Raw genomic sequence first — 57,671 nt, forward strand, 5'->3', positions numbered from 1 at the left:
TTTTTTTTTTTTTTTTTTGAGTTTTTTGTTTTTAAAGTTGTCAGGTGATTTTCCTGAATAAATGTCTGTGGTAAGATTTTTGTTATTTCTATATCATTGCTAGAGCCTTGTTGTAGCATACTGTTTTATTATGTTTGCTACTTCTAAATTAGAGGTGTCAATACTATAACCTCTAGTGAGATATATTAATGGTATTAGAGGAGGGGTTTCTTAATGATATTGACGCGATTATCGATTATGCCTATTAGGCAAATGGGTTTGCTATAAAAGCCTAATTCTTATATTTTTATTGTCTTTATAAAACATAAAGTAAAGGGGGATGTTAGAGGTGGGTTTAAATGGAATTAAAAGTTGTGATTATGATGAAATTTTAGCTGTAAGAATTAGTAATTGAGTACTTTTGTGTAATTTAAAAATTAAAGAAAGAAGTTTTAAAAGTAAATGTTGTTATTAGATGCGTAGATGTGTTTATTTTTGTTGCGGGATGGTGGTATCTGTTATTATGAAATTTGAAAAACATTAATATTGAAATTTAGTAAACGACATTTAGCTAAAACAATTACTTGGCGTATTATAGGAACCTTGGATACCATGCTGTTGTCTTGGTTTATATCTGGTAATTTTTCTATAGGCATGAAAATGGGGCTTTATGAAATGGTCACTAAAATGGTATTGTATTATTTGCATGAACGCGTTTGGTTTAAGTCAACCATAAAGTCGTCTAATAAACGCCATATTTTGAAAACGTTCTCTTGGCGTGGAGTAGGTACTTTAGATACTATTATTTTAGGTTGGGTAATTTCAGGGAATCCTCTAACAGGTTTGAAAATTGGTGGAGCAGAAGTGGTAACAAAAATGTTGTTATATTTTGGTCATGAGAAATTATGGTATCAAATTAATTTTGGTTTGGATCAGAGGAATAAAAGAAAACAGGTGAAAAACGTTAATGAATTATGAGCTTAAATACGGTTAGACATAATTATAAAATTACAAAAAAAGATCGTGAAAATTTAAATGGGCATCGTTCTTTATTATTGTGGTTTACGGGATTGTCAGGTTCTGGTAAATCTACATTAGCTAATTTGGTAGAGATGGAGCTTCATAAAAAAGGGGTTTCAACGTTTAGTTTAGATGGGGATAATATTAGACAAGGTATTAATAAAGATTTAAGTTTTGCGCCCGAAGATCGTACTGAAAATATTAGACGAATAGCCGAAATTGGTCATTTAATGGTTGAGGCAGGTGTGGTAACTTTAGCCGCTTTTGTATCGCCTTATATTGAAGACCGAGAGAATATAAAAAACATTGTAGGAGTAGATAATTTTGTTGAAATTTACATTAATACGTCATTAAAGGAGTGTGAACGAAGAGATGTTAAGGGCTTGTATAAAAAAGCACGAGCAGGAGAAATTAAAAATATGACAGGTATTTCGGCTCCTTATGAGGCTCCAACTAACCCAGACATAGAAGTTGTAACAGATCATCAAGATGTAGAAACATCTGTTCAAACCATTTTAGACTTTATTATTCAAAAATTAAAATAAAAAACATGAGTAATTACGTGATTAATCATTTAAAAGAATTAGAATCAGAAGCTATTTTTGTGATTAGAGAAATTGCAGCGCAATTTGAAAATCCAGTATTATTATTTTCTGGTGGTAAAGATTCTATTTTACTAACGCATTTAGCTAAAAAAGCATTTTTTCCTGCAAAAATACCCTTCCCTTTAGTCCATATCGATACAGGGCATAATTTTCCTGAAACGATTGCTTTTAGAGATCAATTAGTCGAAAAATTAGGCGTAAAACTTATTGTTGGATCTGTACAGGAATCAATTGACAAAGGGAGAGCTAAAGAGGAAACAGGTGCTGACGCTTCACGTAATTCTCTGCAAATAGTGTCGCTTTTAGATGCTATTGAAGAATATAAGGTTGATGCTGCAATGGGAGGTGCAAGACGCGATGAAGAAAAAGCACGTGCTAAAGAACGTTTCTTCTCTCATAGAGATGAATTTGGACAATGGGATCCTAAAAATCAAAGACCAGAGTTATGGAATCTTTTTAATGGTCGAAAAAATTACGGAGAGCATTTTAGAGTGTTTCCTATTTCTAATTGGACCGAAATGGATGTATGGGAATATATTAAATTAGAAAATATTGATTTGCCATCGCTTTATTTTTCGCACCAACGCGATTGTGTAGTTAGGGATGGTGTAATATTGGCAAATTCAGAATTTATTAAGTTAAAGGAAAATGAAGAAGTGGTGAATATGACCATTCGTTACCGTACTTGTGGTGATATGCCAATTACTGGAGCTGTAGAATCTGAAGCAGATAATTTAGATAAGATTATTGAAGAAATTGCAACAACTAGAACGACAGAACGTGGTGGACGTGCAGATGATAAACGTGCAGAAACAGCCATGGAAGATCGTAAAAAACAAGGGTACTTTTAATAGAAAATAGGTTTTAGTTGTGAGTATTGTCCCCTTGAGGGGGCTTAAGGAGTGTATTAAAAAAGAAATAAAACCTACTATAAATATTCACAGCCAGCAGAAAATAATAAAGAGAACAAAAACATGGATTATCAAGATATAGAATTATTACGTTTTACAACAGCAGGAAGTGTAGATGATGGAAAAAGTACACTAATTGGACGTTTATTGTACGATAGTAAATCAATATTTCAAGACCAATTAGATGCTGTGGAGGAGTCTAGTAAATCTAAAGGGTTTGATTATGTAGATTTGTCATTACTTACGGATGGTTTAAAATCGGAACGCGAGCAGGGTATTACAATTGATGTGGCCTATCGTTATTTTGCAACACCAAAGCGTAAATTTATCATTGCAGATACACCTGGTCATATACAATATACTAGAAATATGGTGACTGGTGCGTCTACTGCAAACTTAGCCATTATACTAATAGATGCACGAAAAGGGATGTTGGAACAAACACATAGACATGCCTTTATTGCGTCATTGTTACGTATTCCTCATGCTATTGTATGTATTAACAAAATGGACTTGGTTGATTATAGTGAAGAAACGTACAATACGATTGTTTCAGATTTTAAATCCTTTTCTTCTAAATTAGGAATTAAGGATATTCAATTTATTCCTATTTCGGCTTTAAATGGAGACAATGTCGTTAACCGTTCTGAAAATATGGATTGGTATCAAGGAAGTACATTAATGTATCATTTAGAAACTGTCCATATTTCTAGTGACCATAATTTGGTTGATTGTCGTTTCCCTATTCAATCGGTAATTCGACCTCATACTTTAGAAAATCAAGATTATAGAGGTTTTGCTGGTCGTATTGATGGTGGGGTTTTTAAACCTGGTGACAAAGTCAAATCATTACCTTCTGGCTTTGTGTCAACCATAAAAACAATAGAGCTGAATGGAGAACAAATTTCGGAAGCATTTGCTCCGATGTCTGTAACTATGACTCTAGAAGACGAAATAGATAACAGTCGTGGGGATATGATTGTGCGTGAAAATAATGTACCAGAAATTAGTCAAGATTTAGAGGTGTTAGTGACTTGGATGAGTACAAAACCAATTCAGGCGCGTACCAAAGTGGTGATTAAACACACAACTAATGAATCTATTGGTATGGTTAAGGAATTAAAATACAAAATAGATATTAATACGTTGCATAGAATAGAAGGTATTGATAGGTTGGAGATGAATGATATAGCAAGGATGTCTATTAGAACCGCTAAGCCTGTATTTTATGATGCTTATAAGAAAAATCGTCAAACCGGAAGTATTATTATTATAGATGAACAAACCAATGAAACCATTGGTGCTGGGATGATTATTTAACAACTACGTTTTGTAGTGGAGTATTGTCCCCTTGAGGGGACTTTAGGGGTGTTTTTCAATCAAGAGAATCTTATACTTACGTTTTAATATATGAACAATAATTTAGAAATAGCAATCGGAGCAGCCCTAGAAGCAGGAAAAGCAATTCTCGACATCTATTATTCCAATGATTTTCAAGTAGAACTAAAAGGTGACGATTCGCCTTTAACCAAAGCAGATATCGCATCGCATAATGTAATTATGTCGCACTTAAGCACTACTGGTATTCCTGTTTTATCTGAAGAAGGGAAGTCAATACCTTATGAAGAACGAAAGGATTGGGAGCAGCTTTGGATTGTAGATCCAATAGATGGTACCAAAGAATTTATTAAGCGCAATGGGGAATTTACGGTAAATATTGCACTCATAGAAAATCAGAAAACCGTACTGGGTGTTATTTATGTACCCGTTTTAAACGATCTATATTTTTCAACTTCAGAAATGGGGGCTTTTAAAGTCAAAGTAAATTTGGAAGATTATAATGTAGATGCTTTAATGCAACAAGGCCATAAATTACCTTTAGAGCGAGAAGATAAAACCTTTACCATTGTTGCGAGTCGTTCACATAGGTCTCCAGAAACAGATGATTATATCAATCAAATGCGTGAAAAGCATGGTGCTGTAAACCTAATTTCTAAAGGAAGCTCATTAAAGCTATGTATGGTCGCCGAAGGACAGGCGGATTGTTATCCGAGATTCGCGCCAACCATGGAATGGGATACAGCTGCAGGTCAGGCAATTTGTGAGCATGCTGGTTTTGAGGTAATAGACTGGAGTACGAAAGAACGGATGTTGTACAATAGAAATGAATTATTGAATAGTTGGTTTTTGGTGGAATAGGAAAGCTTATATAATGATCTAAGGGTTTTAAAGTTACCTTTAAGTTATCTAATAAGAAGTTTTTAATTAATTCATTGTGTTAAAGCGAGATTGTTTTAGTTTTGCACTTGAATTATAATTGAGGAAATGAACAACATAAAAATCCAAAAATCCCAATTAAATGGGCAGGTTAAATTAAGTGGAGCAAAAAATAGTGCTTTACGATTATTAGCAGCTAGTTTGTTAACGGGAGACGATATAGAGCTAACTAATTTTCCTAATGGATTATTAGATGTGCAGGTACATTTAAAAATGTTGGAGGTCCTTGGTAAAAACTACACTACTGAATTAGACTCAGTAAGAGTTACTGAAGATAGAAATAAAACCACCAATCATTTGCTGTGGGAAGATAGATCTATAAGAAATACCTTATTGATTTTAGGCGCTCTGACTGCACGCACGGGAGAAGGGCGTGTGCCTTTACCAGGCGGATGTAAGTTAGGAGAAAGAAAGTATGATCTTCATGTAATGCTTCTTGAGAATTTAGGAGCTAAAGTGTGGGAAGAAGATGATTATTTATGTGCAAAAGTAGATGGGAAATTAAAAGGTACAGATATTGTTCTACCTATGCGCTCAACAGGTGCGACAGAAAATTCAATAATCTGTGCGTCTCTGGCAATAGGTAAAACCACGATATGGAACCCGCATATTAGGCCTGAGATCATCGATCTTATAGATATGCTTAATAAAATGGGAGCAAAGATTAAGGTGTTTGGTCAAAAATGTATCGAAATTGAAGGCGTACCTGAATTGAACGGTGTAAAACATAGTGTAATTCCTGATAATATGGAAGCCTTGACTTGGGCTATTGGAGCCGTTATCACTAACGGAGATGTAGAGATTCAAAACTTTCCATTTGAGCATTTAGAAGTGCCATTAGTCTTTTTAAGAGAAAGTGGAATGAAGTTTTACCGCGGAGAAAATAGTTTAATTGTCCGTGGAGGCGAGTCTTACCCAATAGAAATAAGTACAGGGCCTTATCCGGGTATCAATTCAGATATGCAGCCTTTATTTGCTGTATATGGTGCAATGAGCAAAGGGGAATCTAAAATAATAGATTTAAGGTTTCCTGGGAGATATGGCTACGCAGAGGAATTGGCTAAAATGGGAATGCAATATAAAGTGGATGGAGATATGTTGGTGATTGATGGCGGAGTACCTTTAAAAGGAGCAACAGTGACGGCTTTAGATTTAAGAGCTGGTATTGCCTTATTGTTGGCAGGTATGGTTGCTGATGGAGAAACGATTATTGAAAATGCTTGGCAAATTGGCCGAGGTTATGAAAACCTAGAAAGTAAATTGAAAGGCTTAGGGGTTGATATTTAATACAAAATAGTATTTTGAGTACTTTTCTAAAAGATATTTTAAGCGTTGGTGTTTCCAAAATACTAATCATTTTATTTGGTCTCATAACTTCAATCATAGTGGCTCGAGTTCTTGGTCCTGAGCGGAATGGTATTATTGCTGCATTATTAGTATACCCATCTCTTTTTATGTCTATTGGTTCTTTGGGCATCAGACAATCAACCACCTATTTTTTAGGTAAAAATATCTTTACAGAAGGTCAAATTAAAACGGCCATAACTCAAATTTGGTTATTTACCACAGTGTTTAGTGTTGCTATTTGTTTTTTGCTTATTAGATATTTAAGCAAATCGGGAGAGAATATGTGGTTGGTTGTTTTAGCACTTCTGCCAATACCTTTTGCATTATTTAATACTTATAATTCAGGTGTTTTTTTGGGAAAAAATCAGATTAGTACATTTAATAAGATAAATTGGATTCCGACTCTAATTATTTTTGGTGTTACTTCAGTTTTAGTAATGTGGTTTTCGTTTGGTATTTCAGGATATCTCATTGCATTAACTGCTGGTCCATTGTTTGTTAGCGGTATTTTATTATTTAAAAATAAATTTATTCGAGCTTTTAGTTTTAATTATAATTGGGTAATTATAAAAAAAATGTTGTCACTTGGTTTGGTTTATGCACTTGCCTTGTTGGTCATTAATTTGAATTATAGAATTGACATTATATTATTAGATAATTTAAGTTCAGCTTTTGAAACAGGAATTTATTCAAAAGGTGTGAGTGTTACAGAATATTTATGGCAAATACCGATGTTATTAAGTACTGTAGTGTTTGCAAGGAGTGCTGTATCCAAAGATGATAGAGCATTTTCTTTGAAAGTCGCTCAGTTGTTAAGATTATCATTTTTAGCAATTGGTTTAGTTGCTTTTGCTTTGTTTTTGCTGTCTAAATTTGTCATCATATTAATGTATGGAGAGTCTTTTGAAGGAAGTGTTATGGTGCTTAACATGCTTCTGCCAGGTGTATTATTACTTACTATTTTTAAAGTGATTAATATGGATTTGTCAGGAAAAGGAAAGCCTTGGGTATCTCTTAAAGCAATGATTCCTGCGCTAATGATAAATGTAGTTTTGAATATTGTTTTTATACCAAAGTATGGTGCGGTTGGAGCTGCGTTAGCATCAACTATTAGTTATAGTTTTGCAGCATTGTTATTTATCTATTTTTATAGTAAGGTAATAAAAATCCCAATATTAGAATTGATTAAGTATAAAAGATCAGATTTTCAACCCATTGTCCAACTTATAAAAAAACTAAAATCATAACGATGCGAGTTTATAACGATTTTGATTTAAAATTATATAATTCATATAGAGTAAACTCTAAATGCAGAACTGCTTATTTTCCAGAAAACGAAAATGATTTAGTTGAGTTATATACATCAAATAAAGAGTATATTCTTTTAGGAAGTGGACATAATATCATTTTGTCAAAAGACTATTACAATGAGAACTTTATAATTTTTAATGGAAATTATGATGCAGTTGAGGTTGATGTCCATAGCAATGTTATTAGTGCTGAAGCTGGTGCGACAATTTTAGAAGTTAGTGAGGCTGCCGAAAAGCATAGCTTAGCAGGCGTGGAGTTTTTTTATGATATCCCAAGTTCTGTTGGAGGTGCAGTAGTTATGAATGCAGGTACTAAGGAAGGGGAAACTAAAAATGTATTACAAAAAGTGCGTTACTTGGATTTAATAGATATGTGTATTAAAGAAAAAGTTAATGAAGAATTAGAGTTGGAGTATCGCAATAGTATCTTTCAAAAGCAAAAAGATAAAGTGATTTTGAAAGCTTGGTTTCAACTTAGTAGCGGAAATCAATCTAAAATCAGGAGAATAATGAATGAGTCTAAAGAGAGACGATGGTCTAAACAGCCTAGAGAATTTCCAAATAGTGGAAGTGTTTTTAAACGACCACCAGGATGTTTTGTTGGACCTATGATTGATGAATTAGGATTGAAAGGGTTTACTATAGGCGGTGCTCAAGTTTCAAAAAAGCATAGTGGATTTATTGTTAATGTTAATAATGCCAGTGGTTCAGATATAATTGAAATTATAAAACATACTCAAAGTAAAGTTAAGGAGAAATACAATATAGATTTAGAAATTGAACAACGTATTATATGACCATCGTTTATTTTATTACCACAGTTGGTCACGGAAAAGGTGGCCATTTTCATAGTTTAAATACCATTGCTAATGCAATAGGTGAAACTGAAAATGTACACGTGATTAATCTTGGTGTTAAACCTTCAGAAGTTTTAGATAAGACTAACTATGAGGTGTCATTTATCAATTTTAATGGTTATAATTTTATATCAGTTTTCTTTCGAATAAAAAAACTAATAAAAGAAATAAAGCCAAACGCCATACACGCTTTTGATGTAGAGTCGTTTGCGTTTAGTCGATTGTTTTCAAAACGAATTAATCAAGCTTCATTTTTAAATAAATGTGGAGGGCCAAACCCTAAGAAGTATTTTCCTGTATCTGATAATTTAGTACTTTTTAGTAAAGAAAATAAAGCTTATTTCGAAAGTAAGGAACGTTATAATCTTACAAAGCTTATACTAATCCCTAATCGAGTAAGACCTGTTAAGTTGGATAGCTCTAGGATTGAAGCATTTTATGCAAAACATGGTAAAGCTGACCTCTCTTTATTAAGAATTGCAAGGATAGGAAAGCATTATCATAAATCTATCAGTCAAGCTATTAATTTAGTTTCTTGGCTAAAAGCTAAAGGTTGTAATGTGCGGTTAATTGTAATTGGGACCATTCAAAGTGAGACCAATTACAATGCTATTGTAGAGGAAGTAAAGTCTAAAGGTTTAGAAAAAGATGTTATTATTGAAACTTCAGACGAGTTTACCTATAATGCAAGTGAGGTATTAGATGTGGGAGATGTTATTGTTGGAACGGGTCGTAATTTTATGGAAGCTTCAAGTTTGAATAAAATGTTATTAGTGCCCTATAAAGATACCGATTATCCATTGCTAGTTGCAGATAACAATTTTGAGGCTATTTTTGCGACTAATTTTTCACCAAGAACGCAGGTTACTGATTTTAATGAGCAAGCCAACTTAGATTCTATTTATAAGGCATTGAAAAGTAAAGAAGAAAGAACTTCAAAATTATGGTTTGAAGCTTATTTCAATGTTAAAAATGGAGTTGATTTGTATAAAAAGGTATATTTAAATCAAGACGTGCTTAAAAACTCAAATCTTATAGATACTTTCGCAAATATATTATACGCGATTAAAACATTTGTTTTAAAATAGTTGCAACAGAATGAAGTTTACATATTATAAATATAGAACCAAGATTAATATTATTAAGAAAGATTTAAAGGATAAATTCCCCATAGGTTTTTCTAAGAAAATAGGACTATGGAGAAAAGGGTTTTTAGCTGAAAAATATACGCTTTATCAACTCGATAAAAACAACTACAAAGATTATTTAAGCGATTACCATGCAGCGATGGCAAGGTGGATTAATGAACCATTCAATGAATTGTTAACTAATAAGTTAATCTTTTCTGAGTATGTTGGTAAATATATTCAAGTGCCAAAAACCTTTGGTATTATAGTAAGTGGACAGTTTTATTCTAACGATAGCAGATCAATTGAAGATCTTATTAATCAATTTGAAATTTTTGTTGTAAAAATCATCTCTGGTGGTGGAGGTAAAGGAGTTTATATTATTAAAAAAGAAAGTGATAATCAGTTTTTAGTTAACAATACTAAAACATACAGTTCGAAGGAATTACTCGCTTTTTTTAAAACCTTAAACAATTATATTTTTACTGATTATATAGAACCAAGTGAATTTTCAAAATCACTTAATGCGACTTCCGTAAATACCATGCGTATTATAACACTAATTGATCCAGAAACAAATAAAGCATTTATAGCAAGAGCCGTTCAACGTATAGGAGTAGCAGCATCTGCGCCACAAGATAATTTTACAAAAGGAGGTTTAAGTGCTTCAATTAATCTAGAAACAGGTCAATTAAGTGACTGTACAAGGCACCCTAAAGCTAAAGAGCATAAAAGATATACGCATCATCCAGATACTAACGTTAAAATTGAAGGGACTATTATACCGGATTGGTCTTCTATAAAAACAGAGATCCTAGATGCTGCTAATAGTTTACCGATGTTAAAATGTGTAGGGTGGGATTTTGTGCTAAGTACTAAAGGTTTAGTCGCTATTGAAGGTAATCATCATCCAGATCCAGATGTTTTGCAAGGACATGAGCCGTTATTAACAGACGAGCGAATAAAAGCATTTTACAAATTTCATAAAATCCTATAATTTATGTGTGGCTTTACAGGCTTTATCAATTTACATAATCAACCATTAAAAAGTCATGTGTTAAAACAGATGACAGATATACAGGCGCATAGAGGTCCTGATGATCAAGGTATGGTTGGTTTTTCGTTGTTCAAGGATCAAAAAATCAATGTGATTGATAATGAAACAGCAGAGTTTAGTCATCTAAATGCAGGTATTGGTTTTAATAGACTATCTATTTTAGACCTTTCTAAAAAAGGCCATCAACCAATGATTTCTGGTTGCGGCAATTATATTTTGGCATATAATGGTGAAACTTACAATGCATTATCCTTTAGAGATGAATTAATAGCCAAAGGACACCCTATTCAAAGCCATACAGACTCTGAAGTTATACTCTATTTGTACATAGAATATGGTATAGATAAGACCTTAGAGTTGCTCAATGGCATGTTTGCTTTCATTATAGTAGATTTAAAATTAAGAAAAAGCTTTATCGTTAGAGATCAATTGGGTATTAAGCCAATGTATATCTATAAGACGCCAAATGTTTTAATGTTTTCATCTGAAATAAAATCATTTACTAAACATCCAGATTTTAAAGCAGAACTGAATTCTAATCATCTCGATGAATATTTATTGTTCAGATATTGCGCTCACGACAGAACGTTATATAAAGACGTGAAGCAAGTACCTCCAGGACATTATTACGAAATTACTGAAGACAAAATTGAAGTTAAGGAATATTGGTCTTATAAAATGGTTGATAAAGAGGAGCTTTTAAATCCTAAGGATGCATTAGAAAAATTAAACCAAACATTTAAAGAAAGTATTAAATCACAGTTAATGAGCGATGTTCTTGTGGGTTGTCAGTTGTCTGGAGGCATTGATTCTTCTTTAGTGACCACGTATGCGCGTGAGTTTTTTAACGCTAATATGGATACGTTTTCCATTGTATTTTCAGACGAAAAATATTCCGAAGAAGAGTTTATTACTTACGTTACAAATCACACTAATTCAGATTCACATAGATATCAATATTCTAACGAATACGCTTTTGAGAATTTTTACAAGGCCACTTGGCACCTAGATCAACCTATTAGTATTCCTAATACCTTAGGTATAAAACGCCTTGCAGAACGAGCTAGAGAGAATGTAACGGTGCTTTTAAGTGGAGAAGGTGCAGACGAGTTATTTGGAGGCTACTCTAGATATCATGATTTGTCATGTAGATATAATATGAATCTTAAAGGCTATTCTAAAGTTCCTGTTATTGGTAATAGAATAAAAAGCAAGTATAACTTAGAACAAACACCTGAAGATTTCTTTGTAATGAGTAGTTCAGCTTTAAGTATGAGTGATTTTAATAAATTTAGTATCGCTAATGATATTGAAACGGTTGTGAGTCAGCGCAAAGAACTATTTCCTTCGCAAGGCGACTTAATAAAAAGAGCCTCAGTATACGATCTAAAAACCTATATGGTAGATTTGTTAAACAGACAAGATAAAATGACCATGGCGCATTCTGTAGAAAACAGAGTACCATTTTTGGATAAAAACATGGTGGAACTTGTAATGAAGTTACCGACAGAATTATTAGTTAAAAAATGTAATGACGTTAGACATTTAAACAAGCCAAACACCTACACTAAACACATACTGAAGGAACTTGCTGTAAAACGATTTAATAAAAATTTTGTTTACCGAGAAAAAAGCGGATTTCCGTTGCCAGTAAAAGACTTATTTTTGAAAACAGGGATGAATCAGCTTATTGAAGACCAATTACTGCCAGGTATAAAAAACAGAGGTGTTTTTGATCATAACGAAGTTTATAAAATATGGAATAAAAAGAACGGGGAGTTTTCTAAAAGTGACCTTAAGAATTTATGGATGTTTTTTGCTTTCGAAACTTGGGCACAAACATTTTTAGACGGTATATATAATGGTTAAACTTATTATTGGAGGAGACATCTGTGCAACTAAAAGAGACGAAAAGACTTTTTTAGAAGGAGATGCTCGGCAATTATTTACCGATGTGTTACCAGAAATTCAAGCTGCAGATTTTGCGATTGCTAATCTGGAAACTCCTTTAATAAATGCGCAAACACCAATTAAAAAAAGTGGTGCTGTTTTTGGGAATTCTCCTAAAATGTTAAATGCTATAAAACAAAGTGGTATTACTTATTTAAATTTAGCAAATAACCACATTTTAGATCATGGTGAAAAAGGACTAAAAAGCACATTAGAAGCTCTAAAGGAAAATCAATTTGATTTTTCTGGGGCAGGTGAAACATTAAAAGATGCTTCTGAACCATTTAGAGCAACTATAAAAGAAAAAAATATAACTGTGCTTAGTTATGCTGAAAACGAATTTTCTATAGCAGAAAATGGTCAGCCTGGTGCAAATCCAGTAGATGTTATAGATTTTGTAACAAGGATAAAAGCTCTTAAAGATTCAAGTGATTTTATAATTTTATTATATCATGGAGGTAAAGAAAATTATAATTTACCTTCACCAAAACAGCAGAAACTATGTCGCTTCTTTATAGATCAGGGTGTTAATATGGTGGTTTGCCAACATTCGCATACAGCTGGAGTTTACGAGACATATAATCAAGGAAATATCTATTACGGTCAAGGTAATTTTATCTTTGATGCCTATCCGCTAAAAAGAGATTGGCTATACAAAGGTTATTTGATAGAAGTAGTGTTACATGATGATAATACAACAGATATAAAACTTATCCCATACCTGCACAAAAGCTTTCTAAAAGATGAAATTGGCATAAGAAAAATGACAACCGAAGAAGCAAAACCTTTTATGAATCATATTGATGAAGCTTCTCAAAAGATGATTAAAAACCCTAATTATATTCAAGAAGAATGGCTTAAATTATCAAAGTCACTAGAGAATACCTATTTTAGTATTTTAAATGGTAATGGTAAGGTGATGCGTAAGTTAAATGAAAAATTCTCGTGGTTAAAATTGATATATAAAAACGATAGAAAATTGGTATTAAAGAATATTGTGACTTGCGAAACGCATCGAGAAATTGTTGAAACTATTTTAAAAGATAAATAGTATGAAGGACAAATTCATTTTAGCAATTAAAAAATTTGTGTACTATCATTTTAACGTCTTTGATTATAGAGGCAAAAAGGCTATTGAGTCTGTCTATGAAATCACAAAACAAGAAGAGCAAACCTTCGAGAATTCTAAATATACAGTTGGAATTCTTAAAGAAAATTGGCATCTTCATAGTAACTATATTAGAGCGTTCCAAGAATTAAATATATCGTATAGAGTTATAGATTTCTTTTCTAAAGATTGGTTAGATGATTTAAAATTAAAACCTATTGATTTTTTAATTGCAAGACCTTCTGTACAGTATACACCTTGGAAAGATATGTTTGATAACCGTTTAAAGTTGTTAAACGATAGTATCAATATTCCCGTATTTCCTAATTATAACGAATTGTGGATTTGGGAAAGCAAATTAAGAACTTTAGATTGGTTAAAAGTTAATAACCTTCCACATCCAACATCGCTTATTTTTTACGATTTCGAAGAACTTATTCAATATTCTAAAACGTGTAAATACCCAATTGTGTATAAGGCAAGTAGTGGTTCTGGTGCTTCAGGAGTAAAGATTTTAAACAATCCTTCACAGTTAAAAAGTGTTGCAAAAAAAGTCTTTAATTCTGGTATCAGAAGTTATAGAAAACACAAATTAGATAAAGAGCATGGCTCTGTTATTTTACAAGGGTATTTAGAGGATGTAAAAGAGTGGAGAATTATTAGAATAGGGGATTATTATTTTGGGTTCGAGAAGCTTAAAAACGGTCAGTTTCATAGTGGTTCTCAGAATTTTGGTTATGGAATGCCACCACAAGAATGTCTAAATCTTGTAAAGCTTGTAACAGATACATTTAATTTTAAGTATGTAGATATAGATATTTTTGTAACGCAACAAGGAGAGTTTCTTATTAATGAAATTCAGCCTTACTTTGGGCAAAAAGATGATAGAGAGTTATTGCAAATCGAAGGAGAGTCTGGACGATTATCATTTAATATAATAACTAAAACTTGGGATTTTGAAAAGGGTGAGTTTTGTAAAAACAATTTATGTAACCTAAGAGTTTTAGAAATGATTAAAACACTTACAAATTGAAGTTACTAATATTTCTAATTAAATGGGGATTTCCTCTACTTCTAATTACTGATTTGAGCTCTGACTTGTTTCAAAGTACTTTAATATTAAATGTTTCTAGGACTTTAAGATTGATAATCTTAATCCTGATCATAAAAGAGAATATTACAAACTTTAATATTATAAGAAAGTTTTACTTTTTCAAGTATTTCATGTGGTTTGCAGTTATTTTATTTTTATACTTATTTACTGATCAAGATGTTTTTGAAGCTTTTTGGATATATTCAAAAATGTTATATTGGATATTAGGAATAAATGTTTTGTATGTATATGCTTTTAAGAACCTTTTAACTCTTAATGATTTTATTGGTGTTGTTAAAAAAGTAGTTGTTGTAGCTTTTGTGTTTACAGTACTTTACTACTTGACGGGTGCAATAAAAGATGATTATAATATTGCTGCATATTTAGTTTTGTTTCTTTTTCCAGTAATTTTATTAAGCACAGAAGGTTATAGTAAAAATAAATTTTTCATAATGCTTTCAGCATTAGCGATTCTAATAACTTTGAAAAGAGGAGCTATGTTAGCTTTTGTATTAGGGAATTTAATTTATTATTTAGGTAATTTAAAAAATGATTTTAGTCTTAAAAAGTTAGCAACAGGAGTGCTTATTTTTATAACAATAAGTTTTGCTGGATTATACATTCTTGAAAGTCAGAAAGATTCAATTGCAGATCGTTTTAGTGAAGAGCAATTTGATCCTAATAATGAAAAAGCAGGTTCAGGTCGTGTAGGAACATATACTAAATTGTTTGAAACATGGTATAATTCAGATAATCTGATTTTTGGCTTTGGAAATCAAGAAGATTCCAGACGTAAAGTAGGTCGGAGAATACATGCTCATAGTGATGTGTTTGGATTTCTCTATAATCATGGTGTAATAGGCATTTTATTAATATTAATTTTATATATAAAAGTGATAAAATTTTATTTTTCATTTAGAAAGTATGACAAGGAAAATTCCTCTATAATTTTATCATTATTTATTATACTCGTACTAGTAAATTTCTATTCAGGAATGTTTAGAACGACCGATGCAATATACTTTTTCGCCTTATTACCTTATTTACAATTAAGAAGAGATGCCATTAAACAAAGTTTTTATATTAACCAATCCGCTTAATCACGAGGGTGGTGTTGTTAATTATTATAATTTATTCTTAAAGCATTTTGAGTCTAATACTGTATCATTAAAACATGGTTCTATAGGCTCTAGAGCGTTTTTGTTTTATTACCCAATTCTAAAACGATTACTTTATCCTTTCTTTTATCTATTTGATTTATTAGCCTATACTTTAACCTTAATTTTTGATCGTAACATTAAAATAGTTCAAGTCAGTCCATCTTTAATTCCTGTGCCATTAATCAGGGACGGACTTTTGGTTGTCGTAGCTAAGCTGCTAGGTAAAAAAGTGGTGGTGTTTTATAGAGGTTGGAAATTACCTACTTACCATAAAATTGCAGAAAGTAATAGATTGCGAAAATTATTCAATTTTGTATTTCAAAAAAACACCTTACAAGTGGTTTTAGCATCCTCTTTTAAAAATGATTTAGTAAAGCTAAACCCTAAAAAAGCAAGCAATATTTTAATAACGACAACAGCAATCGATAAATCTGAAATAGTTAGAGGTGAGACCTTAGAGGAATCCGATAGTATTAAAGTGTTGTTTTTAGGTAGAATTCAAGATTTAAAAGGTATAGAAGAACTGATTGACGCCATAATAACACTAAATAAAACAAATCAGTTAGAGCATTTTAAGTTCACCATTGTAGGACATGAAAACAAAACGGGCTATACAAATCAACTTAAAGAAAAATTAAAAGGCAATAATGTACCAGAAGGTATTGTAGATTTTCCTGGTAGAGTTACAGGTACCGATAAGTTTGCGTTATATGCAGCAAATGATATTTATATACTACCGTCATACACTGAAGGTTGTCCCAATAGTGTGCTAGAAGCTTTAGCATCTGGTTTGTTTTGCATAACAACAAGAGTTGGTGCACTTTCAGATTTGGTAGTTCCAGGGAAAAATGGATTGTTTGTAGATGTGAAGAATAGTGAATCTATTGTGAAATCTTTACAATTTTGTAACGATAATAAAACCTATAATGAAAACAGAATAGCAAATTCTGCGTATTATTGCAATGCATTCGATATTAGAGAAATTACAAATCTCTTTGAAACTAAATATTTAGAATTAATTGAAAAAAGATAAACTATATTTAATTGGCCCAACAGAATCTATACTTACCAAACGTGGTAATCGGTTCCCTAATATCGCAAAATTCTTTGTAGATGAAGGTGAGGATATTGTTTATTATACGTCTAATTTCTACCATGCAGAAAAACGTTATTTTTCGAAACAAGAAATAAATGACGCTAAGGAGGCGCTTGGGTATGAATTAAAAGTACTCAAAGTTTTAGGTTATAACTCTAATGTATCTCCTAAACGGGTTTTAAATAACTTGTTTTTTTCATTAGATGTTTTTTTTAGATTGTTGTTTTTAGCACATAAAAACGATAGAATTTTATTACCATCAAGACCTGTTGAGCTAATTTTCTTTATGTCTTTATTAAAAAGACTTAAAGGTGTGCGTATTTACTTAGATATACAAGATATTTGGCCAGACGCTTTAGAAATAGAAAACAAAAAAAAGAAACGAATCTTTGAGTTTTATTGCAATATGTATTTAAAACCGTCTTTAAAAAAATACGACAAAACCATATATACAGCGCCAACATTTAAAAAATGGTTGCATAGATATGCGGAAAACATACCATCAGTATTTATTCCATTAGGTTGGGAAAACACACGTTGGGAAGATTTCAATAAAAAAGTGGATGCAGATACTAGCATTTTAAATATGGTTTGTGTAGCACAACTTCAACATCAAATAGATGTAATGCCCATATTAGAAATTCTAAAAATTCGAAAGGACTGCCATTTCACAATTCTTGGGGCAGATCAAAATGGGGAACGATATCCAGAGGTGAAAGCCTTTATTGATGAAAATAATATTACTAACGTAAAAATAATAGGTAAAGTTAAAAGGGAAGATATGAAATTTTATCTAGAAACCATGGATGTTGGTATTTTACCTATGATAACACCATCTATTCCAAATAAGATTTTCGATTACCTAGCAGCGGAATTGCCAATAATTGTATTAGGCGATAATGATAGTTCAGATTTTGTGCTTCAAAATGAAATAGGCTGGTCTTGCGGGTTTAACAGTAACGAACTAATCCCGATATTAGATGGTTTAACAAAGGCTAGTTTAAAAGAAAAAATAGAGCAAACTAAGTTAATCAAAGATAAATACTCGAGGGATAGGTTACATGTAGAATTGAAACACGTTCTTTTTGATTAAAGTTTAATATAACGACATGAAAAAAAAAATAAAGCACCTTAAAGATGTTGACGTTGCTATTGGGATTGCCATAATGCTAGTCGTTTATGGTCATTTATTATTTAATGTTAAGGATTTAGATTGGTTTGTTAACTCAAGGAAACTTATTTATAAGTTTCATATGCCATTATTTATGTTTTTTTCAGGGTTTTTAATGAGTTATACTTATAAACCTGTCAACAACATACAGGAATACCTCATTTTTATAAAGAAAAAAATAAAAAAATTTTTACCACCATATGTGTTGTTTTCGCTTATTTTTTTAACTTTCGACTATCTTTTTTATGGTCTAAGTATTACAGAACTTAAAGACACCGTAATCTCAATTTTTGTATATCCATCTGAAGGTTCAGCAGGATTTCTTTGGTATGTATATGTGCTCTTAGAGTTTTATATTGTTTTTCCATTAATAATGATGGTTGCAAAAAAACAATTCTTACCATTATTAATATTTACTATTTTACTTCAGTTTATTGATATTCCAAAATTGTTAGGTCTATACTTTTTTGCATTTTATTTCCTTTTTATTGTTTTAGGTATCATGGCTACTAAACATTTAGAGCTTTACTATAAGTATTTGTCAAAATTTGGTCTTATTTTTGTCGCGTTATTTGTAGTAATATTGATTATGTCAGCCGTTGATTACGTGCAATTTCCTAAAACTGTAATGGGCTTAGCTTCTATACCAGCTATTCATTATATTTCTATTAAGTTGGCGAATTATAAATGGAGTAATAAGCTTGTTTATATAGGGCAACATTCATTTTATATTTATTTAATGAATACGTTAATAATGGGAGCATTATTTTTGTTCTTTACAAAGGTTTTAAAAATAAATAACTTAGAATTAATTTCACCTGTATTGATGGTTGCCGGAACCTATATTCCGATACTTATCTACAGAAAAATTATTCGTAAAATACCGATACTAAATCGTATTATTCTTTAAACAGAATAACAACTGATAAAAAAAATAGATTAAATGCAACAACTCACACAAAAGCTAGGTTCTGGCGATATGATTATTCAAGAGGTGCCTTATCCGCAATTAGGCAAAGGAATGGTAATCGTTAAAAATCATTATTCCATAATAAGCGCGGGTACTGAAGGTTCTACGGTGGTAGCGGCTCGTAAAAGCTTACTTGGTAAAGCCAAAGAGCGTCCACAACAAGTAAAGCAAGTTATTGATACCTTAAAGAAACAAGGTCCAATTCAGACCTACAGAGCTGTGATGAAAAAACTTGATGCCTACTCGCCATTAGGGTATAGCTGTGCAGGTGAAGTCATTGAAGTAGGAGAAGGCGTTACCGAATTTGAAGTCGGCGACAAAGTCGCTTGTGCAGGCGTAGGTTACGCCAACCATGCCGAAATTGTCTCCGTACCGATTAATCTTTGTGTAAAATTAAATCCTAGTACCAACTTAAAAGATGCGGCTTATAATACCTTAGGGGCCATCTCAATGCAAGGGGTGCGTCAAGCAGATATGCGCTTAGGTGAATCTTGTGTAGTTATTGGCTTGGGCTTATTAGGGCAATTAGCAGCATTAATATTAAAAGCATCTGGTGTTACAGTTATTGGAATCGATGTATCGGAAGCAGCTGTTCAAAAAGCAGTGGATAATAATGTGGTCGATTTAGGTTTAACCAGAAATGTTGCAGGTGTAGAAGAGCAAATTCAAAATGCAACCAATGGTTATGGCGCAGATGCTGTAATTATTGCTGCTGCCACTGATAGTTTAGATCCCATTAATTTTGCTGGTGCAGTTGCGCGTAAAAAAGGAAAAGTGGTGGTGCTAGGTATTGTACCAACAGGTTTTGAACGTGATCCCTATTGGTATCGTAAAGAGCTAGAGCTTAGCATGGCTTGCTCTTATGGACCAGGACGTTACGATTTAAATTACGAAGAAAAAGGCATCGATTATCCGTTGCCTTATGTACGTTGGACAGAAAAACGCAATATGGAAGCCTTTCAAAATTTAATCGCGACCAAGAAAATAGATATCGATTACTTAACAACGCACGAGTTTGAGTTTGATAATGCGAAGGATGCCTTCGATTTAGTAGTGTCTAAAGCTGAGCCATTTACAGGTATCGCTTTAAAATATAATATAGAAAAAACAGCCAATAAAACAAAGATTGCTACTTCTGAAACTGAGCAATTAGGAAAAATAAACATCTCATTTATAGGTGCTGGTAGTTATGCACAAGGTAATTTATTACCCAATATACCAGAAACTAATGATGTTGCTAGAGTAGGAGTATTGACGAATACAGGGACGACTTCTAAACGTGTTGCCGAGAAATTTAAGTTTCAGTTTTGTGCCACTAATGAAGAAGATGTGTTAGATGACAAAACCAATACGGTTTTTGTAGCGACGCGTCACGATTCTCATGGGCCTTACGTTTTAAAAAGTCTAAAGGCAAACAAAAATGTATTTGTTGAAAAACCAATATGTTTATTAGAATCTGAATTAGAAGCCATTATAGACGCACAATCTGAAGCTAAAAAAGCAGTTATGATTGGTTTTAATAGACGTTTTTCGCCATTAACAGATAAGCTTAAAAAGGCCGTAGGTAATAATCCTATGACCATGTTATATAGAATTAATGCTGGTGCCATTCCTGGTGATAATTGGATTCAAGATTTAGAAATTGGAGGCGGTCGCGTTTTAGGTGAAGTATGTCATTTTATAGATTACTTAACCTATCTTAATGGAAGTCTTCCTGTAAAAGTGTCGGCCTCTGCATTACCTGATGCCAATAAATTAAATGATACGTTGAATATTTTAATTCAATTTGAAAATGGATCATCTGGAGTCGTAGCGTATTATGCTAACGGTTCTAAATCCATGACTAAAGAATATATTGAGGTATTTTCAGCTGGGCTTTCAGCAACCTTAAATGACTTTAAAGAATTAAAGATTTACGGTAAAGGAAAACCTAAAAAAGATAAGATTTTTAATCAAAATAAAGGTCAGAAAGAAATGGTTGAAGCCTTTGTTAATGGTTTATTAACGGATGGTAAAGCTCCAATTCCTTTTGAAGAAATCGTAGCGGTGACCAAAGCGTCATTTAAAGTTTTAGAATCTGTAAAACGTGGAGGTGAGCAAGTTGAAATTTGATTTAACCTGAATGCGAAAACAAAAATCATCTCAAAATAATAATCGAACAAAGTAGAAATTTAATGAATACAAATAACAGCTCTAAGGTAAAAATCCTTTTAGAAGATGATAATGAAGTTTTGGGTTCAGGTCTTGGGCACACTATGAACAGGCAATATCTTCCCACTTTAAAATATATTGATATTCTAAAAAAATATAATGCTAAATCTACATTTTATATTGATATTGCTCACCTCTTATTTCTAAAAAGGAATAGGGATTATAAAGATTTTGGAGTTCAGATACAAACCATAGAGAACTTAATTGGTTATATAATAAAAAGTGAAATGGAGGTCCAGTTACACATACACTCTCAATGGGTTAATGCTGAGGTTAGAAATAATCAGGTTTATGTTTCTGAAAAATGGAATATTGGTCAACTTTCAAAAGAAGAGCAATTAAAACTAGTTGATGATTGTTTACTTGAATTAAAACAAATAAAAGATAGTTTTTCGGACACAATTCCTGTTAATTCTTTTAAAGCTGGTTCTTGGGGGCTTCAACCTTTTGATGTTTTATATGATAAATTTAAAGAAAAAGGTCTAAAAATTGTCATGGGACCGATTAAAGGACTTAAAGTTGATGCTCTCGACATAGATTATACAAATTTAGAAAGCGACTCTATTCCGTATTATTGTAATAAAGAAGATATAAATTACATAGGCAAAAACAAAGACATCACCGTTATTCCTATGACGCCAACTTATTTAAATTGGCCAGATTTTATACGTTACATTTTTCAAATAAAAATCAAATCTATTTTCCAAAGAAAAGTAGAGGAAATTGACATTTCTAATCCGCCTGCAGAAATTACATCTTTAAAACCTTTGGCAAATAAAGATAAATTAAATATAAGTTTGACACCATTTTGTACGCATTTAAAAATAAATGCTCAACCATTTTGGTATCTTAAAAACACATTTAAGCGGTCTTATAAAGCGGTTAAATGCATGGATAACCCATATAAAATTATGGTTATTGAAACACATACTAAGGATTTTAAAAATACGTTTAAAGACATCGATAAATTCTTTAATTATTTGAATACGAATTTTCATGATATAGAATTCGTTACTACTTCACAGGTAATTAATGATATTGAGAATGGAGTATTAAATCCCTTAATTAAAAATTAAGGATGACCAACCTAGCTAGTAAACCTTTATTCGAACAAGAGAAAACCAGAGCAGATCTGGTCTTAAGAAAGATTCATTTCAAAAGACTTAAAAAAGTTGATATATCCAATGAGGAAAATAAGTTTCTTTACGATCAGTACTTAAAATCAAATGACGTACGCTTTTTCAATGAAATTCTATGGATAGAAAATGAAAAATATACGCAGTTGGCCACAAACCATTTCTATAAAAATCTAGATTCATTAAATAAACATAAATTTTATTACGATACTGATTTGGAAGCTAGTTTAAAAATTGAGCCTGACATTTTTGAAGTGAATGAAAATGATTTTGAAAATAAAAAAGTATGTTTAATCGGTTTACCATTTCATTTTATTTTAGCTTTTAAAAAATTAAGAAAATTAAATGTAGATGTCGATGTTGTTAATGTATCTTATCATTCAAGTCCTAAAACACAATTTTTGTTAAACAACAAAGCTAGTAGAGCGTTTTATAAATTATATTTTGGAAAAAAGAGGTACAAAGAAATTCAAATCAAAAATAAATCAGAATTAAAAGAGATTGACTTAAAAAAAAACTATGAAATAGGTTTTCATAAATTAAGTTTTATTATATCCGATAAATTGATTAAGCAATTCAAATATGGTTTGATTAATGATCATTGGGGTGCATTACCATTGTTTAAAGGAAGATCTACTTTAGATTATTCTCGACTTTTCGGTGCTGAATTAATCATTACAAATCATCTGATTCATAAAGAAATTGATTCTGGTCCAATCTTGATGTATTCAAAGGTAGATCGAAAAAATATCAATGGATCTATTTATTATAATTTAGGAGATAGAATTTTAAAATCTATTGCATTATTGTGTAATGAGAAATTTAAGGACATTGATAATACAAAAGGTAAAATCTTTTATGAGATGCATTCATTTCTAAAAAATCACATTAAAATACATAAGCTTTAATGAGTTCTAAAATCGCATCAAGTTTTTTAAGGCTGAAACAATATTGCGAGGCCGAAAATTATAAAGGTTGGGATCCTTATGATGGGATGAATTCTAAGGTTTTTCAGGCCCTACCATTAAAACATTGGGACTTAGCACGATTAGCTTGGATTCAAGGATTTAAGCGAAGTCCTATTAATTTTAGAAAGCTACTTTTGGTGCCTAAAGAGCATAATACAAAAGGTTTGGCTTTATTTCTTTTAGGATATTGTCGCTTATATAAGTTAGCTGAAAACGGAAATGAAGACTTTGGAACTAAAGACCAGATTTTACAGCGTATTAATGAACTTTCAGAATTACTATTAGGCTTAAGGTCTAAAGGCTATTCGGGGTCAGCTTGGGGGTATAATTTCGATTGGCAAGCGAGACGTTTGTTTTTGTTTAAAAAATATACACCAACGGTTGTAGCGACTTGTTTTTGTGTGGAAGCTTTACTAGAAAGTTACGAAATCACTAAAAATGAAACCGTTTTAAAAGAAACGGTAACGGCTGCAAATTTTGTAGTTAACGATTTGTCAAGAACGAAACACGGCAATGGAATTATTTTTTCTTATAGTGTGCTAGATGGGAATAATACCGTGATTAACGCATCGTTATTAGGAGCTAAAATATTAAGCTATTCTTATAAATATACCAAAAACCAAGCGCATGCTGATTTAGCAAAACAAGCGGTTATGGCAGCTTGCGATTTGCAAAGTGAAGATGGTTCCTGGATTTATGGTTTATTGCCCGTACAATCTTGGATCGATAGTTTTCATACAGGCTTTAATTTAGATGCTATTGAAACCTATCAACAAAATACTGGAGATCTAAGTTTTCAAACGTATTTAGATAAAGGATTAAAGTACTATCTAGATAATTTCTTTGAAGATGATGGGATGCCAAAATATTACCACGATAAAACATTTCCAATAGATATTCATTGTCCAGCACAAGTCATTGTAACCTTATCTAAGATGGAAGCGTTTCAACCTAATAAAGCTTTACTTTCTAAAGTGTTACATTGGACTATAGATAATATGCAACATAAAAAAGGCTACTTTTATTATCAATATAGACAAGGCATGAGTTCTAAAATATCCTATATGCGGTGGTCTAATGCCTTTATGTTTAACGCTATGGCGCATTACTTACTAGAAACAAAATCTAAATAATATGGAGGCTAAGTCCTTAAACGGAGTCATGACTTTTGCTCCAACATCCAGAAAAGAATTAATGCAATATGCCTTTGATAATCATAAAATTATGGTGGCTGTTAATGCAGAGAAAATTCTTCATGCTACAGACGAAAGTAGAGCGCTAATCAATAGAAATATGGGCTATCCAGATGGTATTGGAGCTGTTTGGGCTTTACAGAAAAAAGGAATAGATAAAGTAGTTAAGATTCCTGGGTGTGAACTATGGTTAGATGTTGTTGCTAATTATTATAAGACAAAATCGTTCTATTTAGTGGGTGGAAAACAAGAGGTCATTGATACAACAGTAGAAAAACTGAAGGCCCAATTTAACGGCATTACTATTTGTAACTATAGAAACGGCTACATTAAAACGGAAGCTGAAGAATTAGCTTTAATAGAAGATATTAAAAAGCACAATCCAGATGTGGTTTTTGTAGCCATGGGGTCGCCAAAGCAAGAGTTGTTAATGGAACGTATTCAAAAAGAACATCAAGCCGTTTATCAGGGGTTAGGAGGTAGTTTTGATGTGTTTACAGGCAATGTAAAGCGTGCACCAGAATGGTGGGTAAAAAATAACATGGAGTGGACTTATAGATTGATAAGTCAGCCCTCTAGAATAAAAAGACAGATACATTTAGTCCGTTTTTTTGTTAATTTGCATTTAAATAGATATTAATTGGGGGCAATTTTATGTTTAAAACAGCTCTTAAAAAGCCTTTATTACTTAATAAATAGTTTTAATATTATCATAAAGTTAAGGAGGTTTTTAAGTGCTTATTATGCTGTAAATTGCCAAACTATATCACAGATGTTATAAGGAGCTCCTTCGGGTATGCGTCGGATATGCGTCGGGTGTGCCTCGGGTAAACGTCGGGTCAAGCAGATATAAAATCATTATTTAAAATTATCAGTAATAGAATAAATACCAAATTTGTAAAAAGTTAACCATGTACAAAATTACAATTATCGCAGGGGCTAGACCTAATTTCATGAAGATAGCACCAATAATCCATGCCATTCAAAAAGCAAAACAAGACCATGGAGATATGGATTATCGTTTAGTGCATACAGGTCAGCATTATGATAAAAATATGTCTGGTAGCTTTTTTGAGCAATTAGAAATTCCTGAGCCACATGTTAATCTAGAGTGTAGTGGTGGTACACAAGCAGAGCAAACGGCGGCAATTATGGTTAGTTTTGAAAAGGAGTTAATGGCAAATCCTGCTGATTTGGTTCTTGTGGTTGGAGATGTAACTTCTACAATGGCTTGTGCATTGGTCGCTCAGAAATTACACACCAAAGTAGCGCATGTCGAAGGAGGTATTCGTTCAGACGATTGGTCTATGCCTGAAGAAATTAATAGATTGGTAACCGATAGTATTACGAACTACTTTTTTACAACTTCTGAAACAGCGAATACAAATTTGAAGCAAGGTGGAGTAAAAGACGATCAGATATTTTTCGTAGGAAACACCATGATTGATACCTTGTTAAAGCAGCGTCCTAATTTTACACAACCTAAAATTTGGAACGCATTAGGATTGGAAGAAGGGAATTACATCGTAATGACACTGCATAGACCAGCTAATGTAGATGAAGAGTCACAGCTAAAAGATATGATTGATGAAATTATAGCGAATACGCAAGACTTACCACTAGTTTTTCCTGTACACCCAAGAACAGCAAAAATTTTAGAACGTCTTAATATTAGTCATTCAAGATTACATACCGTAGAGCCATTAAGTTATTTAGAATTTAATTTTTTAGTAGAAAAAGCAAAAGCGGTCATCACGGATTCTGGAGGAATCACAGAAGAAGCTTCAATCATGCGAGTGCCTTGTCTAACATTGCGAGATAATACCGAACGGCCAGAAACGATTACCTTAGGGACTAATGAGTTGGTTGGAACGCAACCTGAAAAATTAAAACCATATTTAGACACCTTATTTGCAGGTAATTGGAAAAAAGGAAATGATATCCCATTATGGGATGGTAAAACGGCACATCGAATTGTGGAATGTTTAAAAAAGTTGAAATAATTTAACAATAATTCATTTAGATATATTTAAGCTTATTTAGTCTGAAATTTATGGTCTAAACAATAAAATTGTATCTTGCGCCTAGCTATTAATGGATTATAATAAAAGTACATCATCCTCTTATGATAAAAACTCTACTAGATAATTTTAGTCCAAGTGATAATGCTGTTATTTGGTTAATAGCAGCGTTTATATTGGCTTTTATTATCGCTTATAGAACCTTTCCTACAATTTTATATGTTTCAAACGAAAAACACTTAATGGATGAACCAGATAGTAGAAGTTTACATTCCACTAAAACACCCACTTTAGGTGGTATTGGTATTTTTTTAGGGGTTATAGTTGTGATAACTATAGTAGGAGCTTTTCTAAATACCAAAGTTTTACTTTTAGTAATGGGAGGCTTAACAGTCTTATTTTTTCTAGGTTTAAAAGATGACCTTACCGTGTTATCACCAGGTAAAAAATTAGTGGGGCAACTTTTTGTAGCGAGCTTACTTATTGTTTTTACAGATACTCGTATTATTGGCTTTTCAAGTATTTTAGATGTGTATACGTTACCATATTGGGTTTCTGTTGGTTTTACGCTATTTGTATATATATTAATTATAAATGCCTATAACCTTATTGATGGGGTAGATGGTTTAGCAGGTACCATAGCCTTAACTGCAAGTGCTATCTTTGTGTTCCTTTTTGTTAACGCTGAAGACCTAAGTTTAGCGACTATTGCTATTGCGCTTTGTGGGTCATTGTTGGCATTTCTTAGATTTAATTTCTCTTTAAGTAAAAAAATATTTATGGGAGATACAGGGTCAATGATTGTGGGGTTTTTATTAGCGTTTTTTACTATAAGTTTTATTAATATGGCTCAAGTAGATGAGGCTTCAGACTATTATAGAGCATCGCCAGCATTGGCTTTTGCTTTATTATTTTACCCATTTATTGATACCTTACGTATTTTCTTTATTAGAATTGTGATTCATAAAACAAGTCCATTTAAGGCCGATAAAAATCATATTCACCATTGGTTTATTAAAATAGGTTACAGTCATTTAATGACCACCATATTAATTTGTAGTATTAACTTTGTCATTGTGTGTATTGCTTTTAATATGTTACACCTTAATTTAAATACACAGATCATTTGTCTTTTACTATATGGAATTGCCCTATATCTTATCCCATTTGGATTGCACAAAATTAAAAATAGCTCTAAGATTACTGAGAATGAGGCCAGTTAATTAGAGTTAAGGTTTTGCTAGTATCTTAATTGCAGTTATATTTGCCAACTATAAAAAAAATATTTAAATGAATTTTAAAACATTAGGCCTAATAAGTCTTTTTATTTTAGCGTCTTGTGCTCCTAAAAAAGACATACTTTATTTACAAGATATTGAGGCTAAGGGAGGAAGTAGTATACCTTATCAATCCGTAAATATTCAACCTAATGATATTTTAAAAATAACGATAGGAAGTCTAGAGCCTTTAGCAGCATTACCCTATAATAAAAATATTGAGCAAGGAGCTCAGCCTCAAAATTTAGAGCTTTTGCAACTAGATGGATATGTGGTGTCTTTAAACCAAACCATTGAATTACCTGTATTAGGAGAAATATCTACTCGAAATAAAACCACTCAACAACTAGAAACCTTTATTAGTGACAAGTTAGTTAGTGAAGGCCATCTGTCTGATGCAAGAGTTAATGTACGTTTAATTAATGCAAAAGTGACCATATTAGGTGAAGTCAATCAGCCCGGAACTTTTAATTATACGGATCAAAACATGACATTGATTCAAGCTTTAGGTTATGCAGGTGATTTAACTATAAATGGTAAACGTGATGATATCTTATTAACCAGAGAAGTTGATGGTGTGCGTAAAGTAACTCATATAGATCTCACGTCTGCAGAGTTCATGAACAGTGAGTTTTATTTTGTAAAACCAAATGATTTCATAGTAGTTAATCCAAACAACCCTAGAGTTAAGAATGCTGGTTTTGTGAAGGATATAAGTACCGTATTAACAATTGCCTCTTTAGCGCTTAGTATAACTATTTTATTATCTCGATAACGATATGGATAATTCATTTAATAATTTTTCTTTACAAGAAGAGGATAGCACTGATATTAAACAAGAACTCAAGCGTTATTTACGCTATTGGCCTTGGTTTGCTGTAACATTGGCTGTGACGTTAATAAGTGCCTACATGTATTTAAGGTATGCTCCACGTGTTTATCAAACATATTCTAAAATTAAAATTTTAGATGAATCTGAAGGCTTAGAGTTGCCTACTTCGGCTTTTATATTTAAGAGAAAAAATATAAATTTAGAGAACGAAATAGAGATTTTAACCTCTTATTTAATAATGAACCGTGTGGTAAAGGAGTTAAATCTCAATACTAACTTTTATGAAGAAGGAACGATTCAAACGTCTCAAATAGAAGCTTTGCCTTTTGGATTTAAGCAAATTATTCATCCAGATAGTATTACAGAGCGGTTATCTTATAAATTAAAAATTAAAAATAATGGTATAGATGTCACTAATTTAAACACAGAGAAAGTGTTTTCTTTTCCGGGATCTACCACTCGTGATAGTGATTATAATTTACCATTTGAAATTGACCTTAACGTCAATGGATCTAAGTCTAATTTTATAGGTAATACATATATTTTAAACTTTAAGACTATTAAAAGTACGGCATTAAGTTTAAAATCTAATATTAAAGTAGAGTCAATTGGTGAGTTAAGTGATTTGCTGAAATTAACAATAAAAGGTGAGAGTAGAGAAGTTTCAGAGAAAATATTAAACACCTTAATGGATGTGTTTGATAAAGATGGTATTTATGACAGGCAGTTAATTTCTAAACGGACTTTAGATTTTATAGATGATCGTTTTGTGTTTTTAGCCCAAGAATTGGACTCGATTGAAGTAGGTCGTCAAGACTTTAAACAGCGTAATAATATTGTTGATATTACTGCAGATGCAGGATTAGGTTTAGAACAACGTGCACAGTCTGATGAGGAACTCTTTCAAATTGAACATCAATTAGCTTTATCTAAATTATTAGATAATTCGTTGAAAAATAATCCTGAATCTGATTTATTACCGTCTAATATCGGTATAGAGAATTCTAGTATTAATGTGCTTATTGCAGACTATAATAGCGCTGTCATCAATAGAGATAAATACTTAAGTAGTGGTGGTATTAATAATCCAATGGTTAAACAAGCTGTAGAACAAGTCCAAAGTTTAAAGGCGAATATAGATAAATCTATAAAAACGTATTCTAATCAACTTGAAGCGTCACGTCAACAATTAACTTTAAGAAATCGTAGATTTAGTGGTACAGTAGCTCAAATTCCCGAAAAAGAAAAACTATTAAGAGCAATTGATCGTCAACAAAAAATTAAAGAGAGTCTATATCTTTTATTATTACAAAAAAGAGAAGAAGCAGCTATTAATCTGGCTATTACGGAGCCTTCTATTAAGGTTGTTGAATATGCTTTGTCGGGTTCTAATCCCGTGTCACCTAAATCTAATATTGTATATGCAGCTGCAATCTTAGGTGGTTTGTTAATTCCATTTGGAATATTGTATCTTATTTTTATGTTAGATACTAAATTACATAGTAAGGAGGATGTCACTAAGATAAATTCTAATATACCAGTCATTGGCGAAATACCAGATGTAAAAAAGAAAGAGCATATCATTTTCGATGACCCAAATGCACGTACAGCCTTAGCAGAGTCTTTTAGGATTTTAAGTTCTAATGTGGATTATATTTTGCCAATTAAAGCCGATGGAAAAGGAAAGGTGATTTATTGTACTTCAACAATTAAAGGAGAAGGAAAAACCTATGTAAGTGTTAATTTGTCTTTAGCTTTATCTAGTATTAATAAAAAAGTATTATTAATAGGAGCCGATTTAAGAAATCCACAGATTCATACGCATATTCATGAAGAAAAGCATAAACCAGGATTATCTAATTATCTTCATGATACTAATTATGATTGGAGAGATGCTTTAATTAATGGTTTTGATAAACATCCTAATCATCAAATTATTTTATCAGGTGTTATACCTCCAAATCCAGCACATTTATTAACTAATGGTCGTTTTAAGAAGCTTATTGAAGAAGCTAAAGAAGAGTACGATTATATTATTGTAGATACAGCACCAACAATACTAGTAACAGATACCATGTTAATTTCTCAATTAGCTGATGCTACAATTTATTTGGCACGAGCAAATTTTACAGAAAAGAATTTATTAAAGTTCTCTAAAGATTTAACAGAAACAGGTAAGTTAAAAAATGTAGCTTATGTTATTAATAGTGTAGGAGCAAGTAGATCTTATGGGTATAGCTACAATTATGGTTACAATTATGGCTATGGTACTAAAGACTAACTTTTGAATATGGTTAGTCACTTTTTTGCAATGTGATATTTGTCATACTTTATAAAGGCTTTATAAACTACTTTTAATAGTGAATTATAAAACCAAAAGACATGAAAAATAATGCATTAATTTCTACAATAATGTCAACCGATATTATTGCACTCAATAGAGAGGATGATCTTGAAAGAGCAGAGCTTTTATTTAAACGCCATAAAATTAGACACATTCCTGTTGTTAATGAAGGAGTAATTATAGGGATGTTAAGCTATACCGATTTGTTAAGAATTAGTTTTGCAGATGCCGTTGATGAAACTGAAACTGAAATAGAAACCTTGGTTTACAACATGTTTACTATAGACCAGGTGATGGCTAAGAATGTAGTTACTATACCTTCTGATGCGACTATAAAAGAAGTGGCCAAGATTTTAGCTGAAAAAGAATTTCACGCACTACCAGTAGTTGATAAAGGACGTTTAGTCGGAATTGTTACTACAACAGATTTAATCAATTATTTATTGAAACAATTATAAAAAAAATGCGCTAAATGCGCATTTTTTATGAATTGGCTAAACGCTTTAATGTTTTAATAGTTGCCGTTGGGTTATCACTTTTAAAAACATGACTACCAGCGACAAAGGTGTCTGCGCCAGCTTCAACTAACTTTTGTATGTTTTTATCAGTAACACCGCCATCAACTTCAATACGCGTGTCTAAACCTTGCTCGTTTATCATTTGACGAAGGTTTCTTATGCGTTTATAAGTGATGTCTTCAAATTTTTGACCACCAAAACCAGGATTTATAGACATTAATAAAATCATATAACATTCTGGTAAAATATCTTCTAAAACGTTAAGCGGAGTTGTGATATTAAGTACAATACCTGCTTTACAGCCTGCATCTTTAATTTGTCTTAACGTTCTGTGTAAATGAACTGTAGATTCGTAATGAACTGTAATAATATCAGCACCAACTTTTGCAAATTCTTCAATATAACGCTCCGGTTTTTCAATCATTAAATGCACATCTAATGGTTTTGTAGCGTGTTTTTTGATGGCTGAAATCACAGGCATACCATAAGATATATTTGGTACAAAATGACCATCCATAACATCAATATGAAACCAATCAGCATCACTTTTATTTACCATTTCTGTGTCACGTTGAAGATTGCCAAAATCGGCAGCTAGCATTGATGGGGCAATTAATTTTGAAACCATTTTATGAGGTTGTTTTAGGTTTTAGCAAAGGTAATTAAAAAAGGAAGATTATGCTGAAGATAATACTGTGGTTTCATTAATATAGATAATAGGCGCTTTAGCTCTCTATTGAGTACAGACTGTGTAATTTAATTATAGCCAAATAAAAGAGTAATACAAAGCGAAAGAGGATGGTTACGAACTATTTTAAAAAAGTGAACCCACGGTAATCAGCCGTGGGTTCTTTCATCAATCAAAAAACGAACAGTTATGTTTTGTAACTGTTGTTGCTTTCATTAGGTTGGTCGTTAAATATACAAAAAACTAACCTAAATATGTTTTTAATATTTTACTTCTAGATGTATGTTTTAATCGTCTGATTGCTTTTTCTTTAATTTGCCTTACACGTTCACGTGTTAAATCAAACGTTTCTCCAATTTCTTCTAGGGTCATTGGGTGTTGACTAGCTAGGCCAAAATATAAGCGAATTACATCGGCTTCACGAGGTGTTAAGGTCTCTAAAGCGCGTTCAATTTCAGTACGCAACGATTCGTGTAATAGATCTCTATCTGGATTTGGTGATTCACCACTTCTAAGTACATCATATAAGTTAGAGTCTTCTCCTTCTACTAAAGGAGCATCCATACTTACATGACGACCAGAATTTTTCATAGACTCCTTAACATCGTTAATGGTCATGTCTAGCTCTTTAGCAATCTCTTCAGCAGAAGGTGGTCGCTCATGACTTTGCTCTAAAAAAGCAAAGGTTTTGTTTATTTTATTAATAGAACCAATTTTGTTTAATGGTAAACGTACAATACGAGATTGTTCAGCTAAAGCTTGAAGTATTGATTGACGAATCCACCAAACAGCATAAGATATAAATTTAAACCCACGTGTTTCATCAAAACGCTGTGCAGCTTTAATTAAACCTAAATTACCTTCGTTAATTAAATCAGGTAATGTTAACCCTTGGTTTTGATATTGTTTTGCAACAGATACAACAAAACGTAGGTTTGCTTTTGTTAATTTTTCTAAAGCAAGCTGATCACCAGCTTTAATACGTTGAGCTAATTCAACCTCTTCATCTGCTGTAATAAGGTCTACTTTGCCAATTTCTTGTAAGTATTTATCTAATGATGCAGTTTCCCTATTGGTTACCTGCTTGGTAATTTTAAGCTGTCTCATTTAATTTTAAGATTTGTGCAATTTTATTGCAACAACATGCTGCTTTTATTATACGTAACAAACTATCAAAATGTTACAAATAATATAAAATATTTTATTTGATTATTTGAAATGCAGAATTTAATTATTGGTGTAAACCCAATATCTTTAATCTAAAAAAATGTAAATATAACACCTCTTCGCTTTTTTGAAAATAAAAAAACCAGAACAAATGAATGTTCTGATTTAATTTTTGTGAGTTGTTAAACTATTTTATCAAGACGCCTATTCAAAAGTCAAATAGCGTTCAAATTGTTCTTCTGATAAAACCTTTTTAATCTTGTCGTTTAACTGTTTTTCTATTTTTGCTTTTTCATCTTCGCTTACAGGATTGTTACTAATACGAACTTTACTTTGTTCGTATGCCTTTAAAGCTGAATAAATTTCATTACGTTGTTCTTTGTCAAACTTTATGTGTTTTCTTAAAGCTTCTGTTTTTGTAGCGGCCTTAGCATTTATTTCTTTATTAATTTCTATTTTACTGTTTTGTGCTACAGTAGTTTGAGTTCCAAGAAATAGTGCAAATACAAATAAGCACAAGGTTATTACTTTTTTCATTATGGATTATTTAATTATAATTGGTTACTAAAGTAATAATTTTATTCAACAAAATAAAAAAGTATCGACTATCCGATACTTTTTTAGTGAAATAATCTATTTTTTGCTTTTATTTTTATTACGCATGCCTCTTTTTTTGTGCTTTTTAGGCTCCATTTTTTCATATTTAGCGTATTGTTCAGCAGTTAAAATAGATTTCATTTCACGTTTCATTGCTATTTGATCATCTAATCTTTGATTTTGCATCTTTACGAGTTCTTCTTTAGAAGGCTTTTCTCTCTTTTCTCCCGCTTTAGGTTTATGCGCTTCTCTTGCCTTATTTCTTGATTCAGCTTGCTTTAAAATTAGCTTGTGTACTTTTTGTTGTTGTGCATCTGTTAGGTCTAATTTTAAAGTCAGTTGTTTAGATTTTAAATCTGCAATATCATTTGGAGTCATGTCTTTTCTTAATTCAGAAGTATGAGATCTGTCTCTTTTGTCATGTTCTTTTTTTTGTGCAAAACCATTTAAGGTTACAAATGCTAGGGCAATAATTACTAATTTTTTCATGTTGTTTATATGTTTGTGTTATATTAGTTTAGACGTTATTAAATTTAAAACGTTTAAAGCCGTCGTTTTTTTTAACACAGAATTTAACATTATAAGTTTAGTAACTGTAGTGTGGTTAGGTATATCGTATTGTTTTCAACTTTGCTTTTTAACCAGGCATAAAAGCTAATGACGAATATATCTTCTTCTTTAATTGTAATCCATTCAAAAGTTGTTTCTAATTGATCTTTAAAATTTTCTGTTGTAACTGTTTTTGGTTTTATATAGTATAGTTCTGCGAATTTTAAAAATTGAAGGATTCTGGTTTGCCCTATTTCTTTTAAATACGTTGAATAACGACGTCTAAAACTTTTTAATCGTGAAAAGAACAAATCGTCTTCTTGTAATTCTATATACAATAAAAGTTCTGCTATGTTTTTTTTGATTATCCAATCTATCCCTGCTTTTTCTTTATACCATTGATCTGAATGATAAAATTTAGATGAAATAGATTTGGCTTTTGTAAAGTCTTCTCTTTGGAAATGAAACATAAAGCAAGTCAGCTGTATGTCTAATAAAGTTTCTGTATCCTTATGTTTTTTAGTTATGTGTTTTTCAACTAAGGCAATGGCTTCATTTTGTTTATTACTGAAGTTAAGGTTTAAGGCTTCAACTAAAGTTTTCTTTAAGATGAAGGTTTTATAGTAAGCCCCTTTTTTAAGTTGCATTAACTGTTCCATCTCTTTGATGTAGTGCAGGGACGTTTCAAATTTTTTGTTTCTAAAAAGCGTGTTGGCAATGATATAAACGATTGCAATTTGATAAAAAAGTTGCTTGTCGGTTTCCTTTTTTTGTTTGAGAATATCGTAACTTTTCATCACAAAGCTTTCAATAGAGTAATATTTTTTTGTGACAAAAGCCGAAATGTTAGCAATCGCTAAAATCTGATATAAAGACTTAAAAGAAAGTGATGTGTTAATTTCAATATGATGTGCTTTTAACAAGTGCTCAAGCTCAGATTCAAAGTCGATGACGTTTCCTTGGTAGGCTACTTCATTTAGTATAGATTTCAGTTTTGCATATACAATATTGAGTTGATCTTCTAATTGGTGTTTTTTCTGATTTGCTTTTTGCTTATTTATTAAGTCATCTAGATTTATTTTAGGATAATTTGGAGCATATTGGATTTTAGTATGGTAAATTTCGTTGCGTATGGCAAACAATGAATGTTCATCTGCTAGGCGTTCTGCTTTGTCTAAAATTTTATAAGCAATGTTGAAATTATTTTGAAGTAAAAATGTACGTGATGCTAAAATGTATTTAACGATCTGCATGTCAATAGAGTTCTCGTCTTCAAGGTTTTTATTGGCAGTATAATCTATTAAGGATTGTAATAGTCGCTTTCTAAGCGCATGGTAAGCATTACTTTTATCTACTTTATAGAGTTGTTTGCAAATAGCTTTTGAATCATAGGTAGAGTAGGCTAGTAATTTAAATAATTGAATGTTTTTGGTGTCTTTGCGTTTGTTCTTTTGCTGAAGATAATTTACAAATTTCTGATGATCTTCAGTGCTTAATGTATTGATGATTGATTTTATTTCTATCATTTAATCGTCATTAAATTATTTAATTAATCAGTGAATATAATGATTTATTATGTTTGCATATTAAATATATCGTCAGTTTTGTTGTAATTGTTGTTTTATAAATATTGCCTTTTATCTGAGATTTGCTCCATAATCATTAAAACCAAACAAGATGAATTATCAAACAACAGTATCGTTAAAAGACGAAGAAAATCTAAACTCAAAAAAGAAAGAAAAGAAAGTGTATAACCATAAGCCAACACCAGCGTTTATTGGTGCCTCATGGTCGGCTTTACTTATTGGTATGGTTGCTTATTGTGTTGGGCTTTGGAATGCAGAGATGATACTTAATGAAAAAGGCTATTATTTTACCATTCTCCTTTTTGGATTGTTTTCTGTAATTTCAGTTCAAAAAGCAGTTAGGGACAAGCTAGAAGGTATACAAGTTACAGAGATGTATTTTGGTATTAGTTGGTTTACATCCATTGCATCTATTGTTTTATTAACTATTGGACTTTGGAATGCCGATTTAGAATTAAGTGAAAAAGGATTCTATGCTATGTCCTTTACTCTAAGTTTGTTTTCGGCCATTGCAGTGCAGAAAAATACCAGAGATGTGGCTTATATAAATAATGAACTAGCGGCAAAAGAAGACGAACATTAGTTTTGATGATAGGTTAGATAATAACCCAAAACCTTGCAGCATTATATAGTGCTGCGAGGTTTTAAAATACTTTTTATAGTTTATTACTTTTAGACTTTCCATTTTAAAGGGGTATTGAAATATTTTTGATAATTAAATATTAAGAAACAAATGGCATTTACCATTAAAGAAAAATTAAAAAAAAGTCTTAAAGTGTTTATACTTGTACTTTTAAGCATATTTGTTATGATAGGATCTGTACTTTATTTTTTTCAAGAAAAATTATTGTTTATGCCTAGTAGGTTGTCGCAAAATTACCAGTATCAGTTTTATCATGATTTTGAAGAATTATTCCTTAAAACAGATGAAAGTACAAGCATAAATGCACTTCATTTTAAAGCTAAAAACCCAAAAGGTGTTATCCTTTATTTTCATGGTAATGCTGGCGATTTAAGTCGTTGGGGAGCTATTGCAGAATATTTTGTACTTCAGCAATACGACGTATTTATAATGGATTATAGAACGTATGGGAAAAGTACAGGGAAATTAAGTGAAGAAGCTTTATATAAAGATGCACAATATTGCTATAATTTCCTCTTAGAACAGTATTCTGAAAATCAAATTACCTTATATGGCAGATCATTAGGAACGGGAATTGCATCCTATTTAGTTTCAAAAAATAATCCTAAACAACTTATTTTAGAAACACCTTATTACAGTATTTTAGATGTTGCAAAAGACAGGTTTCCTATGTTACCGGTAAAACAAGTTTTAAAATATCATTTTCCAACCTATCAGTTTTTACCAAAGTCAGAATGCCCAATAACAATTATTCATGGTACTGATGATGCGGTTGTACCTTATGCTTCAGGAAAAAAGCTTTCAGAATTAAATATTGAAAACTTAAGCTTTGTGACTGTAGAAGGTGCTGCTCATAATAATTTGATTGAGTTTGAAGATTACCATAAAACCATTCAAACTATTTTAAACTAAAAAAAAGGCTTCAAAATTAATTGAAGCCTTTTTGTTAAGTTGTATTGTCATCTAGATTATTTAGGATCTAAAATTAAATTAATACGTTCTATAGCATCTGCTATATGAATTCTACTCATGGTATCTCCACCACGTGCAGAACGTAATTGACTACGTAAAGTTTTTAATTCAGCTCTTACAACCGCTCTAATATCTGATTGGCTAGTATTAACTGGTGTTACTTTAACGTAAGGACTAGATCTTCTGCTTGCTGTTTGGTTTTTAGCTGTCATCAAGTATTCTAATCTATCAATATGTGCACGTTGTAAATTACGTCTGTATGTGTCTATTTTTTTTCCAGTACGTAATTCACTCCAAATACCTGAACGTAAATCACTCATCATGTCAGGTAAAGAGTAGGCTTTGTTATCAAAGGTATAAGCTTCAGTTAAACGTTGCATTTTTCCTAAGCTCAAAATGTTATTAACTGTTCTAGATTGTAAAGCACGAACACGTTCTACAGAACCTGTAAACTCAATACGATCAAAGATATCTTTGTTAATTAACCATTCTGGAGTCTCAAATAAGTTATCATGAAGAAACTGCATAGCTTCTTTTTGATGTGCTTTTGGTACAGCGGTGTAAACAGGACCTTCTTGGTCGGCAGCTTTATAATGCTCGTAAACACCTCCAATGTTATTAGATACATGTCCCATATAGCGGTTAAATTGAGAAATTACATGACCGTACATTTCTTCTAAATCATCATAATCTTCTCCAGCTTCTGTAGTCCACTCAATTAAATTAGGTACAATACGCTTTAAATTCTTAATACCGTATTCACTCGCTAACATGGCATTATCACCTAAATCCTCAGTTTGAGAACTTGGGTCAACAACATCTCCAGCTTGTTGATGTCCAAAACGGTACATTGGGTCACCAGCATGTTTCATAATCCATTCATTAAGAATTGGCTTTTCTTCTTCAGCAGTTTTGTCTAAAATAGGTTTGTAACCCCAAGAAATAGCATATTTATCATAAGTTCCAATGTCTGGCATTAAAGCTACACCTTCATCTCCAGGTTGAGCTATATAGTTAAAACGTGCATAATCCATAATAGAAGGTGCAGTTCCGTACTTTTTAGTGAACTCTGCATCACGTAATTTTTCAACAGGATATGCCACACTACTTCCCATATTGTGAGGTAAACCTAAAGTGTGTCCTACTTCGTGAGCTGAAACAAAACGAATTAAACGGCCCATGACTTCGTCCTTAAATTGTGGACTCTGTGCATCTGGATTAATAGCAGCTGTTTGTACAAAGAACCAACCACGTAATAATGACATTACGTTATGATACCAATTAATATCACTTTCTAAAATTTCACCTGTTCTTGGGTCACTTACGTGAGGGCCATTAGCATTAGGAATTGGTGATGCTAAATAACGTACAACTGAGTAACGCGCATCTTCTGGGCTCCATTCTGGATCTTCTTCTACAGTAGGAGGATCTTTAGCGATAATAGCATCTTTAAATCCGGCAGCTTCAAAAGCTACTTGCCAATCTTCAATACCTTGTTTAAGATATTTTCTCCATTTTTCTGGAGTTGCTCTATCAATATAGTAGACAATCTGTTTCTTAGGAACTACTAATTCTCCACGTTTAAATTTTTCGATGTCTTCGTCTTTAACTTCCAATCTCCAACGATCTAAAAATTCTAAAGTTTTACTTTTTTGATCTTCCAAACCATAATCGGTTTGGTTACTTGTAAACCAACCTACACGCTCATCAAAATATCGACGCTTCATTGGTACTGCAGGTAATAATATCATAGAGTTATTAATTTCTATAGAAATCGCACCTGTATTAGAGTTTGATGGTGGTTGACCCGAAGCATAAGTTTTTACCGTACGGGACTCAATGTTTGTAGGGTAAGATTTAATGCTTTCGATGTATGAAAGCTGACCATCTAAACGTGAAATTTTATATTGTCGTCTAGCACGTTGAGGAAAGCCTAACGGCTTAACATCTTTTGAAAATAAATCTGTAACATCAATAACAGTGTTTAAAGAATCTTTACTGAATGCTTTAATTGGAAAAGTAGCAATTACGGGTTCAAAGTTAGAGTTAACTACCGCTTCATGTACTGGTAAAGAATCTGCAGCAACTACTTGGTGAGATACCATACGTAGCAATACTTTTTTATTTTTCTTTTCCCATCGTAATACTTGTTCGCTTAATTTTCCTCCACCAAAACCAAGTCCTGATGCTGTTTTAGCGATACGTGTAACCATAAGCATTTCTCTATCGAAAAGAGAATCTGGTATTTCATAAAAGAATTTGTCATCTACATTATGAACAGTAAATAATCCTTTGTCGCTTTTGGCGTCTTTGGTTATAATTTTGCTGTAAGGTTGAGGGTCATTTTTTCCAGGTTTTTTAGCTGGAGGTTTAGCCATCGCACTGGCGTCTTTACCTGATTTTCCAGCCTTTTTTATAGTAGAGCAAGAAAATGCTAGGAACGCGGAAACTACAAAGAGTAGCTTAATGGATACGTGTTTCAAAATAGTTGGTTTTTATTAAATTTTGATGAAAATACGGATTCTATTAAGAATCTGTTAATTTAAAAACCGATTTTAGTATTTTTTTAACGTGAGTCTTAAAGTGTGTTCATATATTCCTGAATTAAATTCAAACCTTCTGTATGGCGCATTGTTGTTCCAATAAAGGGCATGCTTATTCCTTCAGAATAAAATGATACTCTATAATCAATGACAACACTTTGTTCTACAATATTGCTTTCTTCTAAAGGTGTTTCAAATGCAAGATTTAAAGTAGATTCGTCTGCACAAGTACCTCCAGGAATATGGCAATGTGCACAGTTAATGTCCATGTAAGCCCTTGCTCTAGTTTCTAATGGAAGTGATGTGTCTTCCCAATTAGGAAGCGCTCTAACAGAAGAACTGCTTGATAAGCCTGTTAATTGTTGATTACTTATAAATTGCTCTAATTGATTCACCCCATTGATTTCAAAATTCATAGATCTTAATTTTGGACCTATTGGTATAATATCATTATTATTGTTATGGCAAGTAAAACAATCTGTATTTGAAGGGATTTTATAAGTTGTAGCGTTTGAGCTGCCTGATGCGTCAATCCAAGTGATAGGTAATGTGCTTCCTGCTAAATCTAAAACGGCATCCGTTTGTTCCTCGTTCCATTTGTAATCTCCAGTTTCCCAAGATCCATTTAATTTAATTAAAATACGCGTTTCAATAATAGTTCTTCCCAAAGATAGGTCGCGTTCATCTGTATTGTAATAAAAGGTTTTTGCTATTACTGTATGGTCTGGAAAAATAGGCAAGCCATCTCCATCAAACTCCATACTTGTTCCTTCTGGTAATGCTATGATACGTTGTTTGTGAGCATAATCAGAAAATAAGGTGGTATTCAGATTATATTCAAAAGCTAAAGGGGTTATTTGTAAATTTTCTAGATTTCCGACAAACAAATTCATTTCAGATAAAACAGGTTTGAATTCTGTAGCTACATTTGGTAATGCTGTTGTAAAGCTATATACGTCAGTATGAAGGCTGATGTTACCAGAGTTACAAACGGTTTGAATGTAGACATCGTAAGTTGTGTTGGCTTGTAAATTGATGAGTTGAGTATCTGTGTTAGATTCGGAAATGGTTGTTCCGCTTCCTAAAGCAAATCCTGAAATCCCATATTCTATTGTGTATTCTATGGAAGTATCAACGGTATTCCATGTGATTACTGCAGAATTACTGGTAATTGTATTTGAAGAAATATTTGTTACACTATCACAAACAGCGATAAGATCATCTGCATCATCTGAGCAAGAAAAAACGGCTAATATAGTTAAACAGAGAATAAGTAACTTTTTCATAATAAGGGACATTTTCTTTATAGAGATCAAATGTGAAAATACGAAAAATGTATCAATTATTATGTTTTTACTATTTTTTTGGATTTTGATTTGCATAAAAAAAGGAACTATCTCTCGATAATTCCTTTCTTTAATTTTTAAGTTACGTCGTTGTTACAGTGCTTTAAGTTTATAACTTAAAACACTATAATTTTTTGTGTATGAAATCTTTTGTTTACAGCGTTTTCAACTGTAATAAAATAGATACCTGATTTAAATTGGTTCACTTGAATTTCATTTTTATTAGTATTTTGTATCAATACTGATTTTCCAGAAATATCATAAAGACTAACTTTGTTTATGCCTTCAAAATTAATAAGATTATCAAGCGAAATCTTTTTTTCAATTTTGTTGTAATAAACTAAACCTGTTTCAGTTAAAAAAGTATCTTCAAGACTTAATTCTGTGTCAGCCTCGAATGCTCCTAAATCTACTGTTGTGTCAATTACTCTTGCATTTCCATTATAATCTAAATTAAATGAGGAAAGTAAGTTTGAATTATTTCCGGCATTGATAGATGTTGATGATGAATTTGTATTGTAATCATAGCCATCATTTAAAGAAAATGGTGCAAATAGGGAAGATCCAGGGCTAACGAATAAAGGATCTTGATTAATGTTGTTAGATCCTGTTGCAAAGCCACCTTCTACATTACAATAATCTACTGTAGGGTCTGATACACCAGCACCTACACGATATATCTCGGCAACTGAATTATTATCCCAAAAGATAGAGTTATAGATGTTAGAGTTTGTGCTAAATCTTATTGTAGTTGATGCAGCAGAAGAGTTTTCAACTTTATTTCCAGAAAATGTACAATTAACAATATTGTGATTTCCAGTGTTAAAAGTGGTGTGCATATATACAGTATTAGAAGCTGAAATATTTCCAAGAATTACTGAATTGTATAGGTTGAAATCAGTATCGTCACCAATTGTTGCTGCACCTCCAAAGTCTTGTGCTGTATTTCCCGATATTTCGCATCTATCCATTATTAATGAAGTAACACCATTTCCCGTTGAAATTCCACCTCCAGAACCTAAAGTACAAGTGTTATTGTATATTTTGGTTCTAAGAATTATTGCAGTACCAGATTGACTTAAATATATTCCTCCTCCAATATCTACTGATGTGTTATTATTTATAGAACAATCTTCAATTTTAATATTGCCAGATTCAGAGACTATTGCGCCACCAAAATCTTTAGAGTAATTTGAAATAAATGTACAATTGGCAATTGTTGGGCTTCCATTCAAATTATATAGTCCACCGCCTTTAGAGCCATTAGATACATTATTTGCATAACCATTGATTATTCTAAATCCATCTAATCTAGTCTGTGTATTTACATTAGACATATAAACGACATGATTGGTATTGTCAGTATCTATGCCAACTGTTCCTATGTCACCATTTAGAGTAGTTAAGTTTGCAGCGATGTCTCTTTCGTTTACATTTGATTCTGTACCATCGAAACTACCATAAAGTTTTACTCCACTCGGAATATTGAATCCATTAGATGTAGAAGGTTTATAAATACCAGATTTTACCCAGATTTGGTCACCAATAATAGAATTAATCAAAGCTGTTTCAATGTCAGTGTAGGCATTGGTCCAACTTGATCCATTATTTGATCCAGAAGCAGAATTATCAACATAAATTTGAGCACTACATATCGATGTTACGCAGATAAATGCAAATACAGTTAAAAGGAGTAATTTTATTTTCATATTTTAATTTTTTATTTAAATAATATTAGTGTTTTTAAACTAATTCTACATACAAACCGTCATCGGTTTTTTCAACCTTTGTTAATCCATGTTTACTTAAACCTTTAATGCCTTTGTCCCAACCTTTGTTACTTAATCCCGATTGAGATTTAAGTACATTTAAGTCCATACGTTTTTCTGCCTTTAAAACTTCTAAAATCGCTTTTTCGTTATCGCTTAAATCTACTTTTTTCTTTTCTGGTCGCATTTGAGGGAAGAACAACACTTCCTGGATACTTTGGTTGTTGGTTAAGAACATAATTAAACGATCCATGCCAATTCCCATACCTGATGTTGGAGGCATTCCGTATTCTAATGCACGTAAAAAGTCGTGATCAATAAATTCTGTTGCTTCGTCATCCCCTTTTTGAGCTAATTTTAATTGGTGTTCAAAACGCTCGCGTTGGTCAATTGGGTCATTTAATTCTGAATAGGCATTTGCAATTTCTTTACCACAAACCATTAGCTCAAATCGCTCTGTTAATTCTGGGTTTTCTCTATGCTCTTTACATAATGGACTCATCTCTTTAGGATAGTCAGTAATGAATGTTGGTTGGATATAATTCCCTTCACATTTTTCACCAAAAATCTCATCAATCAGCTTGCCTTTACCCATAGTTTCATCCACTTCAATATGCATGCCTTTTGCAGCCGCTCTTATTTCGTCTTCAGACTTATTATAAATATCAAAACCTGTAAACTCTAAAATAGAATCGCGCATAGTAATACGCTTATAAGGTGCTTTAAAATTGATTTTATGTTCACCAAAAGTAGCTTCAGACGTTCCGTTTACTGCAATTGCACAATGCTCTAATAGTTGCTCGCAGAAATCCATCATCCAGTTGTAATCTTTGTAGGATACATAGATTTCCATAGCTGTAAACTCTGGGTTATGTGTTCTGTCCATACCTTCATTTCTGAAGTTTTTAGAAAACTCATAAACACCATCAAAACCTCCAACGATTAAACGTTTTAAATATAATTCGTTAGCAATTCGCATATATAATGGAATATCCAAACTGTTGTGATGTGTTATAAACGGACGTGCAGCAGCACCACCTGGAATTGGTTGTAAAACAGGTGTTTCTACTTCAAAATAACCAGCATCATTAAAAAATTGACGCATAGCATTAAACAATTTAGTACGCTTAATAAACACTTCTTTTACATGTGGATTTACCACTAAATCTGCATAACGTTGTCTGTAACGTTGTTCAGGATCTGTAAACGCATCATACGTTTTTCCATCTTTTTGTTTTGGAATAGGTAATGGTTTTAAAGCTTTGCTTAGCAATTTAAAATTCTTAACCATAACGGTTTTTTCACCAACTTGCGTTGTAAAAAGTGTGCCTTCAATACCAACAAAATCTCCTAAGTCTAATAATTTTTTAAAGACATCATTGTATAGCGATTTGTCCTCGCCTTCGCATATTTCGTCTCTGTTAAAATATACTTGAATACGACCTTCGCTATCTTGCAATTGTGCAAAAGACGCTTTTCCTTGAATGTTAATTGCCATTAGACGACCAGCTATAATTACCTGTTTACCGTCTTCAAAATCAGATTTTATTTGTTTTGAAGTATGGTTTATCGGAAATAAATCCGCTGGATAAGGGTTAATCCCTAAAGCTCTAAGCTTTTCTAACTTTTGGCGTCTTACCAATTCTTGTTCTGAAAGTTGCATTCTTATTAATTTTTATAAACTTACCAAGTGTTGGTAAGTGGCTGCAAAATTACACTTTTTACAAAAATTAACGAGTACCTTTTTAGTTAGATTTAATAACCTTTAAATTTTCTTTGAGATCTTTATTGTTAGGAAATAATTTTACAGCATTATCAAGTATTTTTATCGCTTCAGATTTTTTGTCAGAAACCCCTAGAGTATTAGCTAAACTCATATAAGTTCTTGGCTCGTTTGGAAATAACTTTGTATTTAAAGTAAAAACTTCAATAGCTTCATCTTTTCGGTCTGTTCTGTACAATATTGATCCATATGTATTAAGCTCATACATACTTGATACTTTATCTTTATGAGTTTTTAGCAATTTTTTACCTTTCTTTTTTAAGCCTTTGACGCCTTTTTTCTTTAGAATATTATCAATTGCAGTAACAATTTGATAGTTGGATTTGTAATTGTTTACCGTGATGATATTCTGAATATCTTCTTCTAAAGTTGTAATGGGATGTTCAACTATTCGATTAATTTCTTTTCCATTTTTGTTGAAAATAATGGTAGGTACACGATGGATATTTAAACCAGCTTCTTCGTGTTGTGGACTTTGTTTATACATATTAGGTTCTCTACTTACAGCAATAACGGTAAGTTGATCCATAGGAAAATTACAAGCTTCTAAAACTTTATATAATTTGGGAACTTCTTGTTTACTATCTCCACACCAAGTGCCCATAAAAAGGGTGATGTCATAATTTTTTAACTCTGAAGAAATAGAGGAAGTTATGGAGGCGTTAACTTCATATTCGGCATAATTTTTAGAGAACCAAGAGCTGTAATTGTTACCTTCTAAACCAGTTTTGTCAATTTTTCCAAGTAAATAAGGGGTTTTTCCGTCCTTTATTATTTCTTGATTGCGTTGTTGTGCATTGCTGTGAAATACGGTTACTAATGTGATTATGATGGTTAAAATGGTCGTTTTCATTTTTGATAATTTTATGATTGATACTGTTTGTCTTCTTGAGCTCAGTTAAAAGGTATTGTATGAAATAGCTATTGACCAAGCTCAATTAGAACGTTGAGATATTTAATATTATTTAGAGGCCACTATATTTCCTTTGATTTTTAAGATTTTGTTGCCGCCTTTTGCATTAGAAATAACAGTGACCGTTTTTGTAAAAGCCCCTAATCTTTTGGTGTTGTACTTAATTTCTAGTTCACCTTGATCGCCTGGTTGTATAGGTGCTTTTGAATAACTTGGTACTGTACAGCCACAGCTTGTTTTAACTTTTGTGATAAGCAAAGGAGCATCTCCAGTATTGGTAAATGTGAAAATCCGCTTACCTTCTGCATTTTGAGTTATGGTTCCGTAGTTAATAACTTCAGTTTTAAATTTTAAAATAGCAACTTTTACATCGTATTTGTCAAATTCGGTTGGTGCAGCGTTAAAAAAACTTAGTGCAAAGATTAAAAGAATGCTAATGTTTAATGTTCGTTTCATAATAAATATTTTAAATGATTAATATGAAAACAAACATCTCATATAAAGATGTGAATGTTGAAAAAACAAGGTTGGAAATTGGTACTAGTACCTAGGTTGAATTTTTCAACTATTTGGTAAATAGAGACTTTGCGTCGTTTCTAGATTGCACGTTTAACTTTTTGTAAATGTTATTCGTATGCGTTTTTACCGTGCTTACACTTAAAAAAAGTGCTTCAGCGATGTCTTTGTTGGTTTTGTCCATGAGCAAATGCTCTAAAACCACTTGTTCTTGTTTAGATAATTTAGCTTTTAAATCATCAATTTTAGATTGGTTTCGTTTCCAAAAGTGATATAATAAAAATAGATTTAGAATAATTGATAATCCTAAAAAGGAGTAGAGTATAACATTCCAATTTGATGCTGTTTCTCCATTTGATGCAGCTAACATATAACGATCAGCTTCTAATTCATTAGTATACTGTTTTGTGTATGGTGCATTAGGATAAGTAGTTTCTAATCGTGCTTTTAAATTGTCGTAATATTGGTTTTGTTTCAGGTCTTCAACATAATAGCTATGCAAATCACTACTTCGGTCCGATAAATACGTATAAATATAAAGTTCTGCTAAAGGTTCATCTAAAGCTTCACCAAAGTATTGAAGGGTTTTAAACCATTTTTTGTTGTTTAGTTTACGGTTGGCCTCACTTCTAAACTCGCCATAGGCAAAACGCATGTCGTTTTTTAGAGAGTCTATTTTTACAAATGCATTTGCTTTAGGATTGTTAGATTCTACTCTGCAAAATACTTGATTTCCAAATGAAAAAGGCAGTTTTAATGTGTCTGTGTTTTTTGCGATAAATAAAAGTGCTTCGCTATCGCTACAATGCCCATTAAAGTGATTAACACCTTGTTGAATATCGGAGCATTTATCTACGTGAATACGATAAATACGATTTTCAGTATCTAGCATATTGCCTTTAAACTCAAAAAAGCCTGAGGAATCAGCAGTGGTTTTAGCGATAATTTGTTCAGAATACACACCAGACATTTTTCGGTAATCTTCAACAATAGAAAGGTATACCGCTCTATCCCATTCTTCAGGATTTGTATAGCCCGAAAATGAATATTGCGCTTTACAAATAGAAGAGATACTTAAAAAAACGAAGAGAAGTTTTATTCGCATAAAACGAAACTACATAATTTTATTTTGATTTCAATATCGAGAATTGATAAAAAAATGTAACATTTTAAATTAAAGTACGTCTTATAATTACATCAAATCATCAAAACGAATTATGAGTATCTGGCGTGTTATTCTTTCTATTATTTGTCCGCCTTTAGCTGTTTTAGACAAAGGTTGTGGCTCAATTCTTATCACTTTTTTATTGTGGCTCTGCGGTTGGGTACCCGGCGTTATTGCAGCTTTGGTTATTTTGAATAATCCAGAGCGATAAAATCATTACCTTTGCACTTTAAAAAAAAAGCAATAAAGTATTGATGAAAAAACTTATTATACTATTGGCTATTGCAGGCTTTCTAACGAGCTGTAGTGTGACCGAATCAATTGTGTTTAATACTGATATGAGCGGAGAATATATTTCGTCTTTTGATATTACTCCAATAATGAATTATGCCAACGAAAATAGGTCTAGGACAAATGAAGCACTGATAAAGGAAGAAAAAGTTGATACCACTGTGGTGTTTAATGATTTGTTTGAAAGCTATAAAGATAGTATTGCTACCCTTTCTGAAGCACAGCGTGCTAAATTAGAAAATCTTAGAGGGATGAAGATGAGAGTTCGTATGGATGTAGAAAATGATGTGTTTGATTTTAATATAAAAAAATCATTTAAGGCTGTTTCGGAATTAGAAAATATTAATGAAAAAGTAGACGATGCTATGGGAATAGCTAAGGCTATGGGGAATAAGGAAGCAAATGCTTCTGAAGGACAATTAGATAAACTTACTAAAGTGGATAAGGTGGTTTATACTTTTGAAGACAACACTTTTACCCGTTTTATGCCTAATGCGGTAGCAGAGCAGGAGAAATCTAATGAAGGCCAGACAACAGAAGCTGATGAAAATGATTTTTCAAAACAATTTGAAATGCAATTTGAAGAAATGTTCTCTACATCGTATTATAAACTGGTATATACGTTTCCAAGAAAAGTAAAGTCTGTTTCTAATAAAAATGCATTGATTTCTGAAGATGGTAAAACAGTAACTTACAAAGTAGGTTGGAGCACGCTTAAAGAGGATGCAACTTCAATGAATTTAAACGTTATTTTAGAAGATTAAGGTTTGAATAAAACGATACAACTTCAAGATTTAGGCACTAAAGATTTTAAAGCTACTTGGGATTACCAAGAAGAGCTATTTAAAGCTATTTTAGACACTAAGGTGAAAAATAGAAGGGAAGATGCAGGTCTAGAAACCAATAACCACTTTCTTTTTGTAGAGCATCCTCATGTTTATACATTGGGTAAGAGTGGCGATTTATCTAATTTGTTGCTTTCTGAAGCACAATTAGCCGAAAAAGGTGCTACATTTTACAAAATAAACAGAGGAGGAGATATTACTTACCATGGTCCAGGTCAAATTGTAGGTTACCCTATTTTAGATTTAGATAATTTCTTTACAGACATTCATAAATACTTACGTCTTTTAGAAGAGGTGATTATACGCACGTTAGCAGAGTATGGTTTGTTAACTGAGCGTAGCCCTGGTGAAACAGGTGTGTGGTTAGATGTAGGCACTCCTTTTGCTAGAAAGATTTGTGCTATGGGAGTGAGAGCAAGCCGCTGGGTTACTATGCACGGATTTGCCTTAAATGTGAACGCCGATTTAGGTTATTTTGATAATATAATTCCTTGTGGTATTAGAGGAAAAGCAGTAACAACTTTAAATAACGAATTAGGTGTTGAAAAGGTAGACGAAGCTGAGGTTAAACGAAAGCTTTTAAAACATTTTAGGTTGCTTTTTGAGGCCGATTTTGTTTAGGTGTCTCATTGCTTGGTTCTAAGTACTATTTATAATATACTGTTATTATGCTTTCTCTGATTGTATTTTCTTTTAGTTCGGATTACACCATACCTGAAATCATCATAGAATAGACTTATTAATAAAATTATTGCGCCAAAGATTAGTGTGTTTAATTTTAAATCTATCCTTGAATAAAGAAATCCGCCAATTATTCCACCCAAAAAGAAGAAACAGATAATATAGATTCGTAGTTTGATCGTTGATTTTATCTTATCTCTATGTGGACGATATACGGAGAATAAAAGTTGAGACAGCTCAATTCCTAAGTCTGTAAACAGCCCTGTTAAATGGGTGGTTCGTACAATAGCGTTTGATATTTTTGTAACAAAAGAGTTTTGAAGTCCCATTGCAAAAAGAAGCGCACATATAATTAAATCTGGGTATTTTATTTCCGTGATATTGCTTACAATAGCAATTGAAAATAATATAAGACATTCAATAAGTGTTGGTATAACAAAAACATTTAGTTTTTTATTTTCTTTGAATATCTCAATGAGAAAACTTGATGAAAAAGAGCCAAATAGAAAGGAAAATATATAAAGAAAATAGATTGTTCCTTTCCAGAATTCAAAATTAGCGACATCACTAATAAAAAGTGCAAAATGGCCAGTGACATTTGTTGTTAATTGATTGAAAGCTAAAAACCCAGTTACATTTACAATCCCAGCTACAAATGACAAAATGGTAGCAATTCGCAGATTATGTTTTAATGTTCTGCTTTTGCCTTGGTGTCTAAACATTTTGTTTTCAAATTATTTTGAATAGAATATTATGATAAGTAAAACTAAGACTACTTAAAAGTTTAACCAAGTAAAATTCAATTTTTAAAATTTGTTTTTCTCCTAAAACTTTTAACTAACCTAACTATTTCGTTCATCGTTTTAGGGTAAAATGGCCTTGTAAAACCCTGTGTTTACCACTAAAGTTTTCTGTGAATTCTAAAGTGTACCAGTAGTCAGAAGTAGGCAATACATTTCCATTGTACAAGCCATTCCATCCCAATCCAAAAGGATCTAATTGTATTAATAATTTACCATAACGATTATAAATGTGTAAAGTAGCATTATTCTGAAAATGTCTAGACATGCCGCTAGGAATCCAATAGTCATTATCAGTGTCGTTATTTGGTGTAAAGAATTTTGGAATACTTATCACTGAAATAGTTTCACTCACAATACCACATTCATTTTTGTCTCTTACATAAACAGTGTGTAATCCACCTTGTACATTGGTAAAAATATTACTGTCTTGGTAAATGCCATATTCGTCGTCTAGGGCGTATTCATAATCACCTTCTCCATTAATATAAACTGTTATAGTGTTAATCTCGCTAGCATCAACAATATCAATACGTTCAATGGTTGCGCTATTAGATGGAACAACCGTAATACTTTTGCTTTTTGAACAACCATCTGTGTCTGTTACAGTAACAGCATAAACACCTATTTCATTTACTTGAATAGTAGATGTGTTTTCTCCTGTACTCCAATCGTAATAGTAATTACTTGGCGAATCACCTATAATACCACCATAAAGCGTAATTGTACTAGGATAAGAATTTAGGCAATAAATAACGGTTTCATCGCTTTTAAGATCAGGCAATGAGTGAACAATAAGTGTAACGTCTTCAATTGAGAAACATCCAAAGTCATTTTCAACTCTCGAAAAAATAGTTTGAAAATAGGGGTCTGTATTTGTGTACGTCAAATTCAGTGGGTTTTGTTGCAATTCAGCATCGTTATAAGTTTCATAGTAAATAACTTCAGTATCTGAAGGTAATCCAGAAATTATTGTTGCATCTGCTAATGATAAATCGAAAGTATTCAGGCCATCTTCAGAATCTAATTCGTCACAAAGCTCAAGCATTACTGTATTAGAATGAATAAAACTAGTTTCTAATGTCAGTTGCGCCACATTATAGCATTGTGTGGTATTATCTTCAATTTTTACGAATAGGGTTTGTGGATTTGAACTATTTATAAATGTTGGATTTTGAATATTTACATTGGTTTCTAAATCCGTTTCAGATAGGAAGAAATAAGTGGCGACATTAGTGTTGCTTCCTGTTAATTGATCGTCGTAATCATGAAGATTGAAGTACATAAAGCCATCATCAGTTCCATAGTCATCACATAATAAAACATCTAAATCATAGGCTTCAGGAAGTGGTAATTCAGTAACGTCAATACTAAAAGTATCTGTACAACCATTGCTGTCTATTAGGGTTATATTATAAATTCCTGCTGTGCTCACCTCAATACTTTGTGTGTTTTCAGAAGTACTCCAATTATAAGATACATAATCTGAACCAACATCTAAAATGACAGAAGTTCCGGCACAAAATGTAGCTTCGGTAAGTGCAGGAGGTGTAATGTGAATGGTTTCTATGTCAAACGATGTAATATTATCGCACTTACCAAGAACAGAAACTCTAACAAAAATGGTTTGCGAATTCGGTGATATATTTTGATGTGTTGTAGGGTTTAATATTTCGTTTTGCTCAAACATCGCATCCAATTGTGAATTGTAATACCTGTAAATAGCCCCATTTTCTGTAGAAACGATGTTTTCAAAAGTTGTTAAATCAAAACTGGTGAATGTATCCAAATCGTCATCACAGGCTTTTAAAATAGCGCCAATATTGTTAACAATGGCATCTGCTCTATGACTAACCAAAACAGAAGTAATGTAAGAACAACCTAAATTATTTTCAACTCTAACAAAAACATCGTGATTGTTGTGTGGAATGGTATAATCTCCTGTTATTGGTGCGTTTTGAGTTTCAGCATTTGTTTGAGACGTATAATATTCAAAAGTTAAACCTGTAACATCAGCTACCACTAAATTGTTTAATTCTGAGAGGTTGAAGGTGTAATTACCATCAAAATCTGTGTCGCAGATATCATATGTGTTTGGAGAAACAGCAATAAAACTACTATTTAGAGTTAGTTCTGTTGTATTAAAACACTGGGTTGTATTATCTATAACTTTTACAAAAAGTGTTTGTGGATTAGTGGTATTGGTAAACGTTGGATTTTGTTCGTTGATATTAGCATTTAAATCATTTTGAGATAAGTAGAAGTGCGTTGTTACGTTTGTATTATTGTTTGTTAATTGATTGTCGTAGTCATGAAGGTTAAATGCCATAAAACCATCTGAAATTCCTGTATAATCACATTCTGTAATTGTTGTAGTAATAACTTCTGGAAGTGGAAGTTCTGTAACCACAACATTAAAAGTATCTGTACAACCATTGTTGTCTATTAGAGTAACGCTATACGTTCCTGAGGTGTCAACTTCTATGCTTTGGGTGTTTTCTGAGGTGCTCCAATTATAAGAAACATAATCTGGACCAACATCTAAAATAACAGAAGTTCCTGCGCAAAATGTGGCTTCAGTGAGTGTAGGAGGTGTAATATGAATGGTTTCAATGTCAAACGAAGTAATGTTGTCACATTTGTCAGGAGCAGATACTCTAACAAAAATGGTCTGTGAATTTGGGTTTATATTTTCATGAGTAGTTGGATTTAATATTTCATTCTGTTCTAAGTTGGCATCATTTTCAGTGTTGTAATATCTAAAAGTAGCGCCGGGTTCTGTTGTTAATTGGCTTTCAAAAGTGGTTAAATCAAAAAACGCATAGGTGTTTAAATCATTATCACAAGCTTCTAAAACGTCAGTAACAACGTCAACAGTTGCAGAGGTTTTTATAGAGATGTTAACTGTGGCAATAGACATACAGCCAAACGGATTAACAACACGAGTATAAATAGTATGATTATCATTAGGAATGGCGTAATTAGAGCTGTTAACTATCGCATTGTTTTCGGCTTCTGCATCAGCTAGGTTGGTGTAATATGTAAACACTAAACCGGTTTGGTTTTGAATTATTAGAGGATTTAAGTCATTTAAATCTAAGGTGTAAAACCCATCAAAGTCGGTGTCACAAATAGCGTAATGACTATCAACTAATTTTGGTGTTGCTAAAGCTTTTAATACAACTTTGCCAATAGAGAAACAGCCTGTTGCGGCATTGTCAAATCGCACAAAAACATTATCTGTTTCCGAAGCTGTATTATGATTTTCTGGTGTTAAAATTAGAAACGATGGGTTGGCTGTTTGTGCTGCAATTTCATCAGAATAGTAGGTAATGTCAAGTCCAGTTGTGTCGGCTAACATATTTGGTATTGCCATTGTTAAATCAAATTCTTCAGTAAGGTTAAAATCATCATCACATTCTGATAATTCTGTGTCTTGAACAGTAATTGGAAATGTAAAATCTAAATCTATTTCTGCAATAGAAAAGCAATCTGTTGCCAGGTTCCTAACTCTTACATAAATAGTTTGCGGTACCGTTGTTATTAAATAATTTGAAGAAATAGGATTGCTATCATCAATGGCATTAATTTCAGAGGTAAAATATCTAAAACTATGATTTAACGGGGCAGAAATTATATCTGGATTGCTTAACGTTAAATTGTAGTATTCTTGACCATCTGTGAAATTATCACAGACCGTAACGCTAATGTTATTTACTATTGGTGCGGTTTGTAAATTGAAATTTATTTCTCCAGTAGTAATACAATTATCTGCAGCTTCAAGATTTACAAATAACGTTGTTGTGTTTGTAATAGTTGCTGTTGTAATTGGATTTGTAAAGCTATTTGCATTAGCTAAGGAATTGTAATAGGTTAAATTTACTCCTGTTTGACTTCCTAATATTTCAGAATTAAATTGGGATAAATCTACATTGTTTTCTAGAGTATCATTTTCAAAATCACAAACAATTATTGTATTTGAAATTATTTCAGGAACAGGAATAATTGATAAGTTTAGTCTTGCAGTAGCATAGCATGTTGTTGCAGCATCGTAGAGCCTAACATAAACTGCTGTATTTGAAGTTACAGAATACGCTGATGGATTGGCAATTGCTGTAGTAGGATCACCAACTTGTGCTTCTAGTAATGTATGATAATAAGTGTTTGTATAGTTGGTGTGATTGGCGTTGATGTTTGGTAAAGCATCATTTAAATTAAATAATTCTTCGTTGTTATTATCGGCGTCACAGGTTTCAATTGTTGCTGTTGCTGTGGTAATCGTTGGATGAAATGTAATAGTAATTGTTGTTTCTGTTGTACAACCATCTAGTGTTGTAACTAAAACATGGATTACTTGGGTTGGTCCAATGATGTTAAATGTTGTGGGATTATTTATAGCTGTACCATTTGTGTATTCATAAGAAAATATAGCGCCTGTTGCTGATGTAATTTGGGTTTCATATTGTGTTATATCATGAATTTCTTGGTTGTTGTAATATTCATCACAAATAATAGCCGTTACAGGTGTTAATAATATGGTGGGTTGAAAATCTAAAGTAACTTCTTCAACTGTAAAATCTATTTCAATACCTTCAAAAATTAGAGCAATTCTTGCGTAGATAGTTGTTAGAGTGGTAATATTAATTTCTGTAATTGGATTTGTATTGGTATCAGCTTCGGTTTGTAAGAGGTGATATGTTACTTCCATGTATTGGGCATTGTCATAACCTACAATTAAATCGTTGTTATAATTACCTAAAATGACCAGTTCCTCGATATCGTTGGCGCTATCACAAACTTGAAAAGAACCATTAGCAGTTCCATTAAAACTAACAGTTTCTAATTGTATATCTCCAATGGTAATACATCCTGATGAGGTATTTGTAAAAACAACAAAAACTTCTGTGTCAGGATTTGTAACTGCAAAATTTTCAGGATCAGAAATTAGACTTAGAGGATTTTGAGTTTGAGCACCAATTAAAGTGTCGTAAAATTGATAGGTTATTCCGGTTAAATCGGCGACCATATCTGTAACAGAATTTGTTAAATCGAAAATGGTACCAGAACTTACCTGTGTATCATTTTGTACCGTTACTCCTTCGATATAAATAAAATCAATATTAAAAACTTCAACACAACCAGAACTGGTATATGAACGTACCCAAATACGAGTAATCCCATTTAAAACATAATATTCTGGATCTATTGGGTTTGTTGCGTGTAAAGGGTCAAAAGGATTGGTATTGTTTAGCGCCCAACTTTGGTATAAGTGATAGGAGAAGTTTAAGGTTTCGGTATTATTTGCTTGTACATCTGGTTCGTGTTGTGTTAAATCATAAATGGCGATATTAGAACATAAGGTAACCTCAATAGGGGCAACGATTGGTACAGGTAACAGGTTAATGTTAATTTCTTCAACATTAGGACAATTAGATTCTGGTTGTAGTGTTAATCTAACAAAAAATGAATCTCCATTTGCAGCTGTAAAATTAGTGATAGGGTTTATGTTATTATCGGCATCATTTTGTGTGAGATGATAAGATATATTTACCCCAGTTTGTGTACTAATAATTTGACTTGTGTAATTTGAAAGTGTAATAGTTTCAGAATTATCATTTGCGGTATCACATAGCGTTATTTCTGAAAGCTGAGAAGTTGCTATTTCTTCTAAATTGATAAGAAGTGTTCCAACATCAAAACAACCAATACCGCGTTGTAATCTTACAAAAATGGTCTCCGTTGGATTAGTTAATACATATGCATTTGGGTTGGGTATAGGTGCTGTTTCTGTTTGTGCATCTGCTAAAGAGTTGTGGTAAGATAGTATCAGTCCTGTTTGCGAGCCAATCATAATAGGCTCGTAAGTTGTTAGGTCTATAATTTCGGTTCCTATGCTATTTATGTCACAAACCACAATTTCATTATCTATAGCCACAGGGTATAGTAAATCTATTTCTATATCTATATTGTCTTGAAGTATAATATCTGGTCCAACACACATATCATAAATAACAGTTGCGGTGTAGTTTGTGGATTGTTCTGGGCAAATAGTGATTTGGTCACCTGTAGAAATTAGGGTGTTGTTTTCATCTCTCCATTGTACCGAAGTTACGGGAACTCCGTTTGGGGAAAATCGCCAAGCTTCATTGGTGGCTGCCCAAATACTTGTGTTTCTATTGGGTGGAGTTGTCGCAATGGTACCATCAATATTTTGAATGCCAATTAGTGCATTTTTTCTATATGATGCTGAAGGGCTTGTTTCACAGTTTATAGGTTTTTCTTTTACATAAACTTCAATGACATTTGAGCCTTCGTAAAGTACAATTTGTGATGTAGATCTACTTGTTTCGCAATTAAAATGATTTAAGTTTTCATAACTAATAACAAAAGCTCTTGTGGGTGCAGTGCCTGTGGTATAGGTTTTTATTTCGCCACATTCGTTTTGAGGAGTGTTTGGGTCGTCTGTACAGCCAAAAACATTATTATCGTTTGTTAAATCATGGTAAGCGCCAAAAATAGCATTTGTTGGCATTGAGGTATTAGGTATGGTGCCCGCAAAAAACGGACTATCAGCTAAAGCGGCATTTGAGTTGAAACTTATAATGCCGTTGTCTCCAATTAGTAATTCGTTGTAACCTTCAGTATAAAAACAAAAATCAAAAGGAATTGGTAAAACAGCACTCCATTTATCATCACCATGAATGTTTACTGTTGTTTCATTAGTTAAGCCGGTTAGAGTATTAAATGGTATAGAGCTTACTTCGTAAGATGTTGTCTCACTTATGATGGTGTAGTTGGCTTCTAAACTAAAGCATCTATTAGCATCTACGGGATAATCACAATCTACTAAAATATCATCTATGCCTTGACTATCTGTTATCTCAATAAAAGGTGAGCTATTTTGGGCAATTAATGCATAGGGAAATAAAAACAAGAAGAATAAAAACAGCCTTGAATGCATCTAATTGGTTGATATTTAGTTAGGAAGAAACAAGGTTACAAAAAAAAGTGCTTTTATTAGCACTTTTAATCTTCGAGTTATTAAATACAATTAACAATCTTAGTTACTTTTTGTAGATAGAATACTCAATGTTTTTTCAGGACTACTTTAAACCTTTTAATACATTTAGCTGTCTTTTTATGGATATGATACAAACAAAATAAAGAGGGTTAAATTTAGTACTCATATCAATTTTTATGTTTCGTCGTTAAAAAACACTTTGTAAAAATGCATTTTCTTTTCTTCATCATAACCACGTTCTAAATACTCTGCAGAAGC

At 32.1% G+C, this 57,671-nt stretch carries 47 protein-coding genes (1 of these 47 cut by a window edge); 32 read left to right on the forward strand and 15 right to left on the reverse strand.

The window, feature by feature from the left end:
• Positions 1-525: 525 nt before the first annotated feature.
• The 27 genes from KO504_RS12425 to KO504_RS12555 all read left to right on the forward strand — a co-directional run bounded on the left by KO504_RS12425 (position 526) and on the right by KO504_RS12555 (position 31,478).
• Positions 526-957: a DUF2061 domain-containing protein gene (locus tag KO504_RS12425; RefSeq protein ID WP_215927295.1), complete on the forward strand. Its 432-nt coding sequence runs from the start codon at positions 526-528 to the stop codon at positions 955-957.
• Positions 954-1,544 (forward strand): adenylyl-sulfate kinase, encoded by a 591-nt coding sequence (gene cysC, locus KO504_RS12430; RefSeq protein ID WP_215927297.1) that lies wholly within the window; start codon positions 954-956, stop codon positions 1,542-1,544. The genes KO504_RS12425 and cysC overlap by 4 nt, the downstream gene beginning before the upstream one ends.
• 5 nt (positions 1,545-1,549) lie before the next feature.
• Positions 1,550-2,455, forward strand: a complete 906-nt coding sequence (cysD, locus tag KO504_RS12435; RefSeq protein ID WP_215927299.1) for a sulfate adenylyltransferase subunit CysD — start codon at positions 1,550-1,552, stop codon at positions 2,453-2,455.
• A gap of 123 nt (positions 2,456-2,578) precedes the next feature.
• Positions 2,579-3,835, forward strand: coding sequence for a sulfate adenylyltransferase subunit 1 (locus KO504_RS12440; RefSeq protein WP_215927301.1), 1,257 nt, complete (start codon positions 2,579-2,581; stop codon positions 3,833-3,835).
• 90 nt (positions 3,836-3,925) lie between these two features.
• Positions 3,926-4,714 (forward strand): 3'(2'),5'-bisphosphate nucleotidase CysQ, encoded by a 789-nt coding sequence (gene cysQ, locus KO504_RS12445; protein WP_215927303.1) that lies wholly within the window; start codon positions 3,926-3,928, stop codon positions 4,712-4,714.
• Between the two features lie 126 nt (positions 4,715-4,840).
• Entirely contained in the window at positions 4,841-6,079 is a 1,239-nt protein-coding gene (gene murA / locus KO504_RS12450; RefSeq protein ID WP_215927305.1) for a UDP-N-acetylglucosamine 1-carboxyvinyltransferase, read from the forward strand.
• Positions 6,080-6,093: 14 nt separating this feature from the next.
• Positions 6,094-7,386 carry a flippase gene (locus KO504_RS12455; RefSeq protein ID WP_215927307.1) on the forward strand — a complete coding sequence of 431 codons (1,293 nt, stop codon included), beginning with the start codon at positions 6,094-6,096 and terminating at the stop codon, positions 7,384-7,386.
• Between the two features lie 2 nt (positions 7,387-7,388).
• Entirely contained in the window at positions 7,389-8,246 is an 858-nt protein-coding gene (gene murB / locus KO504_RS12460; protein ID WP_215927309.1) for a UDP-N-acetylmuramate dehydrogenase, read from the forward strand.
• A complete protein-coding gene (locus KO504_RS12465; protein WP_215927311.1) occupies positions 8,243-9,394 on the forward strand; it encodes a glycosyltransferase in 1,152 nt (383 codons plus the stop codon). Before murB ends, KO504_RS12465 begins: the two co-directional genes overlap by 4 nt.
• Before the next feature lie 10 nt (positions 9,395-9,404).
• On the forward strand, positions 9,405-10,430 hold the full coding sequence (locus KO504_RS12470; protein ID WP_215927313.1) for a sugar-transfer associated ATP-grasp domain-containing protein: 1,026 nt from the start codon (positions 9,405-9,407) through the stop codon (positions 10,428-10,430).
• 3 nt (positions 10,431-10,433) lie between these two features.
• Positions 10,434-12,359, forward strand: coding sequence for an asparagine synthase (glutamine-hydrolyzing) (gene asnB, locus KO504_RS12475; RefSeq protein WP_215927315.1), 1,926 nt, complete (start codon positions 10,434-10,436; stop codon positions 12,357-12,359).
• Positions 12,352-13,491: a CapA family protein gene (locus KO504_RS12480; protein ID WP_215927317.1), complete on the forward strand. Its 1,140-nt coding sequence runs from the start codon at positions 12,352-12,354 to the stop codon at positions 13,489-13,491. Before asnB ends, KO504_RS12480 begins: the two co-directional genes overlap by 8 nt.
• A 1-nt stretch (position 13,492) precedes the next feature.
• Positions 13,493-14,581 carry an ATP-grasp domain-containing protein gene (locus tag KO504_RS12485; protein ID WP_215927319.1) on the forward strand — a complete coding sequence of 363 codons (1,089 nt, stop codon included), beginning with the start codon at positions 13,493-13,495 and terminating at the stop codon, positions 14,579-14,581.
• A gap of 191 nt (positions 14,582-14,772) precedes the next feature.
• Positions 14,773-15,741 carry an O-antigen ligase family protein gene (locus KO504_RS12490; protein ID WP_215927321.1) on the forward strand — a complete coding sequence of 323 codons (969 nt, stop codon included), beginning with the start codon at positions 14,773-14,775 and terminating at the stop codon, positions 15,739-15,741.
• Positions 15,701-16,834 (forward strand): glycosyltransferase family 4 protein, encoded by a 1,134-nt coding sequence (locus KO504_RS12495; RefSeq protein WP_215927323.1) that lies wholly within the window; start codon positions 15,701-15,703, stop codon positions 16,832-16,834. The genes KO504_RS12490 and KO504_RS12495 overlap by 41 nt, the downstream gene beginning before the upstream one ends.
• Positions 16,821-17,990: a glycosyltransferase gene (locus KO504_RS12500; RefSeq protein ID WP_215927325.1), complete on the forward strand. Its 1,170-nt coding sequence runs from the start codon at positions 16,821-16,823 to the stop codon at positions 17,988-17,990. The genes KO504_RS12495 and KO504_RS12500 overlap by 14 nt, the downstream gene beginning before the upstream one ends.
• Before the next feature lie 16 nt (positions 17,991-18,006).
• On the forward strand, positions 18,007-18,978 hold the full coding sequence (locus KO504_RS12505; protein ID WP_215927327.1) for an acyltransferase family protein: 972 nt from the start codon (positions 18,007-18,009) through the stop codon (positions 18,976-18,978).
• 33 nt (positions 18,979-19,011) lie between these two features.
• Positions 19,012-21,150, forward strand: a complete 2,139-nt coding sequence (locus tag KO504_RS12510; protein WP_215927329.1) for a Gfo/Idh/MocA family oxidoreductase — start codon at positions 19,012-19,014, stop codon at positions 21,148-21,150.
• A 62-nt stretch (positions 21,151-21,212) separates the two neighbouring features.
• Positions 21,213-22,325: a hypothetical protein gene (locus KO504_RS12515; protein ID WP_215927331.1), complete on the forward strand. Its 1,113-nt coding sequence runs from the start codon at positions 21,213-21,215 to the stop codon at positions 22,323-22,325.
• A 2-nt stretch (positions 22,326-22,327) separates the two neighbouring features.
• Entirely contained in the window at positions 22,328-23,293 is a 966-nt protein-coding gene (locus KO504_RS12520; RefSeq protein ID WP_215927333.1) for a formyltransferase family protein, read from the forward strand.
• Complete coding sequence (locus tag KO504_RS12525; RefSeq protein ID WP_215927335.1) at positions 23,293-24,486, forward strand: delta-aminolevulinic acid dehydratase; 1,194 nt, start codon at positions 23,293-23,295, stop codon at positions 24,484-24,486. The genes KO504_RS12520 and KO504_RS12525 overlap by 1 nt, the downstream gene beginning before the upstream one ends.
• Before the next feature lies 1 nt (position 24,487).
• Complete coding sequence (locus tag KO504_RS12530; RefSeq protein ID WP_215927337.1) at positions 24,488-25,186, forward strand: WecB/TagA/CpsF family glycosyltransferase; 699 nt, start codon at positions 24,488-24,490, stop codon at positions 25,184-25,186.
• Between the two features lie 271 nt (positions 25,187-25,457).
• Positions 25,458-26,549 (forward strand): non-hydrolyzing UDP-N-acetylglucosamine 2-epimerase, encoded by a 1,092-nt coding sequence (gene wecB, locus KO504_RS12535; protein ID WP_215927339.1) that lies wholly within the window; start codon positions 25,458-25,460, stop codon positions 26,547-26,549.
• Between the two features lie 122 nt (positions 26,550-26,671).
• Positions 26,672-27,790: an MraY family glycosyltransferase gene (locus tag KO504_RS12540; RefSeq protein WP_215927341.1), complete on the forward strand. Its 1,119-nt coding sequence runs from the start codon at positions 26,672-26,674 to the stop codon at positions 27,788-27,790.
• A gap of 67 nt (positions 27,791-27,857) precedes the next feature.
• Positions 27,858-28,619 (forward strand): polysaccharide biosynthesis/export family protein, encoded by a 762-nt coding sequence (locus KO504_RS12545; protein WP_215927342.1) that lies wholly within the window; start codon positions 27,858-27,860, stop codon positions 28,617-28,619.
• Positions 28,620-28,623: 4 nt separating this feature from the next.
• Entirely contained in the window at positions 28,624-30,957 is a 2,334-nt protein-coding gene (locus tag KO504_RS12550) for a GumC family protein (RefSeq protein WP_215927344.1), read from the forward strand.
• Between the two features lie 101 nt (positions 30,958-31,058).
• The gene (locus KO504_RS12555; RefSeq protein ID WP_215927346.1) at positions 31,059-31,478 is read left to right on the forward strand and encodes a CBS domain-containing protein; all 420 of its coding nucleotides are present in this window, start codon (positions 31,059-31,061) and stop codon (positions 31,476-31,478) included.
• Positions 31,479-31,503: 25 nt separating this feature from the next.
• Here the strand turns inward: KO504_RS12555 and rpe are convergent, their stop codons facing one another.
• From rpe to KO504_RS12580, 5 genes are all read right to left on the reverse strand, one after another.
• Entirely contained in the window at positions 31,504-32,166 is a 663-nt protein-coding gene (gene rpe / locus KO504_RS12560) for a ribulose-phosphate 3-epimerase (RefSeq protein WP_215927348.1), read from the reverse strand.
• Positions 32,167-32,469: 303 nt separating this feature from the next.
• Positions 32,470-33,333, reverse strand: a complete 864-nt coding sequence (locus KO504_RS12565; RefSeq protein WP_092466645.1) for a sigma-70 family RNA polymerase sigma factor — start codon at positions 33,331-33,333, stop codon at positions 32,470-32,472.
• A gap of 264 nt (positions 33,334-33,597) precedes the next feature.
• Positions 33,598-33,930, reverse strand: a complete 333-nt coding sequence (locus KO504_RS12570) for a hypothetical protein (protein WP_215927350.1) — start codon at positions 33,928-33,930, stop codon at positions 33,598-33,600.
• Positions 33,931-34,026: 96 nt separating this feature from the next.
• Positions 34,027-34,479 (reverse strand): hypothetical protein, encoded by a 453-nt coding sequence (locus tag KO504_RS12575; RefSeq protein ID WP_215927352.1) that lies wholly within the window; start codon positions 34,477-34,479, stop codon positions 34,027-34,029.
• Between the two features lie 89 nt (positions 34,480-34,568).
• On the reverse strand, positions 34,569-36,065 hold the full coding sequence (locus KO504_RS12580) for a hypothetical protein (RefSeq protein WP_215927354.1): 1,497 nt from the start codon (positions 36,063-36,065) through the stop codon (positions 34,569-34,571).
• Positions 36,066-36,216: 151 nt separating this feature from the next.
• Between KO504_RS12580 and yiaA the strand changes: the two genes are divergently transcribed.
• Both yiaA and KO504_RS12590 read left to right on the forward strand, forming a co-directional pair.
• The gene (gene yiaA / locus KO504_RS12585; protein WP_215927355.1) at positions 36,217-36,708 is read left to right on the forward strand and encodes an inner membrane protein YiaA; all 492 of its coding nucleotides are present in this window, start codon (positions 36,217-36,219) and stop codon (positions 36,706-36,708) included.
• Between the two features lie 225 nt (positions 36,709-36,933).
• Positions 36,934-37,680 (forward strand): alpha/beta hydrolase, encoded by a 747-nt coding sequence (locus tag KO504_RS12590; RefSeq protein WP_252723676.1) that lies wholly within the window; start codon positions 36,934-36,936, stop codon positions 37,678-37,680.
• A gap of 56 nt (positions 37,681-37,736) precedes the next feature.
• Here the strand turns inward: KO504_RS12590 and KO504_RS12595 are convergent, their stop codons facing one another.
• From KO504_RS12595 to KO504_RS12625, 7 genes are all read right to left on the reverse strand, one after another.
• Positions 37,737-40,226: a zinc-dependent metalloprotease gene (locus KO504_RS12595; RefSeq protein ID WP_354667398.1), complete on the reverse strand. Its 2,490-nt coding sequence runs from the start codon at positions 40,224-40,226 to the stop codon at positions 37,737-37,739.
• A 92-nt stretch (positions 40,227-40,318) separates the two neighbouring features.
• A complete protein-coding gene (locus tag KO504_RS12600) occupies positions 40,319-41,569 on the reverse strand; it encodes a fibronectin type III domain-containing protein (RefSeq protein ID WP_252723678.1) in 1,251 nt (416 codons plus the stop codon).
• A gap of 176 nt (positions 41,570-41,745) precedes the next feature.
• On the reverse strand, positions 41,746-43,338 hold the full coding sequence (locus KO504_RS12605) for a T9SS type A sorting domain-containing protein (RefSeq protein ID WP_215927360.1): 1,593 nt from the start codon (positions 43,336-43,338) through the stop codon (positions 41,746-41,748).
• A gap of 34 nt (positions 43,339-43,372) precedes the next feature.
• The gene (gene lysS, locus KO504_RS12610; protein WP_215927362.1) at positions 43,373-45,061 is read right to left on the reverse strand and encodes a lysine--tRNA ligase; all 1,689 of its coding nucleotides are present in this window, start codon (positions 45,059-45,061) and stop codon (positions 43,373-43,375) included.
• Between the two features lie 82 nt (positions 45,062-45,143).
• Complete coding sequence (locus KO504_RS12615; protein WP_215927364.1) at positions 45,144-46,034, reverse strand: TlpA family protein disulfide reductase; 891 nt, start codon at positions 46,032-46,034, stop codon at positions 45,144-45,146.
• Between the two features lie 108 nt (positions 46,035-46,142).
• A complete protein-coding gene (locus tag KO504_RS12620) occupies positions 46,143-46,550 on the reverse strand; it encodes a DUF1573 domain-containing protein (protein WP_215927366.1) in 408 nt (135 codons plus the stop codon).
• A gap of 109 nt (positions 46,551-46,659) precedes the next feature.
• Entirely contained in the window at positions 46,660-47,715 is a 1,056-nt protein-coding gene (locus KO504_RS12625) for a response regulator transcription factor (RefSeq protein WP_215927368.1), read from the reverse strand.
• A gap of 112 nt (positions 47,716-47,827) precedes the next feature.
• Here KO504_RS12625 and KO504_RS12630 point away from each other — a divergent pair, with 112 nt between their 5' ends.
• The 3 genes from KO504_RS12630 to lipB are packed head-to-tail and all read left to right on the forward strand — an operon-like array spanning position 47,828 to position 49,532.
• A complete protein-coding gene (locus KO504_RS12630) occupies positions 47,828-47,986 on the forward strand; it encodes a YqaE/Pmp3 family membrane protein (protein ID WP_092446701.1) in 159 nt (52 codons plus the stop codon).
• A gap of 43 nt (positions 47,987-48,029) precedes the next feature.
• Complete coding sequence (locus KO504_RS12635; RefSeq protein WP_215927370.1) at positions 48,030-48,830, forward strand: hypothetical protein; 801 nt, start codon at positions 48,030-48,032, stop codon at positions 48,828-48,830.
• Between the two features lie 3 nt (positions 48,831-48,833).
• The gene (lipB, locus tag KO504_RS12640) at positions 48,834-49,532 is read left to right on the forward strand and encodes a lipoyl(octanoyl) transferase LipB (RefSeq protein ID WP_215927371.1); all 699 of its coding nucleotides are present in this window, start codon (positions 48,834-48,836) and stop codon (positions 49,530-49,532) included.
• A 29-nt stretch (positions 49,533-49,561) separates the two neighbouring features.
• On the opposite strand, the gene KO504_RS12645 is transcribed toward lipB, so the two are convergent.
• From KO504_RS12645 to KO504_RS12655, 3 genes are all read right to left on the reverse strand, one after another.
• Positions 49,562-50,314, reverse strand: coding sequence for a YoaK family protein (locus tag KO504_RS12645; RefSeq protein WP_215927372.1), 753 nt, complete (start codon positions 50,312-50,314; stop codon positions 49,562-49,564).
• Positions 50,315-50,447: 133 nt separating this feature from the next.
• Positions 50,448-57,353, reverse strand: a complete 6,906-nt coding sequence (locus KO504_RS12650) for a T9SS type B sorting domain-containing protein (RefSeq protein ID WP_215927373.1) — start codon at positions 57,351-57,353, stop codon at positions 50,448-50,450.
• Between the two features lie 234 nt (positions 57,354-57,587).
• A protein-coding gene (locus KO504_RS12655; protein WP_215927374.1) for a nucleoid-associated protein crosses the window boundary here: on the reverse strand, positions 57,588-57,671 show its 3' portion. The gene runs 966 nt beyond the window's last position; the window shows 84 of its 1,050 coding nt (coding positions 967-1,050); the start codon falls outside the window, past its right edge; its stop codon occupies positions 57,588-57,590.

It is taken from the genome of Winogradskyella psychrotolerans (assembly GCF_018860565.1).
Taxonomy (GTDB): domain Bacteria; phylum Bacteroidota; class Bacteroidia; order Flavobacteriales; family Flavobacteriaceae; genus Winogradskyella; species Winogradskyella damuponensis.

What these genes read in the sequence shown, in the direction of transcription:
- cysC (WP_215927297.1), top strand. Translation starts at nt 954, where the DNA reads ATGAGCTTAAATACGGTTAGACATAATTATAAAATTACAAAAAAAGAT.
- cysD (WP_215927299.1), top strand. Translation starts at nt 1,550, where the DNA reads ATGAGTAATTACGTGATTAATCATTTAAAAGAATTAGAATCAGAAGCT.
- KO504_RS12440 (WP_215927301.1), top strand. Translation starts at nt 2,579, where the DNA reads ATGGATTATCAAGATATAGAATTATTACGTTTTACAACAGCAGGAAGT.
- cysQ (WP_215927303.1), top strand. Translation starts at nt 3,926, where the DNA reads ATGAACAATAATTTAGAAATAGCAATCGGAGCAGCCCTAGAAGCAGGA.
- murA (WP_215927305.1), top strand. Translation starts at nt 4,841, where the DNA reads ATGAACAACATAAAAATCCAAAAATCCCAATTAAATGGGCAGGTTAAA.
- murB (WP_215927309.1), top strand. Translation starts at nt 7,389, where the DNA reads ATGCGAGTTTATAACGATTTTGATTTAAAATTATATAATTCATATAGA.
- KO504_RS12465 (WP_215927311.1), top strand. Translation starts at nt 8,243, where the DNA reads ATGACCATCGTTTATTTTATTACCACAGTTGGTCACGGAAAAGGTGGC.
- KO504_RS12470 (WP_215927313.1), top strand. Translation starts at nt 9,405, where the DNA reads ATGAAGTTTACATATTATAAATATAGAACCAAGATTAATATTATTAAG.
- asnB (WP_215927315.1), top strand. Translation starts at nt 10,434, where the DNA reads ATGTGTGGCTTTACAGGCTTTATCAATTTACATAATCAACCATTAAAA.
- KO504_RS12480 (WP_215927317.1), top strand. Translation starts at nt 12,352, where the DNA reads ATGGTTAAACTTATTATTGGAGGAGACATCTGTGCAACTAAAAGAGAC.
- KO504_RS12485 (WP_215927319.1), top strand. Translation starts at nt 13,493, where the DNA reads ATGAAGGACAAATTCATTTTAGCAATTAAAAAATTTGTGTACTATCAT.
- KO504_RS12490 (WP_215927321.1), top strand. Translation starts at nt 14,773, where the DNA reads ATGTGGTTTGCAGTTATTTTATTTTTATACTTATTTACTGATCAAGAT.
- KO504_RS12495 (WP_215927323.1), top strand. Translation starts at nt 15,701, where the DNA reads ATGCCATTAAACAAAGTTTTTATATTAACCAATCCGCTTAATCACGAG.
- KO504_RS12505 (WP_215927327.1), top strand. Translation starts at nt 18,007, where the DNA reads ATGAAAAAAAAAATAAAGCACCTTAAAGATGTTGACGTTGCTATTGGG.
- KO504_RS12510 (WP_215927329.1), top strand. Translation starts at nt 19,012, where the DNA reads ATGCAACAACTCACACAAAAGCTAGGTTCTGGCGATATGATTATTCAA.
- KO504_RS12515 (WP_215927331.1), top strand. Translation starts at nt 21,213, where the DNA reads ATGAATACAAATAACAGCTCTAAGGTAAAAATCCTTTTAGAAGATGAT.
- KO504_RS12520 (WP_215927333.1), top strand. Translation starts at nt 22,328, where the DNA reads ATGACCAACCTAGCTAGTAAACCTTTATTCGAACAAGAGAAAACCAGA.
- KO504_RS12525 (WP_215927335.1), top strand. Translation starts at nt 23,293, where the DNA reads ATGAGTTCTAAAATCGCATCAAGTTTTTTAAGGCTGAAACAATATTGC.
- KO504_RS12530 (WP_215927337.1), top strand. Translation starts at nt 24,488, where the DNA reads ATGGAGGCTAAGTCCTTAAACGGAGTCATGACTTTTGCTCCAACATCC.
- wecB (WP_215927339.1), top strand. Translation starts at nt 25,458, where the DNA reads ATGTACAAAATTACAATTATCGCAGGGGCTAGACCTAATTTCATGAAG.
- KO504_RS12540 (WP_215927341.1), top strand. Translation starts at nt 26,672, where the DNA reads ATGATAAAAACTCTACTAGATAATTTTAGTCCAAGTGATAATGCTGTT.
- KO504_RS12545 (WP_215927342.1), top strand. Translation starts at nt 27,858, where the DNA reads ATGAATTTTAAAACATTAGGCCTAATAAGTCTTTTTATTTTAGCGTCT.
- KO504_RS12550 (WP_215927344.1), top strand. Translation starts at nt 28,624, where the DNA reads ATGGATAATTCATTTAATAATTTTTCTTTACAAGAAGAGGATAGCACT.
- KO504_RS12555 (WP_215927346.1), top strand. Translation starts at nt 31,059, where the DNA reads ATGAAAAATAATGCATTAATTTCTACAATAATGTCAACCGATATTATT.
- rpe (WP_215927348.1), bottom strand. Translation starts at nt 32,166, where the DNA reads ATGGTTTCAAAATTAATTGCCCCATCAATGCTAGCTGCCGATTTTGGC.
- KO504_RS12565 (WP_092466645.1), bottom strand. Translation starts at nt 33,333, where the DNA reads ATGAGACAGCTTAAAATTACCAAGCAGGTAACCAATAGGGAAACTGCA.
- KO504_RS12570 (WP_215927350.1), bottom strand. Translation starts at nt 33,930, where the DNA reads ATGAAAAAAGTAATAACCTTGTGCTTATTTGTATTTGCACTATTTCTT.
- KO504_RS12575 (WP_215927352.1), bottom strand. Translation starts at nt 34,479, where the DNA reads ATGAAAAAATTAGTAATTATTGCCCTAGCATTTGTAACCTTAAATGGT.
- KO504_RS12580 (WP_215927354.1), bottom strand. Translation starts at nt 36,065, where the DNA reads ATGATAGAAATAAAATCAATCATCAATACATTAAGCACTGAAGATCAT.
- yiaA (WP_215927355.1), top strand. Translation starts at nt 36,217, where the DNA reads ATGAATTATCAAACAACAGTATCGTTAAAAGACGAAGAAAATCTAAAC.
- KO504_RS12590 (WP_252723676.1), top strand. Translation starts at nt 36,934, where the DNA reads ATGATAGGATCTGTACTTTATTTTTTTCAAGAAAAATTATTGTTTATG.
- KO504_RS12600 (WP_252723678.1), bottom strand. Translation starts at nt 41,569, where the DNA reads ATGAAAAAGTTACTTATTCTCTGTTTAACTATATTAGCCGTTTTTTCT.
- KO504_RS12605 (WP_215927360.1), bottom strand. Translation starts at nt 43,338, where the DNA reads ATGAAAATAAAATTACTCCTTTTAACTGTATTTGCATTTATCTGCGTA.
- lysS (WP_215927362.1), bottom strand. Translation starts at nt 45,061, where the DNA reads ATGCAACTTTCAGAACAAGAATTGGTAAGACGCCAAAAGTTAGAAAAG.
- KO504_RS12615 (WP_215927364.1), bottom strand. Translation starts at nt 46,034, where the DNA reads ATGAAAACGACCATTTTAACCATCATAATCACATTAGTAACCGTATTT.
- KO504_RS12620 (WP_215927366.1), bottom strand. Translation starts at nt 46,550, where the DNA reads ATGAAACGAACATTAAACATTAGCATTCTTTTAATCTTTGCACTAAGT.
- KO504_RS12625 (WP_215927368.1), bottom strand. Translation starts at nt 47,715, where the DNA reads ATGCGAATAAAACTTCTCTTCGTTTTTTTAAGTATCTCTTCTATTTGT.
- KO504_RS12630 (WP_092446701.1), top strand. Translation starts at nt 47,828, where the DNA reads ATGAGTATCTGGCGTGTTATTCTTTCTATTATTTGTCCGCCTTTAGCT.
- KO504_RS12635 (WP_215927370.1), top strand. Translation starts at nt 48,030, where the DNA reads ATGAAAAAACTTATTATACTATTGGCTATTGCAGGCTTTCTAACGAGC.
- KO504_RS12645 (WP_215927372.1), bottom strand. Translation starts at nt 50,314, where the DNA reads ATGTTTAGACACCAAGGCAAAAGCAGAACATTAAAACATAATCTGCGA.
- KO504_RS12650 (WP_215927373.1), bottom strand. Translation starts at nt 57,353, where the DNA reads ATGCATTCAAGGCTGTTTTTATTCTTCTTGTTTTTATTTCCCTATGCA.